The organism is Pseudomonas sp. efr-133-TYG-23 (assembly GCF_030209215.1).
In the GTDB taxonomy this organism is placed as follows: domain Bacteria; phylum Pseudomonadota; class Gammaproteobacteria; order Pseudomonadales; family Pseudomonadaceae; genus Aquipseudomonas; species Aquipseudomonas rhodesiae.
In genome coordinates this window covers 112,555-170,225 of record NZ_JARVSL010000002.1, presented here as the reverse complement: position 1 = coordinate 170,225, position 57,671 = coordinate 112,555, and the positions used below count along the sequence as shown (strand labels likewise).

Genomic DNA, 57,671 nt, shown 5'->3' with positions numbered 1-57,671 from the left:
ACAGCGTTGCCCGCGTATTGGGTGATGCCTCCCTGGGCAAGACCGACGAAAAGACGGCCCAGGCGCTGCTGGAAAAAATCGCCCCCGGCTACCCCGCGTCCTGGGTCAGCCTGGCGCAACTGCTCTACGACTTCCCCGAACTGGGCGACGTCGACCAAATGATGAAATACCTGGACAACGGCCGCGCCGCCGACCAGCCGCGCGCTGAACTGTTGCTCGGCAAACTCTACTACGAAGGCAAGTGGGTGCCGGCCGATGCCAAGGCCGCCGAAGCGCATTTCGAAAAAGCCGTGGGCAAGGAAGTGGCCGCCGATTACTACCTCGGCCAGATCTATCGCCGTGGCTACCTGGGCAAGGTCTACCCGCAAAAGGCCCTGGACCACTTGCTGACCGCTGCGCGCAACGGCCAGAACAGCGCCGATTTCGCCATCGCCCAATTGTTTTCCCAAGGCAAGGGCACCAAGCCCGACCCCGTCAATGCCTATGTCTTCAGCCAGTTGGCCAAGGCCCAGGACACGCCGGAGGCCAATGACCTGGCCGCCCAGCTCGAAGCCCCGCTGACTCCGGAACAACGCGCCCAAGGCCAACGCCTGGTGCAACAGGAGCTGGCAGCGCGCGGCACCCTGGCCCAAAGCACGCTGCAACTGCACGCCCTGCAAGAAGAAGACGGCGAGGAATCCCTATGAAGCTCAACCCATTCGTCAAGGCCGGTATTGGCCTGACCTTCGCCCTGCTGTGGTCGTGCCCGACCCTGGCCGCGCTGACCGAAGCCAAAAATTTCGGCCTGGAAGTCAAAGCCACCGCGCAATCCGAAGACGACCGCGACCTGGGCACCCAGAAAGGCGGCGACGTCAACGGCGTCGGCCTGGACCTGCGCCCGTGGATCTACGGCGAAAGCGGCAACTGGAGCGCCTACGCCATGGGCCAGGCGGTGGTGTCCAGCGACATTATCGAGACCGACACCCTGCAACAGTCGGCCGATGACGCAGACCAGCCCACCACCAATGACGACCGCAAAGCCAAGAAAAACTACTTGGCGATGCGTGAGTTCTGGGTTGGCTACAGCGGCTTCACGCCCTACCCCGGCGAGATCCTCAAGTTCGGCCGCCAGCGCCTGCGCAACGACGACGGCCAATGGCGCGACACCAATATCGAAGCGCTGAACTGGACCTTCGACACCACTTTGCTCAAAGCCAATGTGGGCGCCGCCGAACGCTTCAGCGAATACCGCACCGACCTCAAGGAACTGTCGCCCAAGGACAAGGACCGCCAGCACTTCTACGCCGACGCCTCCTACCAGTGGATGCCGGGCCAGTGGATCGGCCTGCGCGGCCATCACACCCATGACGACGGCAAGCTGGATTACCCGGAACCGGGCGTGCCCACCGACTCGTTGGATAAGCGCGAGAACGGCGACCTGACCTGGCTCGGCATCGAAGCCAACAGCGACGCCTACAACTGGCGCAACACCAACACCGTCAACTACTGGGCCAGCGTCACCGGTATGCAGGGCGACCGCGACACGGTCAACGCCCTCAAAGCAGACGGCAGCCGCCCGGACCAGGCCAAGCGCAGCGATAACGTGAACGGCTGGGCCACCGACCTGGGTATCCGCCTGCGTCTCGACCCGCAGTGGCAAGTGGGTGCGGCCTATGCCCGCGCCAGCGCCGAATACGAACAGAACGGCCTGCAGAGCAACCGTTCGAACTGGACCGGCACCCAATCCCGTGTGCATCGCTTCGGCGAAGCGTTTCGCGGCGAGATGAACAACATGCAATCCATGAGCCTGTTCGGTTCGTGGCAACTGCGTGAGGACTACGACGCCAGCCTGGTGTACCACAAGTTCTGGCGCGTGGACGGCAACAAGCCAGTGGGCAGCAACGGTATCGACGCGGTGCAAAACAACACCGACGACGTGACCGGCGCGATCCTCTCCAGCACGTCCCTGCCGCTGGAAGACGGAAAGAAAGACCTGGGTCAGGAGATGGACCTGGTGGTCACCAAGTACTTCAAGACCGGCTTGCTGCCGGCCGCGCTCAGCCAGTCGATCGACGAGCCGTCGGCGTTGGTGCGTTTGCGTGCGGGTGTGTTCAAACCGGGTGACGCCTACGGCAGCCAGGTCGACTCGTACATGCATCGCGCGTTTGTCGACGTGATCTGGAAATTCTGATGGGAGCCTGCGCAATGAATGCTCAAAGCCTACTCGTCGCGGCAATGCTGGTGGCCAGTACCACCGCGTTTGCCGATACGACGGCCAAGGCGCCGACCATCGCCAAGGAACTGCAACAGGCCAAGACCTACACCATTTCCAGCCCGCCGACCGCGCCGCTGGAAATGGCCAAGCCGGCCCTGCCCGACCTGTCGGGCTACACCGCCGCGGCCATGGAAAAAAAGATCGTACGCACCAAGCCGGGCAAAATCAGCATCCGTCGCATGATGCAGGAAGACGCGCTCAAGGACTTTATCGGCGGCGATAACAAGATGGCCGAATGGGTGGTGCGCCAGCATGGCATTCCCCAGGCGATCTTTATCGACGACGGCTACATGAACCTCAAGGACCTGCTGGGCAAAGTGCCCAAGCAGTACCTGAGCGAAACCTCGCCGGGCGTGTTCCTGGCCAAGTTGCCGATCGTGGTCGGGCGCAAGGGCATCCTCGAAATCGACAAGCGCACCCAAGAGCTGCGCCTGTCCCAGGAAGGCGGTTCGTTCCTGATCAACGACGGCCAGCTGTTTGTGCGCGACACCAAAATCACCGGTTGGAGCGAAAAGGCCAATGGCCCGGCGCTGTTCAAGTCGCCCAAGGAATTCCGCCCGTTCCTGCTGGCCTGGGGCGGCACCGAGACCTACGTCGCCAACAGCAAAATGGCCAGTTTCGGCTACGCCAACAGTAAGTCGTACGGGGTGAGTATTTCCCAGTACACGCCGAACATGGCCAAGGTGCTCAAGCGCCCTGAGCCGACCGGCTGGATCATCGATTCCGAGTTCTCGGACATGTGGTACGGCTTCTACTGCTACGAGACCACCGGCTTTGTGATCAAGGGCAATACCTACAAAGACAACATCGTCTACGGCATTGACCCCCACGACCGTTCCCACGGCCTGATCATTGCGGACAACACCGTCTACGGCACCAAGAAAAAGCACGGCATCATCATTTCCCGGGAAGTGAACGACAGCTTCATCTTCAACAACCGAAGCTACGACAACAAACTCTCGGGCCTGGTGATCGACCGTAACAGCGTCAACAACCTGATCGCCGACAACGAGATCTACCGCAACCACACCGACGGCATCACCCTCTATGAGAGCGGCGACAACCTGCTGTGGGGCAACAAGGTGATCAGTAACCGCCGCCACGGCATCCGCGTGCGTAACAGCGTAAACATCAAGCTGTACGAAAACGTCGCGATGGCCAACGGTTTGACCGGCGTCTACGGCCACATCAAGGACTTGACCGACACCGACCGCGACATCGCCCTCGACCCGTTCGACGCCAAGGTTTCCCTGATCGTGGTCGGCGGGGAACTGGCGGGGAACGGCAGCGGGCCGCTGTCCATCGACTCGCCGTTGAGTATCGAGCTGTATCGCGTGTCGATGCTGGCGCCGACCAAATCCAGCGGTATCAGCTTCTCCGGCGTCCTCGGCGATCGCCAGGAAGAAATTCTCGACCTGCTGGTGCGCCAGCAGAAAGCCGTGCTGATCGACCCTGTCGAACGCCAGACCGAAATGCAGGACTGAGGATGACCCTTATGCACCCACACATGATCAAACTGCTGAGCCTCTCGGGTCTGACCCTCGGCCTGCTCGCGGCCAGCCAGGGCGTGCGCGCCGACGAAGTCAAGGCACCGACCTTTACCGCCGAACCGTGCTGCAGCCTGTGCCCGGCCGCCCACGACGCGAAGAACTACACCACGCGCTACCAGCAGAACTTCACCACCCTGGTGCAAGCCCAGGGCGACTGGCTGTTCCGTACCCAGGAGGACCTGCGCACCGAGTTCGACACCACCCCGGCCGGCTACAAGCGCATGCAGCAGTTGCATGACGCGTTCAAAAGCAAAGGCGTGGAACTGGTGGTGGTCTACCAGCCGACCCGTGGCTTGGTGAACCGCAACAAGCTCAATCCCGCAGAGAAAGCCTCGTACGACTTCGACAAGGCCCTGACCAACTACAAGACCATGCTCGGCCGTTTCGCCAAGATGGGTTACGTGGTGCCGGACCTGTCGCCGCTGACCAACGAGCAGTTGCCCGACGAACTACCGGCCCACGATTTCTACTTCCGTGGCGACCAACACTGGACCCCATACGGCGCCCAGCGCACCGCGAAAATCGTCGCGGCCAAGGTCAAGCAAATGCCGGAATTCGCCGATATTCCCAAGCGTGAATTCGAAACCAAGCGCTCCGGGCGCATGGGCAAGACCGGCACCCTGCACAACATGGCCGGGCAACTGTGCGGCACCAGTTACGCGATCCAGTACATGGACCAGTTCACCACCGAGCCTAAGGGCGAAGCGGGCGACGGCGACCTGTTCGGCGATTCCGGCAACCCGCAGATCACCCTGGTGGGTACCAGCCATAGCGGCAAGAACTACAACTTCGCCGGGTTCCTGGAAGAAGAAATCGGCGCCGACATCCTCAACGTCGCCTTCCCCGGCGGCGGCCTGGAAGGCTCGATGCTGCAGTACCTGGGCAGCGACGAGTTCCAGAAAAGCCCCCCGAAAATCCTGATCTGGGAATTCTCACCGCTGTATCGCCTCGACCAGGAGACCATCTACCGCCAGATGATGTCGCTGCTGGACAACGGCTGCGAAGGCAAGCCCGCGCAGATGAGCGCCAGCGCCACCTTGAAACCGGGCAAGAACGAATTGCTGGTCAACAGTTCGAACAAAGACCTGCGCAACGCCAACCATCAGGTCGACATCCGCTTCGCCGACACCTCGGTGAAAACCCTGCAAGCCACCCTCTGGTACATGAACGGGCGCCACGAGGACATCAAGATCGAGAAACCCGAAACATCCGATACAGACGGGCGTTTCGCCTTTGAACTGCGCACCGACGAAGACTGGGCCTCGCAGAACTTGCTGGCCGTGGAAGTGCAGGGCCCGGAAAAGGGCACTGCTGCGCAGAAGGTCGAAGCGAAAATTTGCACACGCAACGTATTCCCAAGCGGTGGTCAACAGACCGCCCAACTCGGGAAGTGAGGTTACTTATGCAAAAGCTGATGCTCCCTACCCTGCTGGGCCTGGCGATGTTCGCCGGCTCCGTCAACGCCGCCGCGCCGCTGCGTCCGCCCCAGGGCTATTTCGCACCGATCGAAGCGTTCAAGACCGGCGACTTCAAGGAAAACTGCGACACCATGCCCACGCCCTACACCGGGCCGCTGCAATTTCGCAGCAAGTACGAAGGTTCGGACAAGGCACGCGCCACGCTGAATGTGCAGTCCGAGCAGGCGTTCCGCGACAGCACCGCTGACATTACCAAGCTGGAAAAAGACACCAGCAAGCGCGTGATGCAGTTCATGCGCGACGGTCGTCCGGAGCAGCTCGAATGCACGTTGAACTGGCTGGTGTCCTGGGCCAAGGCCGATGCGCTGATGTCCAAGGACTTCAACCACACCGGCAAGTCCATGCGCAAATGGGCGCTGGGCAGCATGGCCTCGGCCTATGTGCGCCTGAAGTTCTCCGACTCGCACCCGCTGGCCAACCACCAGCAGGAGTCGCAGCTGATCGAAGCCTGGTTCAACAAACTGGCCGATCAGGTAGTGAGCGACTGGGACAACCTGCCGCTGGAGAAGACCAACAACCACTCCTACTGGGCCGCCTGGTCGGTGATGGCAACCTCCATCGCCACCAACCGCCGCGACCTGTTCGATTGGGCGGTGAAGGAATACAAGGTCGGTGTGAACCAGGTCGACGACCAAGGTTTCCTGCCTAACGAATTAAAGCGCCAGCAACGCGCGCTGTCGTACCACAACTACGCCTTGCCGCCGCTGTCGATGATCGCCAGTTTCGCCCTGGTCAACGGCGTGGACCTGCGCCAGGAAAACAACAGCGCGCTCAAGCGCCTGGGCGACAAGGTGCTGGCCGGGGTGAAAGACCCGGAAATCTTCGAGCAGAAGAACGGCAAGGAACAGGACATGAAGGACCTGAAGCAGGCCATGAAATTCGCCTGGCTCGAACCGTTCTGCAACCTCTACACCTGTGCACCGGATGTGATCGAACGCAAGCATGGCATGCAGCCGTTCAAGACCTTCCGCCTCGGGGGTGACCTGACCAAGGTCTACGACCCGACGCATGAAAAAGGCAACAAAGGTTCCTGAGCGAACTCGGTAAAAAATGTGGGAGGGGGCTTGCCCCCGATAGCAGGGTGTCATTCAACACAGATGGCGACTGTTACACCGCCATCGGGGGCAAGCCCCCTCCCACATTTTTGAGCCGGTTTCGTCAGTAGGAATGTAGTACCGCCTCCCGTTTTTTCGTGGGGGGTTTGGGGGGGGCTCTGGCCCTTGACTGTTGGTTAAACATGGAGAGATCGGGATGGTTTTCTCGTCCAATGTGTTCCTGTTTCTGTTCTTGCCGATCTTTCTCGGCTTGTATTACTTGAGCGGGCAACGCTATCGCAATCTGCTGCTGCTGATTGCCAGCTACGTGTTCTACGCCTGGTGGCGAGTGGACTTCCTGGCGCTGTTCGCCGCCGTGACGCTGTGGAATTACTGGATCGGCCTCAAGGTCGGTGCCGCCGGTGTGCGCACCAAACCGGCCCAACGCTGGCTGCTGCTCGGCGTGGCCGTCGACCTGTGCATCCTCGGCTACTTCAAGTACGCCAACTTCGGTGTCGACAGCATCAACGTGATGATGAAGTCGATGGGCCTGGAGCCGTTCATCCTGACCCACGTGCTGTTGCCGATCGGTATCTCGTTCTACATTTTCGAGTCCATCAGCTACATCATCGACGTGTACCGTGGCGACACCCCGGCCACGCGCAACCTCATCGACTTTGCGGCGTTCGTGGCGATTTTCCCGCACCTGATCGCCGGCCCGGTGTTGCGTTTCCGCGACCTGGCCGACCAGTTCAACAACCGCACCCACACCCTGGATAAGTTCTCCGAGGGCTGCACGCGGTTCATGCAGGGTTTTATCAAGAAAGTCTTTATCGCCGACACCCTGGCGGTGGTGGCCGACCATTGCTTCGCCCTGCAAAACCCCACCACCGGGGATGCCTGGCTCGGCGCGCTGGCGTATACCGCGCAGCTGTACTTCGATTTCTCCGGCTACAGCGACATGGCCATTGGCCTGGGCTTGATGATGGGTTTCCGCTTTATGGAAAACTTCAAACAGCCGTATATCAGCCAGTCGATCACCGAGTTCTGGCGCCGCTGGCACATCAGCCTGTCGACCTGGCTGCGTGACTACCTCTACATCACCCTGGGCGGCAACCGTAAAGGCACGCTGATCACTTATCGCAACCTGTTCCTGACCATGCTGCTCGGTGGCCTGTGGCACGGCGCGAACATCACCTACATCGTGTGGGGCGCCTGGCACGGCATGTGGCTGGCGATCGAAAAAGCCATCGGCCTGAACACCGCGCCGCGCAGTTTCAATGTGCTGCGCTGGGCCTTCACCTTCCTGCTGGTGGTGATGGGTTGGGTGATCTTCCGCGCCGAAAACCTGCACGTCGCCGGCCGTATGTACGGTGCGATGTTCAGCTTTGGCGAGTGGTCGCTGTCGGAACTCAACCGCGCCAGCCTCACTGGCCTGCAAGTGGCAACCCTGGTGGTGGCGTATGCGACGTTGGCGTTCTTCGGCCTGCGCGACTTCTACACCAACCGCCCCGCCGACAAAACCAAGCCAGCCGACCCGAGCCTGATCAAGGCCGTACCGGGCGACAACCCCGGCAGCATCCACCAGCCCGGCTTCACCGTGGGCCAGGACGCTGCCGTGCAACCGGCCTACTGGACCGCTGACTGGCCACGCTACGCCATGCGCGCTGCGGTGCTGCTGCTGTTCGTCGCGTCGATTCTCAAACTGTCGGCGCAGAGTTTCTCGCCGTTCCTTTACTTCCAATTCTGAGGGAGCCGACCATGACCCGTTCATTACGCGTCCTCTATATCGGCCTGTTCCTGGTGCTGCTGTTGGCACTGGGCGCCTGGTCGCTGCGCAGCTTCTTCGGCTTTAGCACCAACGCCGACGCCACTGTGCTCAACGGTCGCTGGACCAAAGCCGTCGAAACCCACTACGACGACGAGTTCCCGATCAAACGCCTGGGCACCAACCTGTGGGCCGCGCTGGACTACAAGCTGTTCAACGAAGGCCGTCCTGGCGTGGTGCTGGGCCGCGATCACTGGCTGTACAGCGACGAGGAGTTCAACCCCGCCGTCAACGAAGACCAGAACCTGGAAGGCAACTACGCGCTGGTCGAAGGCGTGCGCCAGAAGCTCAAGGCCCAGGGCATTCAACTGGTGATGGCGATCGTGCCGGCCAAGGTACGCCTGTACCCAGAACACTTGGGTGAAGTGAAGCCGGCCAGCATCCACGCCAACCTGTATCAGGACTTCCACGCCCGTGTCGCCGCCGACAAGATCCCGGCCCCCGACCTGCTTGGCCCGCTGCAACAGGCCAAATTGAGCGGCAAGCAAGTGTTCCTGCGCACCGACACCCACTGGACGCCGGACGGCGCGGAAGTCGCCGCCAAGCAACTGGCCAAGGCGATTGCCGAGCAGACCCCGCTCAGTGGCGAGCCACAGCGCTTTGTCACCGAGGCCGAAAAAACCGAGCCGCATAAAGGCGACCTGCGTCTGTTCCTGCCTTTGGACCCGCTGTTCGAAAACCTGATGCCACCTAAAGAGCCGCTGCAAAAACGCGTCACGCACCTGGCCGAAACCAAAGGCGACGACGCGCTGTTCAGCGACAGCGAAACCCCAGTGGCGCTGGTGGGCACCAGCTACAGCGCCAACCCCAACTGGAACTTCGTCGGCGCCCTCAAGCAAGCCTTGGGCAGCGATGTAATCAGCTATGCCGAAGACGGCCACGGCCCGATCCTGCCGATGCTCAGCTACCTCAAAAGCGACGACTTCAAGAACAGCCCGCCCCAGGTGCTGATCTGGGAGTTCCCTGAACGTTATCTGCCGGTCAACAACGAAATCGGTGATGCCGACCCATCGTGGGTTGCGCAACTTAAACAAGCCGGTTCGCGCCAACAAAACATGGCACTCAACACCCTTGAAAAATCCGAGACGCCCGAACGGGCGCAAAACTGAAAGAGAGGTAACTCACATGACTTTCACTACAACTCCTCGTCGTCTCGCCAAGACTCTGGCCATCGCTGCCGGCCTGAGCGTCGTATCGATGTCGGCCTTCGCCGGTGGTGACGCCGCCCTGTACGGCCCGACCGCGCCAAAAGGTTCGAGCTTCGTGCGTGTCTACAACGCCAGCAACCAGGAAGTCAGCGCCACCGTTGGCAACACCAACCTGAGCGAAGTGGCCCCACTGGCCAGCAGCGACTTCAGCTTTATGCCTGGCGGTGACTACAGCGCCAAAGTCGGCAGCCAGACCGTGCCGGTCAAACTCGCCGCCGATCACTACTACACCCTGGTCAACAGCGGTAGCGGTCAGCCACAGCTGATCGAAGAACCGCCGTTCAAGAACAAGCAGAAATCCCTGGTGCGCGTGCAGAACCTCAGCGACAAGGCCCTGAGCCTGAAAACCGCCGATGGCAAGACCGATGTGGTCAAGTCGGTGGCCGCCAAAGGCCGCGGCGAGCGCGAGATCAACCCGGTGAAGGTGAGCCTGGCGTTGTATGACGGTGACAAGAAAGTCGGCGATGTGAAGCCGGTTGCGTTGGAACGTGGTGAAGCGGCGGTGCTGTATGTCACGGGCTCGGGTTCGAGTCTGTCGCCAGTGTGGGTGAAACGCCCTGTGTCGACCCGCTGATTAGCTTTTGAAATTGACGCTCCCCCTGTGGGCGCGGGCTTGCTCGCGAAGACGGTGGTTCAGTAACAGATGTACCGACTGAAACACCGCCTCGGGGGCAAGCCCCCTCCCACAGGCTCTGACCCAAATCAATTCAAGGAGAAACACCCATGATCCCAGTAATCCTTTCCGGTGGTAGCGGCTCACGTCTTTGGCCGCTTTCCCGTAAACAGTTCCCCAAGCAATTCCTGGCCCTGACCGGCGAGCACACGCTGTTCCAGCAAACCCTGGAACGCCTGGTGTTCGAAGGCATGGACTCCCCGATCGTGGTCTGCAACAAGGACCACCGCTTTATCGTCAACGAGCAACTGGCCGCGCGTAAGCTCGAATGCCAGCGCATCCTGATGGAACCGTTTGGCCGCAACACCGCACCGGCCGTGGCCCTGACCGCGATGATGCTGGTCAACGAAGGCCGCGACGAGCTGATGCTGGTGCTGCCGGCCGACCATGTGATTGACGATCAGAAAGCCCTGCAGCGTGCCTTGGCCCTGGCCACCGTAGCCGCCGAGCGTGGCGAGATGGTGCTGTTCGGCGTGCCGGCCACCCGTCCGGAAACCGGCTATGGCTACATCAAGTCCACCAACGATTCGCTGCTGCCCGAAGGCGTGAGCCGCGTGCAACAGTTCGTGGAAAAACCCGATGAAAAACGCGCCGTCGAGTTCGTCAAAAGCGGCGGTTACTTCTGGAACAGCGGCATGTTCCTGTTCCGTGCCAGCCGGTTCCTGGAAGAGCTGAAAAAACACGATCCGGACATCTACGACACCTGCGTACTGACCCTGGAACGCAGCGAGCAGACCGCCGACACCGTGTCCTTCGACGACGCGACATTCGCCTGCTGCCCGGACAACTCCATCGACTACGCCGTGATGGAAAAAACCCAACGCGCCTGCGTAGTGCCGCTGAGCGCCGGTTGGAGCGACGTGGGTTGCTGGGCGTCGTTGTGGGCGGTCAACGACAAAGACGCCAACGGCAACGTGAGCAAGGGCGACGTGGTGATCCAGGACAGCCGCAACTGCATGGTGCATGGCAACGGCAAACTGGTGTCGGTGATCGGCCTGGACAACATCGTGGTGGTGGAAACCAAGGACGCGATGATGATTGCCCACAAGGACAAGGTCCAGGGCGTCAAGCAGATGGTCAACACCCTCAACGAACAGGGCCGCAGCGAAACCCAGAACCACTGCGAAGTGTATCGTCCGTGGGGCTCCTACGATTCGGTGGACATGGGCGGCCGCTTCCAGGTCAAGCACATCTCGGTCAAGCCGGGCGCGTGCCTGTCGCTGCAAATGCACCACCACCGCGCCGAACACTGGATCGTGGTCAGCGGCACCGCCGAAGTGACCTGTGACGAGAACGTGTTCCTGCTCACCGAAAACCAGTCCACCTACATCCCGATTGCTTCGGTGCATCGCCTGCGCAACCCAGGCAAGATCCCGTTGGAGATCATCGAAGTGCAATCGGGCAGCTACCTGGGCGAAGACGACATCGAACGCTTCGAAGACATCTACGGCCGCTCGACGCCGATCGAACGTGGCGTGTCGGTGAAAACTATCGCGCAGTAAAACAGTCGTACAAGAAGCCCTCGCCCAACCCATTGCGTCCCCTATCCGCAGTGGGTTGGGTGGGGGCTTTTTTGTTCAATGACCGTCAAAACAGCCAGACACTCCCTTGCGGGGTATCGGGCCTGTGGTTAACGAGCCCAGTTACGCGGGGCAAACGCGTTGTAATTGCCATGATCCTTGGGCTCAGCATTTTTATACGTGTCCTTGCCGATTTTCTCCGCCGCCTTGCCGCCCCACATCAGCGCCGAACCCGCCACTTTAGAGGAAAGGCCACCCGAGCCTGCCATCTTCTTGCCAGCCACCTTCGCCATACCACCAGCGAACGTCAAGGCTGCTCCAAAGGCTTTGTCTCTAGAACTGTCGTTGCTGTGAAGCACCAAAGATGGCAATACGTGCGAACGGATCGTATCGCCGAGGCCTTGAAGAACGGTTTGTCGCAAACTTGTAAGCCCCAAGTTCTGCATACGAGGTCCGGAGCGCGACTCAAGGGCGCTGGCATCCGGTTGAGCAACGTCCCGTGACTGGCTGGAAGCCGCTGCGGGTGTGGATACGCTGAGAGGGGTGGAAAGGCTCGCAACAGCGTCTGAAATCTTCATAAGTACTTCACCTTTTAGAAGGGTAACGTTGGGTTCCGTTTTTGACCGCCAGGCGTCCTTGCACAAACTGTGTGGAAGTTTATTCAAACCGGTTCCCACACCGTCGCGTGAAGTGATCTGCGTTGATCGTCACCGCTCTGTAGCCGTATGAAGGTCTCCTGAGATACGCCTTCTTGTGTCTGGAGCTGCCCCATCCCTCCTACGCTTAAGTTAGGATGCTGGTTCCAAACTCGAGGTGGTCTCCATGTTCTTCGGCGTTCTTCTGATCATCACCTGGCTGATCCTGCTGCTGCGCTACCCGGCCAAAGCACTGCCGGTGTCCCTCGCGGCCTTGGCGGGCCTGGGTTGCGTGGCCGTTTGGGTGGTTTGGCTGGACAACCGCGAAGCCTCACAATTGGCGCGCCTGGAACTGCGCATCACCTACGCGCCGCAGGACTGCCCAGCCGATCGGCCACTGAAGCTGACCCTGAACAACGGCAACGACGTGCCCCTCACCGAACTGCGCTGGCGCGTCGCGGCCTACGCACCGGGCGACACCGTGAACCTGGCCGACAACGTCTACGCCGCCCCGCGCTATCGCGGCCCCGGCGAGTTGCAGGCCGGCGCCACTTGGGACGATTGCCTGCCCACCCCACCGCTACGCCCCGGTTACCGCGCGCAAACCCTGGAATTTCGTGCCGAGCATCTGCAAGGCAGCTTCGCGGACTGATAAAGGACTCTCCATGCCCAACGTATTGATCACCGGTTGCTCCAGCGGTATCGGCCGCGCCCTGGCCGAGGCGTTCAAAGCCGCCGGCTATGACGTGCTGGCCAGCGCCCGCCGCAAGGATGACGTGATTGCCCTCAACCAAGCCGGCTTTCACGCCGTGCAGTTGGACGTCAACGATGCCACCGCGCTGAAAGCCCTGGCCGCACACTTGGGCGAGCTGGACGTGCTAATCAATAATGCCGGCTACGGCGCCATGGGCCCGCTGCTCGACGGCGGCACCGAGGCCATGCAGCGCCAGTTCGAAACCAACGTATTTTCCATTGTCGGCGTGACCCAGGCGCTGTTCCCGGCCTTGCGCAAACGCAAGGGCCTGGTGGTGAATATCGGCAGCGTCTCCGGCGTGCTGGTCACGCCGTTCGCCGGTGCTTACTGCGCATCCAAGGCCGCCGTACATGCGTTGAGCGATGCCCTGCGCATGGAACTGGCGCCCTTTGGCGTGCGCGTCATGGAGGTCCAACCCGGGGCTATCGACACCCACTTCGCCAAAAACGCCGGCGCCCAGGCCGAACTGCTGATCAACGATCAATCGCCCTGGTGGCCGTTGCGCGATGGCATTCGTGCGCGCAGCCAGGCGTCCCAGGACAAACCGACACCCGCAACCGTGTTCGCGGCCGATGTGCTCAAGGCGGTGCAACAATCGCAACCGCCGCGCCTGTTGCGCTCGGGCAATGGCAGCCGGGCGTTGCCGCTGCTGGCGGCGTGGTTGCCCAAAGGATTATTGGAAACCGTGTTGAAAAAACGCTTTGGTTTGAATGGGAGTATGTAAATGATCGACTACAGCGACTTTTTCGAAGAAGTAATCCAGACCCACGTCGAGATCGAACAATGGTTTGCCGGCGTTGCGCCCGACGCAACCTTGGAAAACCTGCTTGCACGCTTCTCTCCGGATTTCAGCATGATCGCCCCCGCCACCGGCGCACGGGTGAATGCGGCCGGCGTCAAGGCGCTGTTCACCCGCCTGGGCGGCATGCGCCCTGGCTTGAAAATCACCTTGAGCGAAATGACCGGGATTGACCGCCACGCGCGCGGCGCCACGGTGACCTATCGCGAACATCAAGTGGACGACAGCGGCACCCAGACCGACCGCCGCGCCACCGTGGTGTTCGAGAAACAGGCCAGTGGTGCGCTGTTGTGGCGGCATTTGCATGAGACGTATGTCGCGCAGTGAAATAACTACCCGGCCAGTTCCTACATAAAACAGCGAACTGCCTGACATCATTACCAGGAAACTATCCACAGGCTCTTTCACCTCTGTCTCCTTACAGTTGAAAGGATGCCTAGCAACTTCATACGAAGCGGTGTGCCGGATGCACACACCACGACTCGCCAGCGATTGACCAGCCTGCTGGACCTGCCTGAGCTTTATCGAACCATCGACGCCATCCCAGCCATCGTCGGGGCTGGGGTGGTGCATATTGGCAGCGACTATCAGGTGACGGTGCTGCGCGAATTTGTGCCGTTGTGCAGTATCAGGCCCAAGCGAGTGATCGTGCGGGAAGTGGCAGGGCCGGCGATGTCTGCCGATGAGTATGCGCAACTCGCGGCAAGCTCGTCGCGTGAGTCGCAGCTGTGGAAAGAAGCATCGGGAATGGCTCTATCATGCGGCGGTGCTGTACTTGGAATCTACTTCGCCAAGGCAGGCGTCGCGGCGGCTCCCCTTAGCGCGGGTTCAAGTCTTGCAGTCACTTACATTGCTTACACGGCTGCTGCTGCTAGTGGCGTGCAATGTATCAACGGTCTTTGGCGAACCTACAAAGAACTCACCAACCCGGCAGAAAACGACTATTACGACAGCTTGAATTGGTATCAGACAATGAGTTTGGCCTTAGACGGCATTTCATTGGTTGGCGCAGGAAGCACTAGCTTTGTCACAGTTAGAACTGTCATGACTATCAAACATGCGACGGGTCGCAACCTGACTGATATTTTGAGACACATGAGCCGCCAGGATCGCGCAAAACTGACCAACGAAATACTACGCCTGCAAAACCCCCGTCATCCCCGCGAAATAATCCGACTAAAACAGCTGGCCGGAAAACTTCCCAAACGCTTTAGCAATCCCCAACTACGCCAGGACATTCTCCTTCAACTTGGCGATCAGCTGGGCGCCATTCTTGCCGTGACTGGCAGCAGCCTATCTGGAAATACCAACCACATCATCATCGCAATTTATGAGGAGTTCGAGAGCTATGATCACTAAAGTCGAGCCCTCGCAGCGCCCCGGTACAGTTCGCATCTACACCAAGCGCTTTGCTTTCACTGTAGGGACCGCGGTTTCGATGAACTTGGTCAGTAGCGCGGGCAATCTGTCACATAGTCTGTCTTACTACACCCGAATCCACTATCTCCCCAGCGCATACGCGGTAGCGGCAAGCGTCATACTCGTGATGAGTATGTGCATTGGTTTAGCCTTGGTAATGAGGGGGTTTCGCTCAGGCCCCCCCGCACTTGTGAGTGTTGCAATTTTGAACGCTTTGCTTGCAGCGGAATACTTAGGTAACCACCCCGTTACCTTGTTTGCGCTATTTCCATTGTTTCAATCGCTGTTCTGCCTGCTGATCCTTAACACAAGAAACCATCGCCGCTACGTCAGCATGCTGCGGGTCAAACGTCGACGAAAAATAAGAGCCCACGCAAAAACCTGAAGCAGTGCCTGATCTGCCCCCACATCTCAATTCTGCGTTTGGTCGACGATCACGGTGCAGGTGATCCCCGCCGCCAACAGCACGCCTTGCGGCACTTCATCGATATGAATCCGCACTGGCACCCGCTGGGCCAATCGCACCCAGTTGAAGGTCGGGTTTACATCAGCGATCAGTTCACGGCTTTCGGGGTTGTCGCGGTCGTAGATGCCGCGGGAGATGCTTTCCACATGGCCCTTTAGCGTCTCGCCGCTCATCAGTTGCATATCGGCTTTGTCGCCGACTTTCACATGGGGCAACTTGGTTTCTTCGAAGAAGCCGTAGACCCAGAACGAGTGCATATCCACCACGGCCATCTTGGGCTCGCCGATGCGGGCGTAGTCGCCGCGATGGACGTTGAGGTTAGTGACGTAGCCGTCCACGGCCGCCACGACCTGAGTGCGTTTCAGGTTGAGTTCGGCTGCTTCCAGCTGGGCCTGCGCATGTTGGTAATCGGCCAGGGCCGAGTCGGCGATGTTGCTGGCGTCGTCGCGGTTTTCCTTGGAGATGACCAGGGCGTCCAGATCGGCGCGGCGGTGGGCGTTGACCTTGCGCATTTCCCAGGTAGCTTTGCGCGAGGCGACCAGCGCCTGGGCCTGTTTGACCGCGATGCGGTAGTGCTCCGGGTCGATCTGCATCAGCAGGTCGCCCTTTTTTACCAACTGGTTGTCGCGCACCGGCACGTCGACCACTTCACCGGTAACGTCGGCGGCGACATTGATGATGTCGGCGCGCACGCGACCATCGCGGGTCCACGGGGTTTGCATGTAGTGCACCCACAATGTGTGGCCAATCCAGATCGCCAGGGCCAGTACCAGCAAGGTGGCAAGCAGGCTGAAAAACTTTTTCATCAGTGCATTCTCAACGGTAGACGCTCAGCGCCAGGGCGCCGAACAGGCAAACGAACAGGCTCAGGCGCAGCAACGCCGGATGCCAGAAAAACCGGTACAGGTCGAAGCCGGCCAGGAAGCGATCCAGGCCCCAGGCCAGCACTGCGGCAATCAGGAACATCAGGGTCATGGTCGGCATATAAATGCCGTGGAACGCGATTTCACGGGGCATGCGGGGCTCCTTTGAGGGCCGCCAGGGGTGATTGCGGGTCCAGCAACGAGGTACGGATAAAGTGCAGGTAGCTTTTCACCCGGCGCAGGGCCGAGGTATCGAAGTGCGGGGCGAAGGGTTCGTCGGTGGCCTGCACGCGGCTGATCGCATGGTCGACCGCGACCAGCCCGCGCTCCAGGTTGCTCGCGCTGGGTTGCAGAAACAGCCGCACCAGCGAGCGCCCCATCACGCGGATCGCCTGGCGCCACGGCTGGGATTCGGCGTACGCCGGGTGCACCGGCAGGATTGCCTGTTCCTTGCGCAACTCGATGATCGCGTGGCCGACCTCCAGCACCACAAACATCCAGCGCAGCAAGTTGCGCTGCACTTGCGGCTGGCCGACGGCGAGGCCATAAGCCTGGTGCAACAGGTCGCGGGTACGGCTCTCGAAACTGGAGGCCAGGCCCTTGAGCTTGCCGCTGATGGCATACACCACCTGTTCGCGCAGGTCCTGTTCCAGGCGGCGCCACAACCAGCGGCTGTTGGGCGGCAGGATGATCGCCCCTGCCGCCGCACACACCAGCATGCCGATGATCATGGCGATGTAGTCGTTGATAAAGGTGTAAGGGTTGTAGACCGTGAGGTTGTCCGGCACCGAGCCGGTGCTGAAAAAGATCAGCAGGCCCACGCCGACACCGGCGTATTGCGGGCGTGAGGCAAGGAATGCGCCCAGGATGATCACCGGTGCGAGCATCACGCACAGCAACGGGAAGCCATCGATCCAGGGGAACACGAAGAACATTTCGACAAAGCCCACCAGGGCACCGATCAAGGTACCGCAGGCCATCTGGAACGCCATGCGCTTGGGATTGGGCGTGGCGGCGGACAGGCCGACGGTGGCCGCTGCGATCATCGTCATCGTTGCGCCGCTGGGCCAGGCGGTGGCCACCCAGTAGCTGCCCAGCACGATCAGGATGAACGACGCACGAATCCCCGAAGCGGCGCAGGCCAGCCAGTTGGTTTTCGGTGTGTAGGGTTCGTCCCAGTCTTCCCGCGCATGGCTGTGCTCGGCCAGGGAGGCGTGGGTTTGCGCGTAGTTATGCAGGTCGTCGACAAAGCGGTACAGCAACTCGTAGGCGGTGTGAAAATCCAGCTGTTCGGCGTCGCTGGGGTTGCCCTCCTGAAAGCGCGCCCGCAGGCTGCGCACCGTGGCCGGCAAGCTGTCCTTGTAGGCGCTGAGTTGGTTGACCAGCCGCGCAGCATCGGGGCTGGTGAGGGCGCGGCCGGAGAAACCGTCGAGCACTTCGGCGAGGTCTTGCAGGCCCGGTTTGATCGCGGCCACCACATGGTCGGCGGCATCGGTGCGCAGGCGTTCAAGCAACTGGTGCAAAGCGTTGAAGCGGGTGGTGATACTCATGAATTCGCTGTTGAGGCGACTGAGGCGACCGTTGCGCCGACGCATGTGCGGGTCTTCGAACACCGTGATACTGCGCAGCCCCTCCAGGCCCACGGCTTCGGCGATGAAGCGCACGTTGCTGGCCTCGAAGCCGTCGCGCTGGCTGCGCCCGCGCAGGCCATCGGTGACGAACAGCGCGAACACGCCAAAGCGTTGGTAGAGCGCGTTGCGCATGGCGGCGCTGGAGGTCTGCGGCAGGATCGCGGCACTGACCAGGGTCGAGCAGATGATCCCCAAAGAGATCTCCAGCACACGCCAGACTGCCGCCATAAAGGCGCCGTCCGGATGCGCCAGGGCCGGCAGGCCGACCATTGCGGCGGTATACCCGGCCAACACAAACCCATAGGCGCGAAAGTTGCGGTTGCGCGTGGCGCCAGCGGTGCAAATGCCAACCCAGATCGCCAGCGCACCGAGAAACAACTCGGTGTTCTGCGCAAACAGGGCGATCAACAAGACCATCACCGCCGACCCCGCCAGGGTGCCGAGGAAGCGGTAAAAACTCTTGGCGAACACTTGGCCGCTCTGCGGCTGCATCACGATAAATACCGTGATCATCGCGGTGCGCGGTTGCGGCAACTCCAGCCGCATGGCCAGCCATAGCGTAAGGAATGCCGCGATCAGTACTTTGAAGATGTATACCCAGGTCACGCCGTCGCTGCGTGCCCAATCGAAGAAACCACGGCGCCACTCAAGGGAACGCAGCCAGCGCAGCGGTGCAGGCAAGGGAGTCATCGCAACCTTCTCAGTGATCGAACGCGGCCAGCGCCGCCGGGGTCTTGCTCGGAACGGTCTTGGCGGGTGCCGGCACGTCGTCGCCGGCACCGAGGCCGCCGCCCAGGGCGGTCACCAGTTCGGCATGGGCGCTCAGGCGTGCGGCCTGCACTTGCTGCTCGATCTGTTGCTGGCGAAACAGCAGGGTCTGGGCGTTGAGCACGTTGAGGTAGTCAGTGAGGCCGCGCTGATAGGCGATCATTGCGATGTCGTAGGTTTTCTGCGCCGAGGCCACCGATTGCGCGGCGAAGGTCTGCTGCTTGTCCATGGACTCGCGACGGATCAACTGGTCGCTGATGCCCTTAAGCGCATTGACCAGGGTCTGGTTGTAGCGTGCCACCGCGATGTCATAGCCGGCGCTGGCTTCGCCCAGTTGCGCGCGCAGGCGGCCGCCGTCGAAGATCGGCAGCGTGATGGCCGGGCCGACGCTGTAGTTGAATTTTTTGCCAGCCAAAAATTCCAGCATGCCGCCGCCGGTGGCCATATAACCGAGGCTGCCGACCAGATCGACGTTGGGGTAGAAACCGGCATGGGCCACATCGATGCCCCGCGCCTGCGCTGCCACTTGCCAGCGACTGGCAACCACATCCGGGCGTTGGCCAAGCAGTTGCGCGGGGACACTCGACGGCAACTTGAGCGGCGCGGCCAGGGACAGGCTCGGCCGCCGCAACTGCGCGCCCTGCCCCGGCCCCATGCCCGCCAGCGCCGCCAATTGGTTACGGCTCAGGGCGATGGCTTCGTCCAGCGCATCCAGTTGCCGATGGGTTTCCGGCAACGGCGATTCGGCCTGGCTCACGTCCAAATGCGTGCCAATCCCGGCGTCGAGGCGTTTGTTGGCCAGGTCGAGGATCTGCTGTTGCTGGGCCAATGTGGCGGCGACGATATCGCGATTGGCGTAGTGCAACGACAGTTGGATATAGGCGCGCACCACGTTGTTTTGCAGTTCGAGCTGGGCCTGACGCGCTTCGGCGGCGCTCATATGCGCCAGGTCCACCGCGCGCTCGGAGGCGTTGCTTTCGCGACCCCACAGGTCCAGGGCGTAGCTCAAGCTCAGGGACGTATTGTTGTCCCAGGTGTTGGCACCGCTCAGCTCGCCAGGGCCGTAGAACTGATCCTTGGGCCAGTTGTGACGTTTGAGGGTGGTATCGCTGTTGACCTGCAGCGCTTCGGCCGACTCGGCCAACCCGGCCATGGCCCGCGCCTCACGCACTCGCGCCGCCGCCATGGCCAGGCTTGGGCTGTGCTGGGTAGCGAGGTCGACCCAGTGATCCAGTTGCGGGTCGCCGTAGGCTTGCCACCACTGCACGGTGGGCCAATGGGCGTCTTGCGCGGCGTGCTGGATCGCCTCGTCGGTGGCCAGTTGATTGGCGTCGAGGGCCTGGCCTTGTGGGGCGATTCCTCCGGTTCCGATGCAGCCGCTGATTGCTAACGATAAAGCCCAAACACTGAGAGTCTTCAGCTCTCTGCTGATGCGACGCGGCACGGCAAGCGAATTCCTGAGATGGGTGAAGCGGGAGAGGTGACGCAATTCTAGGGCGCGCGGGGGATGTCGATAAGCAGGCATTCCTGTGAATCTTTGTTACCGTTCAGGCGATAATCCTGGCGCTTGCCCTACATAGTTCGGTGCGCAGAACCTTACAGAATGGGCGATAGTCAACCTTGCGGAGCCGCCCATGCTTCCTCCCTTGAGCGTCATTGCCCCCACTGCCGCCCATCTGACACCCGCCGACGCCTGCGCCAGAGGCTTGCGCAGGCAACTGCATATCCATCCCGAACCGCTGACCCCAGGCATGTTGCCTTTGCAACGCGATGTGCGCTGGATCCTCGACACGGTGCTGGAAAAAGTGGTGAACCTGGCCGGCGACCCGCGTGATAACCAGGCGATCGAAGCGCTTCACCGCACACTGTCCAACAGTCCGGCCAGGCTGGAGCTGACAGCTGAAGAACTACCCGATTGCTATGTTTTTTTCAAAAAGGCCGAGCACCTGCTCAAGCGCCACCGCAGCGCCGATGCTCCGGACATCGAAGCCGACTATCGTTTGTGCCGCGCGCTCAAGTGGCAGTTCCGCGCCGCTGCCAGCGATGCCAGGCACGCGCATCTGACCCAAGGCGTGTTGTCGGCGCTGGGTTATATCGATGCCGGTGGCAAACGCATCAACCATCGCCACCTTGGCTACGAATTCGCGCTGGAATCCACGCGGCAGTTAAGTGCAGGACCTTACCTGTCAGCCGACTCCCTGGTGGAAACTACCGACGACCAGCGCATCAGGAGCACCCGCGTGGTTGCCCTACTGGGCAAGCTGAACTCGACACTGGCGAACGTGACGGCGGCCACGTCAGGTCATCAACTGGGAATTGGCTATTTATCTTCACGGGAATACCCAAGCCTTGGGCACTATGCCGACGCCCGCAGCCACTCCGTGCGTACATCCCTAAGTGAAAATATCGCCCGGACGGTACGGAATCTTCCGGCCATTTTGAGTGACCGTTTTCATTTGCAAAGGCATCGGGACTACAGCGCACAGAGCCGGCCTTACACCCGGGAGGCACTGGCCGGCAATGGCCTGGGGGACGTTGAATTGCCCTGCCTGCAACACACCGACCAGCCGCTCATGACCGAACGCGGTTTTAAAATGACTGCAGACAGCAAACTGGCGCTGGATGTCTTCAGCTTCCTGAAGGTCAACACTTCGATGGCGCTCACATTGCAACGCACTGTCCAATCCAAGACGCTCGATATCCTAGGCCTGTACGACACCGCGCCGGGGCTAGCCCGGCAGCAACTGGCCGCCCGGCAATCATCGTCGGACACGCTGTTCAAGCTGCTGGAGGATCTGAATGCGCATGTGGCATCCAGCAGCCGACACTTTGTTCAACAGCTCAACTCATCGCGCGCAAACGCCGTGGTTGACCTGCGTACTCAACAGGCCCACTCGCTGCTGGAGCGCTACGTACTGCTTCAGAGCCTGGGACCTGTCGATCCAGTGGTAAACGCCGACATACGCGACCTGATCCAGCAGCACCGCGCCCTTCTGCGTCCGCAGGCGTTGTGCGTCTATCAAATAAAGGCCTCGAGCCAAATACTGAGCGGGTCGGTAAGCGCCTCGGTCTCATCCCAAGCCGAGGGTGGTAAAGGCGTGACCCTTGAGGTCAGCCACCGAACATCCGACGATCCACATCTGAGTGGCGACTACCTGTCCATTGATATCGCCCCGCTCAAGTGCAAAAAAGGGGTGGCCGCGGCACTGCGCGAAGTACTCGCAGCCCTGGGTAAGCAGACCTTTGACTGGGATGAACTGATCCGCTCCATCAGCGCTTCGCTGCTCGACCCCGCCCGACAACCGTCCATCCATGTATTGGTCAAGATCAAGCATGGGCAACCGGTGGTGCTTCTGACCCGTCATACCCGCGACAAGCATCGCGACCTGGCCTTGCCGGAACCGCTCAGCCACTACACCGGTGTCCAGTTGCAGTCCTTGCGCACCCGGCAATCGCTGCACAAGGAGCAATGGGGCACCGATTCGCTGGACCACCTGCTACCGATCGCCCGCCGCTACCTGGCCAACCCCGAGGACAGGCCCGGCTGGGACCTTTATATACAGGCACACAGCGAAGACCTGTCGAAGTTGCTCGACGCCATGGGCCGACAATCGCCCGGCAGCGTCCTGAACGCTGAGCTGGACGCGCTCAGGCGCATCGGCCCGGCACTCGATCAGGCGGTTGAAACGCTGACACAGCAGGCCGCCGACGCGCTTGCGGCGCCGACACCGCAAAGCCGTGCTCGGACGCGACAGGCACTGGACCAGATGCTGCTGGCCTACATGCCGCATTATGTGGCGAAAGTCAGCGAGGCCTGGACATTGCAATGAGCGCTGGCAGGCGTTTTCCTCGACTTAGGTCGTGCCCAGTGGATACACACCTGCTGGCAACTTCATGTCACAATTTGCCATCGCCCTTGAGAACCCCCCATGGACACTTTGCAAAACATGCGCGCCTTCAGTTGCGTGGCCGAAGCGGGCAGCTTCACCGCCGCCGCCGCCCAACTGGACACCACCACGGCCAACGTCTCGCGCGCGGTCTCCAACCTTGAGGCCCATCTGCAAACCCGCTTGCTCAACCGCACCACCCGTCGCATTGCCCTCACCGAGGCGGGTAAACGCTACCTGCTGCGCTGTGAACAGATCCTGGCCTATGTCGAGGAAGCCGAAGCCGAGGCCAGCGACGCCCACGCCCGTCCCGCCGGGCAACTCAAAGTGCACACCATGACCGGCATCGGCCAGCATTTCGTGATCGATGCCATTGCCCGCTACCGCCGCACGCACCCGGACGTTACCTTCGACCTGACCCTGGCCAACCGCGTGCCGGACCTGCTCGACGAGGGCTACGACGTGTCCATCGTGCTGGCCAGCGAATTGCCGGATTCGGGTTTCGTATCCCAGCGCCTGGGCATTACCTACAGCATCGCCTGCGCTTCGCCGGACTACGTCAAGACCAAAGGTTGCGCACAGCGCCCCCAGGACTTGCTCAACCACGCGTGCCTGCGCCTGGTCAGCCCGGTGATCCAGCTGGACAAATGGACGTTCAATGGCCCCGAAGGCCAGGAAAGCGTGGCGATCAACACCTCGCCGTTCCTGGTGAACTCGGCCGACGCGATGAAAACCGCCATCACCAGCGGCATGGGCGTCGGCCTGCTGCCGGTGTATGCCGCCATCGAAGGCCTGCGTAACGGCACCCTGGTGCGGGTCATGCCCAACTACCGCTCCCAAGAGCTGAACCTGTACGCCATCTACCCATCACGCCAATACCTGGATGCGAAGATCAAGACCTGGGTGGAATACCTGCGCGGCTCGCTGCCGGAGATTCTGGCGGCTCATCAGGCCGAATTGGTGGCGTATGAATTAAGCGGCAGCTTGGGTGGGGTGCGGTTGGCTAATTGATAGCCAACAAACAACCCATTGGGGCCTGTGCTCAGATTGGCTCGGCGGTGTCCTGACAACCGCCGACAGGAATGTTAGCGTGCTTGGCATTCTTTCGTAGTCGATGAGCCCCGCCTGCCATGAAAAAGACTGTCCTCGCCTTCAGCCGCATCACCGCGCCGATGATCGAACGCCTGCAACAGGATTTCGAAGTCATCGCGCCCAACCCCAAGCTGGGGGATATCAATGCGCAATTCGCTGAAGCCCTGCCCCACGCCCACGGCCTGATCGGCGTGGGCCGCAAGCTGGGCCGCGCGCAGCTCGAAGGCGCGGCCAAGCTGGAGGTGGTATCGAGCGTGTCGGTGGGCTACGACAATTACGATGTGCCGTACCTCACCGAGCGTGGAATCATGCTCACCAACACCCCCGACGTACTGACCGAAAGCACCGCCGACCTGGCCTTCGCCCTGCTGATGAGCAGTGCGCGACGCGTGGCCGAGCTGGACGCCTGGACCAAGGCCGGGCAATGGAAGGCCAGCGTCGGCGCACCGTTGTTCGGCTGCGATGTGCATGGCAAGACCCTGGGCATCGTCGGCATGGGCAATATCGGCGCGGCAGTCGCGCGGCGCGGGCGTCTGGGTTTCAACATGCCGATCCTGTATAGCGGCAACAGCCGCAAACCGGCGCTGGAACAAGAACTGGGCGCGCAGTTTCGCAGTCTCGACCAGTTGCTGGCCGAAGCGGATTTCGTCTGCCTGGTGGTGCCGTTGAGCGACAAGACCCGTCACCTGATCAGCACCCGCGAGCTGGGGCTGATGAAGCCCAGCGCCATCCTCGTGAATATTTCCCGCGGCCCGGTGGTGGACGAGCCGGCGCTGATCCATGCCTTGCAGAACCACATCATTCGCGGCGCGGGGCTGGACGTCTACGAACAGGAACCTTTGGCCGAGTCGCCGCTGTTCCAACTGAGCAATGCCGTGACCCTGCCGCACATCGGCTCGGCCACCACCGAAACCCGCGAAGCCATGGCCAACCGCGCCCTGGACAACCTGCGTAGCGCCCTGCTCGGGCACAGGCCCCAGGACCTGGTGAACCCGCAAGTGTGGAAGGGCTAAAGCCTGGGCCGCGGAGGTCGATAACCTTCCATAGATCGTCCTCCCTGATTCACAGAAGGTTTTTATGCCTACCTCCAAAGCCCGCGCAGACTCACTCTCGCTTCTGCTCTTTACCTTGCGCAGCGGCAAGCTGATGGCCATCAACCTGCTGAAAGTCAGCGAAATCATCCCTTGCCCGCCGCTGACCAAACTGCCGGAGTCCCACCCGCACGTCAAAGGCATCGCCACCCTGCGCGGCTCCTCACTGTCGGTGATCGACCTGAGCCGCGCCCTCGGCGAGATGCCGCTGGAAGATCCGAACGGTGGCTGCCTGATCGTCACCGATGTGAGCCGTTCCAAGCAGGGCCTGCATGTGCAGGCGGTGAGCAAGATCGTGCACTGCCTGACCACCGATATCCGCCCGCCGCCCTACGGCTCCGGCGGCAACCGCGCGTTTATCACCGGGGTGACCCAGGTGGAAGGCGGCCTGGTGCAGGTGCTCGACATCGAAAAAGTGATCCACGGCATAGCCCCCGCACCGATTGAAACCGCACCCACCGACCTGACCATGGAAGAAGCCGAAGTGCTCGGCCATGCGCGGATTCTGGTGGTGGATGACAGCCAAGTGGCGTTGCAGCAGTCGGTGCACACCCTGCGCAACCTCGGCCTGACCTGCCACACCGCGCGCAGTGCCAAGGAAGCCATCGACGTACTGCTTGAACTGCAAGGCACCGGCGAAGAGATCAACGTGGTGGTATCGGACATCGAGATGTCCGAAATGGACGGTTACGCCCTGACCCGCACTCTGCGCGAAACCCCGGATTTCCAGCACCTCTATGTGCTGCTGCACACCTCCCTGGACAGCGCCATGAACAGCGAAAAAGCACGCCTGGCCGGGGCCAACGCGGTGCTGACCAAGTTTTCCTCCCCAGAACTGACCAAGTGCCTGGTGGTGGCCGCCCAGACCGTGGCGCAACAAGGCCGTTGATCGATGGTTGAGTATTTCCAACTGCTACGCCGCCCGCTCGGCGGCAGCCTGCCCGCCCCGCAGTGGCCGGCCGGTACGCAGCTGGATCATTACCGAGAAGAACTGGCGCCGGCGATTCATGCGGTCCTGCGCATGACCCAGGACCAAGGCGGCGGGCGCGTGCCCGACCTACCCACCTGGCAGGCTCAGTTCACCACCGATGCGGAGTTCGACCCCACCCTGTGTCTGGTGGCCAGCAATCCGTCGGGCATTCTCGGCGTGGCGCAATGCTGGACCAGCGCGTTTATCAAGAACCTCTGCGTGCATCCCTGCGCTCAGGGCCAGGGGCTGGGGCGGGCGTTGTTGCTGCACGCGTTCCAGGTGTTCAAGCAGCGCGGCGAACCCTACGTGGACCTCAAAGTACTGGAAAGCAACCTGCGCGCCCGGCGGCTGTATGAAAGCGCGGGCATGGGCTTTGTGCTGCGCGGCGTGGTTGACCGCGAGTGACTGGCGCATAACTTGCTTCCAGAGACGCACAACGGCGAACAGAGGTAAAAACCCGTCACCGTTGCCGCGTGCCCTCTGACCTAGCCTGGTAGCAGATCCGCCATGAATACCCATTTTTCCTGCGTCGGTTGCGGCAAGTGCTGCTCTGACCACCATGTCCCGCTGACCCTTGACGAAGCCCGTATGTGGGCGGCCGACGGCGGTAACGTCATCGTTCTGGTGGAAGGTTTTCTCGGCAACGGCCTGGGCCTGCCCGCCCATCAACGCGAGCATGCCGAACGGCGGTCGGTGGTGGTTCCCAGCGGCACTGCCGAAGCATTTGTGGCCATCACGTTTGCCGCCTACAACGCCGGCCCCTGTCGGAATCTTGACGAAGATAACCTGTGCCGCATCTATGAACGGCGCCCACTGGTGTGTCGCATCTACCCGATGGAGATCAACCCGCATATCCCGTTGAACCCTGCCGCCAAGGACTGCCCGCCAGAATCCTGGGAACAGGGCCCAGCACTGATCGTCGGGGGTCAATTGGTGGACCGGGAATTGGCGCAGTTGATTGAGCGCTCCCGTCAGGCCGACCGCGACGACGTGCAGACCAAGGAAGCGGTGTGTGCACTGCTGGGCATTCGCACCACCGCGCTCAAGGGCGATGGGTTTACGGCTTACTTGCCGGACATGGGCGCGTTTGCCCAGGCGATTGAGCACGCGGCGCAGCAACCAAAAGTGGCCAGTGAGTGGGTGTTTCATGTGTCCGGGCTGGACATCGCCGAGCAGGTGCTGGATGCCGGGGCGCAGATTGCGACCGAGGTGCCGGCCAACTACGCATTTATCCCGTTGCGGGCGGCGTAAGTCGCTGCGCCCCTCGGCTGCTCACATACTAGCCGTCATGCCCGATGGGCGGGGCATCGAGGCGGTAGGGTTGAACGATGCGCTGATACTCGCCGTTGTGCATAAGCTGCTCAAGGGCGCGGTTGAGTGCTTGGCGCAACGCGGTATCCGGCTTGCGCACCGCAATCGCCACGCCATCGCCCAGCAACTCGGCGGAAACGGGAGGGCCCAGAAAGTCAAAAGCCTGGCCCTCGGGGGTATCGAGTAAAGCCTCGCGAATTTCCACGGTGCCTTGCAAGGTGGCATCGATATCCCCCGCCACCAGGCTGCGGACCAGTTCGTCATTGAGCCAGAAGCTTTTGACGATCACACCTTTGGGCGCCCATTTCGAGCGGGCGAAGGCTTCACGGTTACTGCCCAGCAGCACGCCGACACGCTTGCCCTTGAGCGAGCGGGCAGAGGGCTGCAAGCCGGAGGCTTTGCGCGCCACCAGGCGGGTGGTAAAGGGATAGAGAAGATCGGTGAAGTTCGCCCAACGTCGCCGTTTGGAAGTGGGGGCAATGCCCATGATTGCGTCAAAGTGGCGGGCATCCAACGCACGGAAGTCTTCGACCTGCACTTGGTCGACCCAGGTGCAGCGCACATTCAATTGCACGCACAAGGCATTGCCCAACTCGATGTTCAAGCCGACCAGTTGCCCTTGCGGGTTGCGACTCTGGAACGGAGGGAATTGTGCGGCAACGGCGAAACGGATTTCGTCACGCGGTTGCTCAGCGGCCGCCACGGCATCCACCGACAGCAACAGGGCAAGCGCTACACACAGGTGTATCAAAGCCACGGGAAACATCCTTTTCCGGAAAGACCAACTTCACCATCCCTGCGCGGTAACCCTGGGGGCATGGAAGAAGCTGGCAAGCTTTCTGGAAACGGATGTCATCCTACAAGCAGAAATATCAGCAGTATTTGTAGGCAAACGCCATTACTAACCGACCGACTTTATTCTCAGCGTTTACCCATGGAGCGCCGAGTGCCCGGCGGGGCCATGCCCGGGGTTTTGGTGTGGCCGTTCTTGGCGCCGTTCTTGTACCAAGGCTGTGCGGCGTTCTTGGCTCCGGCGAGCTCACCCGGCTTGAAGGGAAACTTGAACGCCGGGATCTCGGCCTTTTCAACGCCTTCGGCGCTGGCCGGATCGGCGAGGTCGGCCGCTTCAACAGGGGATTGTGTCGGGGAATTCATGGAAGCTCCGGAGCATGCAAAAAATGAAGCGAAGCCGGCTTGCGGGCTTCGCTGGCGCGCAGTATACCTGCCCGCCTCGGATCTTTAACCACCGCCTGTACGAATGGTCGGCGTTTGCTGACAGCGCTGTCAGTTAGCAGTCACCTTGCTGACCGGGTTGGCGGGCTATAAAGACGGCCAACCCTTTCACTCCTCTGTCCCGGCGCCTCAGCCCATGCACATTCAGCGAAAAACCGCCCTGATCGCGGTTGTCCTCGTGGTATCCGCGATTGCCCTCTGGGCCGTGACCCGCCCGGCCAAGCCCCGGCTGGCGGCGCCCAGCGCGATCCCGGTTCGGGTTGTGAACGTGACGCAGCAGGATGTGCCTCGGTTTGTCAGCGGCATCGGCACGGTGTTGTCGCTGCACAGTGTGGTAGTGCGCCCGCAGGTGGACGGTATTCTCACCCGATTGCTGGTCAAGGAAGGCCAGTGGGTCAAGGCCGGTGACCTGTTGGCTACCCTGGATGACCGCTCGATTCGCGCCAGCCTCGATCAGGCCAGGGCGCAGTTGGGCGAGAGCCAGGCGCAGTTGCAGGTGGCGCTGGTCAACCTCAAGCGCTACAAGGCGTTGAGTGTCGATGACGGCGTGTCCAAGCAGACCTATGACCAGCAGCAAGCCCTGGTCAACCAGCTCAAGGCCACCGCCCAGGGCAACCAGGCGGCGATTGATTCGGCTCAAGTGCAGCTTTCCTACACGCAGATTCGTTCGCCGGTCAGTGGCCGAGTCGGTATTCGCACGGTGGATGAAGGCAACTTCTTGCGCAGCAGCGATGCCCAGGGGCTGTTTTCCGTGACGCAGATCGACCCGATCGCCGTGGAATTTTCCCTGCCGCAGCAGATGCTGCCGACCCTGCAAGGCCTGATCGCCGCGCCGGAAAAAGCCAGTGTCGACGCCTATCTGGGCGCCGACACCGACGGCCAGACTGGCGATTTACTGGGCCGGGGCCATCTGAGCCTGATCGACAACCAGATCAACTCCACCACCGGCACCCTGCGCGCCAAGGCCGAGTTCAGTAACCCCGCCCAGCGCCTGTGGCCCGGCCAACTGGTGACCCTCAAGATCCAGACCGCCCTCGATAGAGACGCCCTGGTGGTGCCGCCGACCGTGGTGCAGCGCGGTCTGGATTCGCACTTTGTGTACCGGGTCAACGGTGACAAGGTCGAGGTGGTGCCGGTGCAGGTCACCTATCAGAACAGCGACCTCAGCCTGATCCGGGGTGTGCAGGTCGGGGATGTGCTGGTCAGCGATGGTCAGTCGCGGCTCAAGGCCGGCGCCCGGGTCGAGGTGCTCAAAGAGCCGCCCCAGGTGATCCAGACCGTCGACGCCACGGTGCAGCCATGAACGGCAGCCGCTCTCCGTCGGCCTGGTGTGTCGACCATCCGGTCGCCACCTTGCTGCTGACCTTCGCTCTGGTACTGCTCGGGCTGATTGCCTTCCCGCGCCTGGCTATCGCGCCACTGCCGGAGGCGGAATTTCCGACAATTCAGGTCAGCGCCCAGTTGCCCGGCGCCAGCCCCGACACCATGGCCTCGTCCGTGGCCACACCGTTGGAAGTGCAATTCAGCGCGATCCCCGGCGTGACCCAGATGACCTCCAGCAGCGCCTTAGGCTCCACCCTGCTGACTCTGCAATTCACCCTCGACAAAAGCATCGACACTGCCGCCCAGGAAGTGCAGGCCGCGATCAACACCGCGTCCGGCAAGCTGCCCAGCGATATGCCGAGTTTGCCGACCTGGAAGAAGGTCAACCCGGCGGACAGCCCGGTGCTGATCCTCAGCGTCAGCTCCGACAGCATGCCCAGCACCGAACTGAGCGACTACGTGGAAACCCTGCTGGCCCGACAGATCAGCCAGATCGACGGCGTCGGCCAAATCAACATCACCGGTCAGCAACGTCCTGCGATCCGCGTGCAAGCCTCCCCCGACAAACTCGCGGCCATCGGCCTGACCCTCGCCGATATCCGCCTGGCCATCCAGCAGTCGAGCCTGAACCTGGCCAAGGGCGCGATCTACGGCGATAACAGCGTATCGACCCTGTCGACCAACGATCAGTTGTTTCATCCCGAGGACTACGCACGGTTGATCGTGTCCTACAAGGACGGCGCGCCGGTGCAATTGCGCGATATCGCCAAGGTCATCAATGGTTCGGAAAACGCCTACGTGCAGGCCTGGTCCGGGGACACACCCGGGGTAAACCTGGTGATCTCACGCCAGCCCGGCGCGAATATCGTCGAGACCGTGGACCGCATCCAGGCGCAGTTGCCGCGCCTGCAAGCCATGCTGCCAGCCTCGGTGCAGGTCAGTGTGCTGAGCGACCGCACCAAGACCATCCGCGCCTCGCTGCATGAGGTGGAAGTGACCTTGCTGATCGCGGTCCTGCTGGTGGTGGCGGTGATGGCGTTGTTCCTGCGCCAACTGTCGGCCACGCTGATTGTGTCCAGCGTGCTCGGCGTGTCGTTGATCGCCAGTTTTGCCCTGATGTACCTGATGGGCTTCAGCCTGAACAACCTGACCCTGGTGGCCATCGTGATCGCCGTGGGCTTTGTGGTGGACGATGCCATCGTGGTGGTGGAGAACATCCACCGCCACCTGGAGGCCGGCCTCGATCAACGCGCGGCGGCGATCAAGGGTGCCGGCGAGATCGGCTTTACAGTGGTGTCCATCAGCTTTTCGCTGGTGGCGGCGTTTATCCCGCTGCTGTTCATGGGCGGCGTGGTCGGACGCCTGTTCAAGGAGTTCGCGCTGACCGCCACCTCGACCATCCTGATTTCGGTGGTGGTGTCCCTGACCCTGGCACCGACCCTGGCCGCGTTATTCATGCGCGCGCCCAGCCATCACGCCCATGCCAAACCCGGTTTCAGCGAGCGCCTGCTGGCCGGCTATGCGCGTAACTTGCGGCGTGCACTGGCCCATCAGCGCAGCATGCTGGCGATCTTCGGGGTGACTCTCGCGTTGGCCGTGGTCGGTTACGTGTTTATTCCCAAAGGGTTCTTTCCGGTGCAGGACACCGGTTTCGTGCTCGGCACCAGCGAGGCGGCGGCCGATGTGTCGTTCCCGGACATGGTCGCCAAGCACAAAGCGCTGGCCGAGATCATCAAGGACGACCCGGCGGTGCAGGCGTTCTCCCATGCGGTTGGGGTGACCGGCAGCAACCAGACCATCGCCAACGGCCGCTTCTGGATCGCCTTGAAAGATCGCGGGTCGCGCGATGTATCGGCCAGCCAGTTTATCGACCGCGTCCGCGCGAAACTGGTCAAGGTTCCGGGCATCGTGCTGTACCTGCGCGCCGGCCAGGACATCAACCTTAGCTCCGGCCCCAGCCGCGCCCAATATCAATATGTGCTCAAGAGCAACGACGGCCCGACGCTCAACACCTGGACCCAGCGCCTCACCGAAAAACTGCGCGCCAACCCGGCCTTTCGCGATCTGTCCAATGACCTGCAACTGGGCGGCAGCATCACTCACATCAGCATCGATCGGCAGGCCGCCGCGCGGTTCGGTCTGACCGCCACCGATGTGGATCAAGCGCTGTATGACGCCTTCGGCCAGCGCCAGATCAACGAATTCCAGACGGAGATCAACCAATACCAAGTGGTGCTGGAGCTGGACCGCCAACAACGCGGCAAGGCCGAGAGCCTGAACTACTTTTATCTGCGCTCGCCGCTGACCAACGAGATGGTGCCGCTATCGGCCTTGGCCAAGGTCGACCCACCGACCGTGGGGCCGTTGTCCATCAGCCATGACGGTATGTTCCCGGCCGTCAACCTGTCCTTCAACCTGGCACCCGGTGTGGCGCTGGGGGATGCGGTGATCATGCTCGACCAGGCCAAGGCCGAGATCGGCATGCCCAGCACCCTCATCGGCACCTTCCAGGGCGCGGCCCAGGCGTTCCAAAGTTCATTGGCCAGCCAGCCATGGCTGATCCTCGCGGCGCTGGTGGCGGTGTACATCATCCTGGGGGTGCTGTACGAAAGCTTCGTGCATCCGCTGACGATCATCTCGACCCTGCCTTCGGCGGGCCTTGGCGCGCTGATCATGCTGACCTTGATGGGCCAGGACTTTTCGATCATGGCGCTGATCGGCCTGGTGCTGCTGATCGGCATTGTGAAAAAGAACGGCATCCTGATGATCGACTTCGCCCTGGAGGCTCAGCGCGTGCGCGGGCTGGCGCCCCAGGAAGCGATTTATGAAGCCTGCTTCACGCGGTTCCGGCCGATCATCATGACCACCCTCGCCGCCCTGCTTGGCGCGGTGCCGCTGATGCTCGGCGCCGGGCCAGGTGCGGAGCTGCGCCAGCCGCTGGGCATCGCCGTGGTCGGCGGGCTGCTGGTGAGCCAGGCGCTGACCCTGTTCACCACGCCGGTCATATACTTGTACCTCGAAAAAATTTTCCATCGGCCCACACCAGCGCCCGCGCTGGCGACCACAGAATGAGGCGGGGTCATGCGCGTCCTGATTATCGAAGATGAAGAGAAAACCGCGGACTACCTGCATCGCGGTCTGACGGAGCAAGGCTACACCGTGGATGTCGCGCGCGACGGCGTCGAGGGCTTGCACCTGGCCCTGGAGAATGACTACGCAGTGATCGTGCTCGACGTGATGCTGCCCGGCCTCGATGGCTTTGGTGTGTTGCGCGCCTTGCGTGCTCGCAAGCAGACGCCAGTGATCATGCTCACCGCCCGCGAGCGCGTGGAAGACCGCATCCGTGGCCTGCGCGAAGGCGCCGACGATTACTTGGGCAAACCGTTTTCGTTTCTCGAACTGGTGGCGCGCCTGCAAGCCTTGACGCGCCGCAGCGGCGGGCATGAGCCGGTGCAGGTGACGGTCGCCGACCTGTGGATCGACCTGATCAGCCGCAAGGCCAGTCGCAACGGCGTGCGCCTGGACCTCACCGCCAAAGAGTTCTCGCTGCTCAGTGTATTGGCGCGCCGCCAGGGCGAGATCCTGTCCAAGACCGCCATCGCGGAGATGGTCTGGGACATCAATTTCGACAGCGATGCCAACGTGGTCGAAGTGGCGATCAAGCGCCTGCGCGCCAAGCTCGACGGCCCGTTCGAACACAAACTGCTGCACACCATCCGTGGCATGGGCTATGTGCTGGAGAACCGCAGTGCCGGCTAATTCCATTGCGCTGCGCCTGAGCGGCATGTTCACCCTGGTGGCGGCGCTGATCTTCCTGTTGATCGGCGGTGCGCTGTACCAACAAGTGGATCGCGGCCTGGGCCTGTTGCCGGGGGCCGAATTGGACGCGCGCTACAGCGTGCTCGAATCCTCGGTGAACCGCTTCGGCACGCCGGACCACTGGGCCAAGATCACCAACAAACTCAAGCTGCTGAGCGAAGAAGACAAGCGCATTCACTTCTGGGTAGTCAGCAACGACCCGGCCTACGAATACGGCAATCCCGACGCGCAGATCCGCGCCTTCGCCGCCGGCCCCACCGGTAAGCGCGACCTGCATCTGCCCGGCCACCGCTACCCGCTTAAAGTGCTGGTCAGCCAGTTCCCGGCCAAGGACCAGCGCCCGCCGCTGCGCTTTATGATCGCCGTCGACACCGAAAACTTCCGCGCCACCCAGCATCAGTTGCTGGTGGCGTTGGTCAGCCTGGCGCTGGTGGGCGTGTTGCTGGCGGCGTTGCTGGGGTTCTGGGTCTCGCGCATTGGCCTCAAGCCGTTGGGCAAACTCTCGGAAGAAGCGCAGAAACTGGCACCGCCCAAACTCTCCGGCCGCCTGCAGTTATCGCCGTTGCCGCCGGAACTCAATCAGTTCGTCAACTCGTTCAATGCCACCCTCGACCGCGTGGAGCAGGCGTATTCGCGCCTGGAATCGTTCAATGCCGACGTGGCCCACGAACTGCGCTCGCCGCTGACCAACCTGATCGGCCAGACCCAGGTGGCCCTCACACGCGGGCGCTCGGCCGAGCATTATCTGGAGGTGTTGCAATCGAACCTGGAAGAGCTGGAACGCCTGCGCTCGATCGTCAATGACATGTTGTTCCTGGCCAGCGCCGATCAGGGCACCAAGGCCACCAAACTGATTGAACGCTCACTGGCCGACGAGGTGGCAACCACCCTCGATTACTTGGACTTCATCCTCGAAGACGCCCAGGTGCAAGTGCGGGTCCACGGCGACGCCCAGGTACAGATCGAAAAAGCCCACCTGCGCCGTGCGCTGATCAACTTGTTGAGTAACGCCGTGCAACACACCGCGCCAGGTCAGGTGATCGACGTAGCTATCGAGGTGCAGGCGCAGCAGGTGGCAATCGCCGTGACCAACCCGGGCGAAACAATCGCCAGTGAACACCTGCCACGGCTGTTCGAGCGCTTCTATCGGGTCGACGCCTCGCGGCGTAACAGCGGGGCGAATCATGGGTTGGGGCTGGCCATCGTCAAAGCGATTGCGCTGATGCACGGCGGGGATGTGTTTGTGCGCAGCGACACCCGTGGCAATACTTTCGGTATCACCCTACCGCTCTAAGTGCGTGACTGTTGCGGTTTGGGCAACAGTTATTATCTTGTTACACTCTGTTTCGCAGTGCTCGCCTGCGTTAATTTGACGCATCGATGAGCGCGACGGCAAAGACAGCTGACCCGCTTACCCGAATTTCCCTCGACTTATTTCCAGGGCTCTACGCTGGGAATCTGTCTTAAAGCCGCTGACCTTCAGCGGCTTTTTTTTGCCGTCAAAAAGGCCGGGCATCCCCCACGACACCGGCCGTTTACGAGTGACCCAAAGGAGCTTTACCGGTGAAGAACTCACTGACGTTCACCCCGTTATTCCTCGCGATTGCAGCAACGATTATCCCCCTCGCCCACGCAGCAGACAGCCTCCCCACCGACGGTTTCGTCGAAGGTTCACACCTTAGAATCGACACCCGTAATTACTATATGAACCGCGACCGTCGCGACATCCACACCGACGACAGCAAGGAATGGGGCCAGGGTTTTATCGGCACCTTCGAATCGGGCTACACCCAGGGCACCGTCGGTTTCGGCATGGACGCTCACGCCATGCTGGGCCTCAAGCTCGACGGTGGTGGCGGCACCGATGGTTCCAGCATCCTTCCCTATGGCAGCGACAGCGGCAAGGCCCCCGGTTCGTTTTCCACGGCCGGCGGCACCCTGAAAATGCGTGCCTTCGACACCGAACTCAAAGCCGGTGACCTGTTCCTCAACAACCCGGTGATTGCCGGTGGCATGACCCGCATGCTGCCGCAGACTTTTCGTGGCGTCAGCCTGAGCAACCATAGCCTGGACGGCTGGCTGTTCGAGGGCGGCCAAGCCAGCTTCACCAAGCTCTACAACCAGAGCGGCCATCGGCGCATCGGCGCCAGCTACGGCGCCTTGCCCGATAACCGCAGCAGTCAACACCTGGATTGGGCCGGTGTGTCATTCAGCGGTGTGCCGGGGGTGACCAGCAATCTCTATGCGTCCGAGCTCAAGGACGTCTGGCACCAGTACTACTACGATCTGGACTACACCTACGCCCTCAACGACCTGGTCAGCCTCAACCCGGGCCTGCACTACTACCACACCCTGGACACCGGCCAATCCCTGTTGGGGGATATCGACAACAACACCTGGAGCCTGCATTTGACCGTGGGCGTGGGCAACCATAGCGTGACCGCCGCCTACCAGCGGGTTAACGGCAATACGCCGTTTGACTACATCACCCAGGGCGACAGCGTGTACCTGGACAACTCCCAGCAATACTCGGACTTCAACGGTCCGAATGAGCGCTCGTGGAAGCTCAAGTACGCCTATGATTTTGTCGGCCTCGGTATGCCCGGCCTGACCACGGCGGTGTCCTACATCAGCGGCAAGACCGACTTGACCCAGGTCGACCCGCAAAGCCGTGGCTACAGCGCCTGGTACAGCGCCGACGGTAAGGACGCCAAGCACTGGGAGCGGGATATCGATTTGAAATATGTGGTGCAAGGCGGCCAGGCCAAGGATCTGGCCATGCGCCTGCAATGGGCGACCCACCGTGGCAGCAACGGCTACTCGGCAGTAGACCGCGATGTGGATGAATACCGGGTGATCGTCGACTATCCGATTGATGTGTTCTGAGGCACCGTTCTTTCTTTGGTAACCGAGTATCCAATCTTCATCGGGTAGAACTAAACTGCCAGCATCCATACCGCTGAAGTTCTGCCCGATGAGTCCACGCCGTGCTCGCCACCCTTCCGCACACCCGCAATTGTTGCTCCTTCTGGGCAGCGGCCTCACCGTCGTCCTGATCGTCATTATCGTCGCGGCGTTATTGATCCGCGAACACACCAGCACGCTACAGGCTGCCAAGCGCTCGTCCACCAATATCGCCCAACTGATCAACGCCGATGTACTGCGCAACGTCGAGCTGTACGACCTGGCCCTCAAGGGGCTGATAGCCGCCAGGCAGCGCGAGGACCTGGCCAAGGTCGACGCCAGTATCCAACACCTGGTGCAATTCGATTTATCCACCGCCGCGCCCTTTAAAGGCGAGGTGCTGATGCTGGATGCCAATGGCGCGGTGATCGCGGATTCCTCGACCCTGCGGCCCACCCCGCGCAATTTCGCTGATCGCGATTATTTCCAGGTGCATCTGAAGGACCCGCAGGCCGGTTTGTATATCAGCCGGGCCTTCCAGATCCGTTGCGACTGCGACCAAGTGTGGCGCATAGCATTCAGTCGGCGCGTATCGGGGCCCAATGGCGAGTTCGCCGGCGTTGCAGTGGCGACCATGCGCCTGGCGTATTTCGATCAATTGTTCAGCACCCTGGCCATCGGCAACGGTAGCAGCGTCAACCTGCTCAATACCCACGGCATCCTGCTGGCCCAACAGCCGCTGCTCGAAAGCGACATGATTAACAAGGATTTGAGCGAGCGACCGAACTTCAAGCGCATGTTGCGCGAAGGCAATGGCAGCTTCCAGGCGACCTCGACCATCACCGGCAAGGACCGGCTGTACACCTTCACTACCGTGGGCACACTGCCACTGATCGTAGTGGTGGCGCTGTCTCGCGAGGATGTGTTCGCCCCCTGGAAACGCGCCGCACTGCTGACCAGCGGCGCGACCGGCATTCTGTGCGTCGGGTTGTTGTGGCTGGCCTGGATGCTGCGTCGCGAGCTGAGACGTCGCTATCGCGCCGAACGGGTGCTGTCAGAACTGGCAGCCACGGATGCCCTGACCGGCCTGGCCAACCGTCGCATCCTCGACGAGCGCCTGCGCCAGGAATGGGATCGTGCCCAACGCTCGACCGAGCCACTGACCCTGCTGATGATCGACGTGGATCACTTCAAGGCATTCAACGACCGCCACGGCCATAGCGGCGGCGACGAGGCTCTGCGCACCGTGGCCCAAGTGATCGCCGGCAACATACGCCGCCCCGCCGACCTCGCGGCGCGCTATGGCGGCGAGGAATTCGCGGTGGTGCTGCCCCATACCGATGCCGCAGGCGCCATGGTCATCGCCGAGCATATCCGCAGCAGCGTCGAACACTTACCACGGGTGGCGGGTAGCGAGCGGCCGATCACCGTGAGCATCGGCATGAGCACCTGGGACAAACGCAACCGCCAATCCCTGGAAGCACTGCTGCTTAGTGCAGACCAGGCGTTGTATGAGGCCAAGCATGGCGGACGTAATCGTATAGTCGATGCAACCCGCCATTGAGACGATCGCGCGCAGTGAGCGCAGGAAGCTTTATCGACGTCTGTAGAGTATTGGCTGACTCACTTACAATTTACCTGTCTTATCATCTTTTTTGACGGCCGCCTCCATGTAGCTATCCGAGAAAAAGTGCCTCGCAACTTTTATCTCAGGACGATACAAGCCGTTAATCAACTTATTCATATGTTCTTCCCCTGTGCCCGCCAGCAGACGTTTACTTGATTCCGGCGGTAACTTGCGCAGATCCTTGATAATCGACAGTCCGATTCCCGCTTTCATGTCGTCCCCGGAAAATACGGTCTGGAAAGGTTCCAGCTTTCGCCTGGAAATATCCTTAAATTCGCCTTGCGTCAGCGGTTCGATATGCCGTTCAAGATACGGTGTTTGCGCAAACCTCATTTCTACCAAACTCACCCACGCAGCATCCTTGAACGCCGGGCTTTCAAAGTCAAAACGAAAGGTAGTTCCGCCAAAACGACTGCTTGGTTTTTTTGGCTCGCCACCCGCTTCCAAGGCAAAAAATACAAAGTCGTCATTGCCGAGAATCTTAATATCTTCTTGGGGAGAGTTCTCCGTATTAAAAATGATATTACGATCAATCAATTTTTGACGTGAAAACAAGCCGACGCTGCCATCGTCGCGTTTTACCGGAGCTCCAGTACTATGCGTCGCATATAACGAACTTTCGAAATAGTTATTCAAAAATTGCTTCTCATCCGGAGTTAGTGCACCCAACTCATTTCGAAGATTGCGCAGGTTAGCCTTAGAAAGACCATCGACATAAGTTTTTTCCGAAGAGACAGGAGCGGTGTTCCATAGCGTTCCATTTTTTATCATCCGCTCGTGGGACTTCCCGCTGATAAATTGGCGTATTCCTTTGGTTATCTGGCGAGCGGCTACATCTTCATTCATGGTAGGCCGGCCGCTTGATGAATAAGGTTTAGCGATACCGTTACCGATTCCCACGTCTGCTTTCGCAAACACACGTTCTATATGATTACCCTGCAAAACGCCTTCATTTCCGGCGTGTTTAGCATAATCAATCAAACCAGGGGTCTGGATCTGGCTGATACTAGGCATAGTGAGCACCACCGAGACGAAGGAATTGATGATGGGCCGGGGCAGGTATAACCCGAGCTGAATTCAGAGTGCGTGTGTCAAACATATATGAACTTTCCAAAACCCAATCGATAAGGGCATTCAACTTCTCGCTAAGTCGTTTGGGCGACACATCACCATCGACAATATGGCTCATTGCCAACAGCGCTGTGGAAGCACTATTGAATCCGACCACAGGGATATGTTCGTGCAAGAAGCCCATCTGACGTTCAAATAGCAAGCGGTACCAGCTGTCCATTTCCAAGCCATCTATCGCAACATGGGGAAATTCGCAAACCAGGCTGATACAGCCTTGAGCCCGATTATCATAAATCGCCAACTTCATGCCTTCTATCTTCAGTTGGCACATCTGGCACTCATCAAACTTAAGATCAGGCAGACCAATCTGATCACCGAACAGCTTTAACACAGCGTCATTTTTTTTCATACTCTGCAAATTCCAACCAAAGCACGAAATTCATAGCGTACAACCCACTGCGCCAATAAAGCCGAGTAACTACCGACAACAATATCGATACCAACAGCCTTGAAAATAGAAAACATAGTCATAACTCCGAAACTGGCCAACATCATTATCAGAGCATCCATGCCAAGCTTCGGAGGAAACACTACACTAGGAACTCTCAAATTCCGACTCAGGAAAAATGTAAAATCTTTGCCAGAAAATTCTATAACGCTGAATGGAACGTATCCTTTCTGAATAACCACCCAGGTTTTTACAAGACGAAAAAAAGGCCACCCGAAGGCAGCCTTTAAAAACTAAAGAAAGAGAGTTGTTACTTACACCGCCGCAACGGGACGCATGTAAGAGATCGGTGCGGTGCTGGCATCTTCGAAGGTCACGACTTCCCAAGCGTCTGTCTGCTCAATCAACTTGCGCAGCAGCTGGTTGTTAAGGGCGTGGCCCGACTTGAAGCCTTTGAACTCGCCTATCAGGCTATTGCCCAGCAGGTAGAGGTCACCGATTGCATCGAGGATCTTGTGCTTCACGAATTCGTCTTCATAGCGAAGGCCGTCTTCGTTCAGTACACCATCCGCGTCGACCACAATGGCGTTTTCAACGCTGCCGCCGAGTGCGAGGTTGTGCTTGCGCAGGTACTCGATGTCACTCATGAAACCAAAGGTACGGGCGCGGCTGACTTCTTTTACAAACGAAGTGCTGGAAAAATCCACGCTTGCACTTTGGGTGCGGTCACGGAATACCGGGTGATCGAAATCGATCTCAAAGCTCACTTTAAAGCCTTCGAACGGAACGAAGGTGGCGCGCTTGTCGCCGTCTTCTACTGTCACTTCCCGCAGAATGCGAATGAACTTCTTAGCTGCGTCCTGTTCTTCCAGGCCGGCAGATTGAATCAAGAATACGAAGGGTCCAGCGCTGCCATCCATGATCGGGACTTCGGACGCGGAGAGCTCGACGTAGGCGTTATCGATGCCCAAACCGGCCATGGCCGAGAGCAAGTGCTCCACCGTGTCCACTTTGACGTCACCGTTGACCAATGTGGTCGACATAGTGGTTTCGCCAACGTTTTCCGCGCGAGCAGGAATCTGCACCACAGGGTCCAGGTCGGCACGCACAAACACGATGCCGGTGTCGACAGGTGCAGGCTTGAGGGTCAGGTAGACCTTTTCCCCGGAGTGCAGACCTACACCTGTGGCACGAATAATATTCTTCAGGGTGCGTTGTTTAATCATGGCTTGGACCGCTTCAGCGCAAATTGCGAACTGGTATCAACAAAGGCTGGCGATAATAGCAGACCAGACCTTTGCTGAACACCAATCACCTTCATAGCCCTGATACATTCCATTAATCGGCCTGACGACGCAGGAATGCCGGGATGTCCAGGTAGTCCAGGTCATCTTGCGGATTCGGGCTACGGGACGCCGCAGCACCGGCCTGAGCCTGGTTGCGCATCACGGTCGGACGATCCAGATCGCGGTAGTTCACCGACGGCAGCTCCTGACGCGCAGGGGCTGGAGCGGCAGCCGCCTGGCTGGCCTGGCTGCTGTGCAGGGTGTTGTCGATGACCTTCACAGGCTTCTCGATCTTGGCACCCAGACCGGTGGCAACCACGGTGACGTGCAGCTCGTCGCGCATGTCCGGATCGATCACGGTACCGACCTTGACCATCGCGTGCTCGGAAGCAAAGGCTTCAATGATGCTACCCACGTCGGAGTACTCACCCAGGGACAGGTCAGGACCGGCAGTGATATTCACCAGGATGCCGCGTGCGCCTTGCAGGTTCACGTCTTCCAGCAGCGGGTTGCGGATGGCCGCTTCGGTAGCTTCGCGTGCACGGTTCGGACCGCTGGCGCAGCCAGTGCCCATCATCGCCATGCCCATTTCGCTCATCACGGTACGCACGTCGGCAAAGTCGACGTTGATCATGCCTGGGCGCTTGATGATGTCGGAGATACCGCGAACGGCACCGGCCAGTACATCGTCAGCCTTGGCGAAAGCGGACAGCAGGCTCGCGTCCTTGCCCAGGATGGTCAGCAGCTTCTCGTTGGGAATGGTGATCAACGAGTCGACGCTTTCAGACAGCAGACGGATGCCTTCGTCGGCGATCTGCATACGCTTGCGACCTTCGAAAGGGAACGGACGGGTCACAACTGCAACCGTCAGAATCCCCATTTCCTTGGCCACTTCGGCAATGATCGGCGCAGCACCGGTACCGGTACCGCCGCCCATACCGGTGGTGATGAACACCATGTTGGTGCCTTGCAGCACTTCGGCAATACGCTCGCGGTCTTCCAGGGCGGCTTGACGGCCGACTTCCGGGTTGGCGCCAGCGCCGAGGCCTTTGGTCACCGCGGTGCCCAATTGCAGGATGGTGCGCGCGCCGATGCTTTTCAGCGCCTGGGCATCAGTGTTGGCGCAGATGAATTCAACGCCTTCAATGTTGCTCTTGACCATATGGTTGACAGCGTTGCCGCCGCCACCGCCGACACCGATCACTTTGATGACCGGGCTGGCGGGGATGTTGTCTACGAGTTCGAACATTTTCCCTCTCCTTTCGTTTTCTCTAGTTTTTTCGCCTACTGCTTTACAGCAGCTCCAAGTTGCAAGCCATGAGCTGCAAGCTTGAAGCTTGTAACTTGTCGCTTGAAGCCAACTTCGTTAGAAGTTCCCTTTTACCCAAGCCTGTAACCGCTCGAACAACGGTGCCTTGGTTTCGTCGTCGCCACGGTAGCTGTCACGGTTGCTCGGGCCCGACAGGGAAATGCCGTCGGTCTGCTTTTGCAGTCCGTACAACAGCAAGCCCACACCGGTGGAATAAATCGGGTTGCGCACCACGTCGCCCAGGCCCTTGACGCCATGGGGCACGCCCAGGCGCACCGGCATATGGAAGATTTCCTCGGCCAGTTCGACCGCGCCTTCCATCTTCGAGGTGCCGCCGGTCAGCACGATGCCGGCCGGAATCAAATCTTCGTAGCCGCTGCGGCGCAGTTCAGCCTGGATCAGGGTGAACAGTTCGTCGTAGCGCGGCTCGACCACTTCAGCCAAGGCCTGACGCGACAGTTCGCGCGGTGGACGATCGCCCACGCTCGGCACTTTGATGGTTTCGCCGGCGCCGGCCAGTTTGGCCAGGGCGCAGGCGTAACGGATCTTGATTTCTTCGGCGTACTGGGTCGGTGTGCGCAGCGCCATGGCGATGTCGTTGGTCACCTGGTCGCCGGCAATCGGGATCACGGCGGTGTGACGGATCGCACCTTCGGTGAAGATCGCGATATCGGTGGTACCGCCGCCGATGTCCACCAGGCACACGCCCAGTTCTTTTTCGTCGTCGGTCAGCACCGAGTAGGCCGAGGCCAGTTGCTCAAGGATGATGTCGTCGATTTCCAGGCCGCAACGGCGCACGCACTTCTCGATGTTCTGCGCGGCATTGACCGCACAAGTGACCACATGGACCTTGGCTTCCAGACGTACGCCCGACATGCCCAAAGGCTCGCGAACGCCTTCCTGGTTATCGATCACGTAGTCCTGCGGCAGGGTGTGCAGCACGCGCTGGTCAGCCGGGATTGCCACGGCCTGGGCGGCGTCGAGCACGCGCTCCAGGTCGGCCGAGCTGACCTCGCGGTCGCGGATCGCCACGATGCCGTGGGAGTTCAGGCTGCGGATATGGTTGCCCGCCACGCCAACGAACGCCGAGTGAATCCGGCAACCGGCCATCAACTGCGCCTCTTCGATGGCGCGCTGGATCGATTGCACGGTGGACTCGATGTTCACCACCACGCCCTTCTTCAGGCCCCGGGACGGATGCGTGCCAATACCGACGATTTCGATCGTGCCGTCTTCCCCGACCTCGCCCACCAGCGCCACCACCTTGGAGGTGCCGATATCGAGACCGACGATCATTTTGCCGCTTTGCACGTTTGCCATGGGTCCTGCCTCTTCTTAATTCTTCGCGACAGCGGGTTGCGCTGCCGTGGGCGCAGCCGGTTCACGCCAGCCGACGGCAAGGCCGTTGGCGTAACGCAGGTCGACGCTCGCAATGTTCGTAATCTGTTCTTTCAAGGTTTTGTCGTAGATGGCAATAAAGCGGCGCATCTTCTCCACCAAGCGGTCGCGTCCCAGCAACAACTCGATGCCCGGGCCGGAACTGCCTGCCCCGGTTGTTAAAAACCAGCTGCCCCGTTCACGCAATTCCAGGCGTGCAATGGAGAAGCCCAGTGGCCGCAGCATCTGGCTCAACGCCTGGTACTGCTGCATCACTTGCTGCTGCGCCCGCTGCGGCCCGAACAACTGCGGCAGGTGCTCGTAGTTGGCCAGCTCACGCGGGGTGAACGCCTGGCCCTGGTTGTTCAACAGCGCCTCGTCGCCCCAACGGGCCACCGGCAATTGTTCTTCCAGGCGGATCGTCACCTGATCCGGCCACACGCGACGCACCTCGGCGTGGGCGATCCACGGCATCTGCTCCAGCTCCCGGCGCATGCCGGCCAGGTCGATGGTGAAGAAACTCGCCGCCAGGAACGGGCCGATGCGCTGCTGTACCGCCTGCTGGCTGATGTAGCTCAGATCGCCCTGCACACTGATCTTGGTGATCGGGCGGTCGGCGTACGGCAGTAGACGCTGCGCGCCTTCATAAGTGCCGAAGCCCAATACCACCAGCAACACCGGCCAGAACAGCGCCTTGAGGAAAGCAAAATTGGCTTTCGGCAGGCGCGCCGACATCGGCTCTTTAGCCACCATGCGACTGGCACCCCGGGGCACCGGCTTGCGGCTCGGTGCACGTGGGGGCTGATGACGAAGCGATGCGCCTTTCATGTCGTTAGCCTCTTGCCTCGATGCTGGCGGCCAGGATCGCCAGCACCAACTGCTGGAAGTCCAGACCAGCGGCACGGGCAGCCATCGGTACCAGGCTGTGATCGGTCATGCCTGGTGCGGTGTTGACCTCAAGGAACCAGAAGTTGCCTTGGTCGTCCTGCATCACGTCTGCCCGTGCCCAACCGGCGATACCCAACGCCTCACAGGCTTTCGCCGTAAGGTCCATCAATTCCTGTTCTTTGTTTGCATCGAGGCCGCATGGGATCCGGTACTGGGTATCGGAAGCCAGGTACTTAGCGTCGTAATCGTAAAAGGTGTGGGGCGTGCCCAATGCGATGGGCGGCAATACCTGGCCACGCAGGGTGGCGATGGTGTACTCGGGACCGGAAATCCACTGTTCCACCAACACTTGCGAATCGTAGGTACTTGCCGCTTTCCATGCGTCGATCAATTCGGCGGCCGAGTTCACTTTGGCCATGCCGATACTGGAGCCTTCATGGGCAGGTTTGACGATCAAAGGAGTGCCCAGTTCCTCGACTGCAGAAATACAATCGGCTTCGCTGCACAGAACACTGTGACGCGGGGTTGGAATACCCAGGCTGTGCCACACCTGCTTGGTGCGCAGCTTGTCCATGGCCAATGCCGAAGCCAGGATACCACTGCCGGTGTAGGGGATGCCGGCGCACTCCAACAGACCCTGCATGCTGCCGTCTTCACCGCCGCGACCATGCAGGATGATAAAGGCGCGGTCGATTTTTTCGGCCAGCAGGCGCGCGAGGAAATCATCGCCCACATCGATCCCGAACGCATTCACGCCGGCGCTTTGCAGGGCTTCGAGCACGGCGTTGCCGGACTTGAGTGACACTTCACGCTCGGCGCTCTTACCGCCGAACAACACCGCCACGCGGCCGAAGTCGGCAGGCGTGATAGTGGAAAACAGGGCTTCGTAGTTCGTGATCATTTCGACTTCCCCTGGGCGGCGGCGAAGAGCGGGCTCGCCAGCAATTTAGGGGCAAGGCCACCGATGTCACCGGCGCCCTGGCACAGCAGAATGTCACCGGCACGCAGCAGCGGTTTAACGATTGGCGCCAGGTCCACACCGCGCTCGATGTAGATCGGGTCCAACTGGCCACGCTGGCGGATGCTGTTGCACAGCTTGCGGCTGTCGGCGCCCGGGATCGGTTCTTCACCGGCCGGGTAGACTTCCATCAGCAGCAGCACGTTGGCATCGGCCAATACATTGACGAAGTCATCGTATAGATCGCGGGTACGGCTGTAGCGGTGCGGCTGGTACACCATCACCAGGCGACGCTCCGGCCAGCCACCGCGCACGGCCTTGATCACGGCGGCGACTTCGGTCGGGTGGTGACCATAGTCATCCACCAGCATCACGTCGCCGCCCTCTACCGGCAATTGGCCGTAGACCTGGAAGCGTCGGCCCACACCGGCAAAGCGCGACAGACCTTCGACGATCGCTTCATCGCTGACGCCTTCATCGGAAGCGATGCAGATGGTCGCCAGGGAGTTCAATACGTTGTGGTTACCCGGCATGTTCACCGACACATCCAACGGCTCACGGTCCGGACGCAGCACGGTGAAGAAGGTTTGCATGCCTTCCTGACGCACATTGATCGCACGCACGTCGGCATCTTCGCTGAAGCCGTAAGTGACGGTCGGGCGTTTGACCAGCGGCAGGATCTCGCGCACTACAGGGTCGTCCAGGCACACCACCGCCAAGCCGTAGAACGGCAGGTTGTGGAGGAACTCGACGAAGGTTTTCTTCAGCTTGTTGAAGTCACCGTCGTAGGTCGCCATGTGGTCGGCGTCGATGTTGGTGACCACAGCCACCAGCGGTTGCAGATGCAGGAAGCTGGCGTCGCTTTCGTCGGCTTCGGCGATCAGGTAGCGGCTGGTGCCAAGCTGGGCGTTGGTGCCGGCTGCATTCAGACGGCCGCCGATCACAAACGTCGGGTCCAGGCCACCGGCGGCGAACACCGAGGCGATCAGGCTGGTGGTGGTGGTTTTGCCATGGGTACCGGCGACCGCGATGCCGTGGCGATAGCGCATCAGCTCGGCGAGCATCTCGGCGCGCGGCACCACGGGAATACGACGCTCGAGGGCGGTGGCCACTTCCGGGTTAGCTGTGTTCACCGCGCTGGACACCACCAGCACATCGGCCTCGGCGGCGTTCTCGGCACGGTGGCCGATAAAGATCTGCGCGCCGAAGGATTTGAGGCGGTCGGTGACCTGGGATTCTTTCAAATCCGAACCGGACACCTGATAGCCCAGGTTGAGCAGCACTTCGGCAATGCCGCACATACCCACGCCGCCGATTCCGACGAAGTGAATGCGACGGATACGGCGCATTTCCGGCTGCGGCATGGCTTTCTGATTCTCAACCATGGGCCACCTCCAGGCAGATATCGACCACGGTGCGGGTTGCTTCAGGTTTGGCCAGGCGGCTTGCGGTGCTCGCCATGCTGTTAAGTCGTTCCGGTTGCATCAAAACCTCGGTCAGGCGTGCGGCCAAATCGGCGGCGCCAGTCGTTCTTTGCGGCAGCAGGAAGGCAGCGCCCTCCCCGGCCAAATATTCGGCGTTGCGGGTCTGGTGATCGTCAATCGCATGGGGCAGAGGCACCAGCAAGGACGGCAGACCGGCGGCGGCCAGTTCACTGACGGTCAGCGCACCAGCGCGACAAACCACCAGGTCGGCCCAGCCATAGGCATGGGCCATGTCTTTGATGAAAGGCTGTACGTTGGCCTCCACACCGGCTTCGCGATAACGCGCGGCGGTGACTTCATCGTGGTTTTTGCCGGCCTGGTGAAAGATCTCCGGGCGTAGCTCCAACGGCAGTTGTGCCACGGCTTCGGGCAGCAATTTGTTCAGTGGTTCAGCGCCCAGGCTTCCGCCCAGAATCAACAGGTGCGCCTTGCGCCCGGCCAAGGCATCGCGAGCGATGCCCATGAACAGCTCGGTACGCACCGGGTTGCCGGTGGTGCGGCGTTTGCTCGACAAGCCAAAGGTGTTCGGGAACGCCTCACACACCCGCGCCGCCAGCGGCACCAGCAGGCGGTTGGCGGTGCCGGCCACGGCATTCTGTTCGTGGACGATCACCGGTACACCGGCCAGCCGGGCCGCAACGCCGCCGGGGCCGGTCACGTAACCGCCAAAGCCAAGCACGCAGACAGGCTTCAACTCACGGATAACCTTGCGCGCTTGCCACACCGCCTTGAGCAACACAAACGGCGCTTTGAGCAAGGACAACTTGCTCTTGCCACGTAGGCCGCTGACGTTGATCAGGTGCAGCGGCAACCCAGCGTTAGGCACCAATTCGTTCTCGATACCGCGCGGTGTCCCCAGCCAGTGCACCGTGTAGCCACGGCTCTGGAATTCCCGCGCACACGCCAGGGCCGGGAACACATGGCCCCCGGTGCCGCCCGCCATGATCAGCACATTAGCGCCCATGGGTCGGCTCCTCGGCGAAGTCGCTTTCGCTGAATTCCATCTCTTCGCTGCCCAGGTGGGTGCGACTCTCCCACTCGATACGCAGCAACAAACCCAGGCACGCGCAGCAAATCACCAAGGAACTGCCGCCGTAGCTGAGGAACGGCAAGGTCAGCCCTTTGGTCGGCAGCAGGCCGACGTTCACACCGATATTGATCAGGAACTGGCCGATCCATAGGAACGACAAGCCGTACGCCACATACGCGGCGAAATATTGTTTGGCCTTCTCGGCCCACAAGCCGATATACATGCCGCGTACACACACGAACACGAACAGCGCAACAGTGCACAGCGAGCCCACTACGCCGAGCTCTTCGGCGAGTACGGAGAACACGAAGTCCGTGTGGGCTTCGGGCAGGTAGAACTGCTTCTGTACGCTGTTGCCCAGGCCAACGCCCAGCCACTCGCCCCGACCGAAAGCGATCAACGCCTGGGTCAGTTGGTAGCCGGAACCGAACTGGTCGGACCATGGGTCGGTAAAGGTGATCAGACGCGCCATCCGGTAGGGTTGCGCCTGCACCAGAATCGTCACGGCCGCCACCGCCAGCACCACCATCAAGGTGAACCGGAACAGACCCACACCGCCAAGGAACAGCATCGCCGCCGCGGCACCCATCATCACCACGGTGGCGCCGAAGTCGGGTTCCATCAGCAACAGGCCGGCCATGGGCAGCAGCACGATGAATGGCTTGAAGAACCCCATCCAACTCTCGCGCACTTCCTTCTGACGTCGCACCAGATAGCCAGCCAGGTAGATCACCACGAACACCTTGGCGATTTCCGAGGGTTGCACGTTGAACGCGCCGAAACCGATCCAGCGCATCGAGCCGTTTACCTCGCGACCGATGCCCGGCAGGATCACCATCACCAGCAAGCCGAACGCGCCGATCAGCATCAACCAGCCCAGGCGCTGCCAAGTGGCGATGGGGATCATCATGGTCACGATGCAGGCACCGATACCGATCACCAGGTACACCAGATGGCGGATCATCATGTAGAGGGTGTTGCCGGACTGCACGGCGGCGACTTCGGAAGACGCCGAAGTGATCATCACCAAGCCCAGGCCCAGCAGCGCCAGGCAACCGGCGAGCATTGGGAAATCCAGGTCGATACCGCGCCCGGTAATGATCGGCGACGGGTACGGCTTGATGATGTTTCTCAGGTTCAGGTTCATGCCAAGGCCTCCACGGCGCGAGCGAACAGCTGGCCGCGCTCTTCGTAGTTCTTGAACATGTCCAGGCTGGCACAGGCCGGCGACAACAGAACGGCGTCACCGGGTTGGGCCAGGGCTTTGCCTTGCAGGACGGCTTCGTCCAGGGAGGCCACGCGAATCTGCGGCACCGCGTCACCGAGGGCGGCGGCGATCAGCTCGGCATCACGGCCCAGCAACACCACGGCGCGGCAGTGGGCGCCCACCGGCGCCTTGAGATCCTTGAAGTCGGCGCCTTTGCCGTCGCCACCGGCGATCAGCACCAGCTTGCCGTCGATATCGGCACCCAGGCCCTCAATGGCGGCCAGCGCGGCACCGACATTGGTGGCCTTGGAGTCGTTGTAATAGCTCACACCGTCCAAGTCACGCACCCACTGGCAGCGGTGCTCAAGCCCGGCGAAAGTGCGCAGGGTCGAGAGCATGGCGTCGAACGGCAACCCCACGGCATGCCCGAGCGCCAGTGCCGCCAGGGCGTTCGATTGGTTGTGGGCACCACGGATTTTCAACTCGCGCACCGGCATCAGGTTCTGGAATTCGAAGGCCAGGTATTTCTCGCCGTTCTCTTCACGAATGCCGAAGGCCTTGAAGTCGGGTTTGCCCAGGCCGAAGGTCCAGCACGGCAGGCCCTCGCCCATCAGCGGACGGCTCAAGGCATCCTGACGGTTGACCACCACTTGCCTGGCGCCGCGGAAAATCCGGTGCTTGGCCAAGTGATACGCCGGTAGGCCGCTATAGCGGTCCATATGGTCTTCACTCACGTTCAACACGGTGGCCACTTCGGCGCCGAGGTCGTGGGTGGTCTCCAGTTGGAAGCTCGACAGCTCCATCACGTACAGCTCGATGTCATCGCTGAGCAGGTCCAGCGCGGGTGTGCCGAGGTTGCCGCCCACGGCCACGCGTTTGCCGGCCGCTGCCGCCATGTCGCCAACCAGGGTGGTGACGGTACTTTTCGCGTTGGAACCGCTGATGGCTACAATCGGCGCCTTGGCATTGCGCGCAAACAGGTCGATATCGCCGGACAGCTTCACGCCGCGAGCCGCAGCCGCTTGCAGGGCCGGAGTCGCCAGGGCCAGGCCGGGGCTCACGTAGAGTTCGTCGGCGCGGCACAGAAATTCGACATCCAGTTCGCCACAACGCACTTCCACGTGCGGGTAGTCACGGCGCAGCGTGACCAGCTCCGGTGGATTTTCCCGCGTATCGGCCACGGCGAACGACGTGCCCCGGTTCGCCAGGAAGCGAACCAGGGACATGCCGCTCTTGCCGAGGCCGACAACGATGCGGAAGTGGTCTGAAGCGATCAGGGACACTCGTTTCTACCTCAGTTTCAGGGTGGCAAGGCCGATCAGCACCAGAATCACGGTGATGATCCAGAAGCGGACAATCACGCGCGGCTCGGGCCAGCCCTTGAGTTCAAAGTGGTGGTGAATCGGCGCCATGCGGAACACGCGGCGCCCGGTCAATTTGAAAGACGCCACCTGGATGACCACCGACAGGGTTTCCATCACGAACACACCGCCCATGATGAACAGCACGATTTCCTGGCGAACGATCACCGCGATGGTGCCCAGGGCCGCGCCCAGCGCCAATGCGCCGACGTCGCCCATGAAGACTTGGGCCGGGTAGGTGTTGAACCACAGGAACCCAAGCCCCGCGCCGATCAGCGCGCCACAGAACACGATCAGCTCGCCCGCCCCCGGTACATAAGGGATCAGCAGGTATTCAGCGAATTTCACGTTACCCGACAGGTAGCAGAAGATGCCGAGCGCACCGCCCACCATCACCGTCGGCATGATCGCCAGGCCGTCGAGGCCATCGGTGAGGTTGACGGCGTTGCTGGAGCCGACGATCACGAAGTAGGTCAGCACCACGAAACCGATGCCCAGGGGAATGCTGGCGTCTTTGAGCATGGGCAGAATCAGCGTGGTTTCCACCGCGCTTGGGGCCGTCATGTACAGGAAGATCGCCGCGCCCAGGCCGAATACCGATTGCCAGAAATACTTCCAGCGGCTTGGCAGCCCCTTGGAGTTCTTCTCGATCACCTTGCGATAGTCGTCCACCCAGCCGATGGCACCGAACAGCAGGGTCACCAGCAACACCACCCATACGTAACGGTTATTCAGATCAGCCCACAGCAAAGTGCTGACACCGATGGACGACAGGATCAGCGCGCCGCCCATGGTCGGCGTGCCGGATTTGGACAGGTGCGACTGCGGGCCGTCATTGCGAACCGATTGACCAATTTGCAGGTTCTGCAGGGTGCGGATCATCCACGGCCCGAGGAACAGCGACAAACACAACGCGGTCAGCACACCTAGAATCCCGCGCAGGGTCAGGTACTGGAAGACCGCGAAGCCTTTGTGGAACTGTTGCAGATACTCAGCCAGCAGCAGCAGCATTAATGTTTCTCCGTACTTGAGCCACACAAGGCCACGACGACGTTTTCCATCACCGCGCTGCGCGATCCCTTGATCAAAATGGTTGTGTTTTTATCGTGTTCGGCCGCGCCGATGGCCTGGATCAACTCGGCTTGACTGGCGAAATGCCTGGCACCGGGGCCGAAGGCGACGACGGCGTGGGCCATGTTCGGACCGACGGCGTACAACGCATCGACTTTGCCCGCCGCGTAGGCACCGACTTCGCGATGCCCCTGCTCGGCCCAGTCGCCCAGTTCGCCGATATCGCCCAGCACCAGCACCTTGCGCCCGGCGAACCCTTTGAGCAGGTCGACCGCAGCGTTGATGGAAGAGGGGTTGGCGTTATAGGTGTCGTCGATCACGCGCATACCGTTGATGGCCAACTGCGCCACGGTGCGGCCCTTGACGGGTTGCACAGCGCCCAGCCCCGTGGCGATACCGAACAGCGATATGCCCAGGGCATGGGCGGCGGCGGCGGCGGCCAGGGCATTGGCAACGTTGTGATTGCCCAACAGATTCAGCTGTACGTGCTCGCTGCCTGTGGGCGTGTGCAAGGTGAACGACGGACAACCCCGTGCATCCACCGAGATGTCGGATGCGTGGAAATCCGCCGCTGCATTCAGCACAGCAAAGGTCAGGACCTTGCGGCCGGCGGCGCGGACACGCCAGGTCTCGAAGGCTTTGTCGTCCAGGTTCAGCACCGCCGTGCCCGAAGCGTCCAGGCCCTCAAGAATTTCGCCTTTGGCTTCGACGATCTTTTCCGGACCGCCGAATTCACCGACGTGAGCGGTACCGGCGTTGTTGATGATCGCGACATGAGGCTTGGTCAATGCGACGGTGTAGGCGATTTCGCCGATGCGCGAGGCACCCAGTTCGATCACCGCCGCCGTGTGTTCCGGGGCCAGTTCGAGCAGGGTCAGCGGCGCGCCGAAATCATTGTTCAAGTTGCCACGGGTAGCGAGTACCGGGCCACGGGTGCGCAAGACACCGGCGAGCAGTTCCTTGACCGTGGTCTTGCCGCTGGAACCGGTGATGGCAGCCACGGGCTTATCGAACGCGGCACGGTTGAGTGCGCCCAGTTGGCCCAGGGCCAAGCGGGTATCGGCAACCAGCAACTGCGGCAGGCTCGACTCCGGCACTTCGCGCTGCACCAAGGCCCCCACGGCGCCTTTGGCGGCGACGTCATTCAGGTAGTCGTGGCCATCAAAGCGCGGGCCGGCCAGCGCAACAAACAGTTGTCCTGGCTGGATGGCACGGCTGTCGATGCTGACACCGTCGAAGCGGCAGTCGCTCGACAACATGCGGCCCGACAGGGCTTGGGTCAGCTCACTGAAGCGCATCGGCTTAAGCATGGGCAACCTCCCAGGCGCTCAAGGCATGATCAGCCTCGACCAGATCGGAAAAGGCATGCCGCTCGCCGTTGATTTCCTGATAGTCCTCGTGGCCTTTACCGGCCAGTACCACCACATCGTCGGCGCTGGCGCCGGCGATCAGTTGGGCGATGGCGGCACCGCGGCCGGCAACGAAGGTGGCCTTGGATACGTCTTTGAAGCCTGCACGGATATCGTCGAAGATCTGGCTCGGGTTCTCGCTGCGCGGGTTGTCATCGGTGACCAACACACCGTCAGCCAGACGTTCAACAATCTCGGCCATCAGCGGGCGCTTGCCGCGATCACGATCACCGCCGCAGCCGAACAGGCACAGTAATTTGCCCTTGGCGTGGGGGCGCAGCGCTTCGAGGACTTTTTCCAGGGCGTCCGGCGTGTGGGCGTAATCGACCACCACCAACGGCTGTTTGCCGCCACCCAGACGCTGCATACGGCCGGCCGGGCCTTCCAGCTTCGGCAGTACTTTTAAAATTTCGTCCAGGGCGTAGTCCAGGCCCAGCAATGCGCCGATGGCAGCCAGTACGTTGCTCAGGTTGAACCGGCCGAGCAATGTACTGCGCAGGTGATGTTCGCCCTGAGGCGTCACCAGGGTGGCACGCACGCCTTCGTCGTTGAACTGGGCTTCGCGGCAATACAGGTAGGCACTTGAATCGTGCAGGCTGTAGCTGATCAGGCGCGCTTCGCTGTCTTCGGCGGCCAATTGGCGACCGAAGTCATCGTCCAGGTTCACCACCCGGCACTTGAGATCATTCCAGGCGAACAGCTTGGCCTTAGCGGCGGCGTAAGCCTCCATGGTGCCGTGGTAATCCAAATGGTCGCGGGACAGGTTGGTCATCACCGCCACATCGAACGCCAGGGCGCTGACGCGGCCTTGATCCAGCCCGTGGGACGAGACTTCCATGGCCACGGCCTTGGCACCGGCCTTTTTCAGGTCGGCCAGGGTCGCTTGCACGGCAATCGGGTTCGGGGTGGTGTGCAGGCCGCTTTGCAGCGCGCCATAGAAACCGGTCCCCAGGGTGCCGACAATCCCGCAATGCTGGCCCAGCAGGTCAAGGGCCTGGGCAACCAATTGGGTCACGCTGGTCTTGCCATTGGTACCGGTAACGCCCACTAGGTTGAGGTGGCGGCTAGGTTCGCCATAAAAACGCCCGGCGATATCCGACAGTTGCTTGGCCAGCCCCTTGACCGGAATCAGCGGCACGTCGGTGATCGGCAGCACGGTGGCGCCTTCGGCTTCATAAGCCACGGCGGCGGCACCACGTTGCAACGCATCGGCAATGTGTGCACGGCCGTCAAGCTTGCCACCCGGCACGGCCAGGAACAGGTCACCGGCACGTACATTGCGGCTGTCCAGAGTCAGCTCACGAATCAATAGGTCGCGACCGGCGTGGGCGAAGATCTTGTTCAAACTCAGAGACATCAGCCGCGCCCTCCATTGGCTTTTGCGGCAGCGGCCGGTGGCCCGGCGTTCGCTTGTTGGGTGGGCGGCAGGTTGTCCGGGGTGATGTTCATCAAGCGCAGGGTGCCGGACATCACTTTGCTGAACACCGGCGCGGAGACCAGGCCACCGAAATATCCAGCCTTACTCGGTTCATCGATCACCACGACGATGGCGTAGCGCGGATCGCTCATTGGGCCGAAGCCAGCGAACAGCGAACGGTACGAGTTCTCGGCGTACCCCTTGGTACCCACCGACGTCTTACGCGCGGTACCAGATTTGCCGGCTACGTGATACGCCGGCACCTGAGCACGGAATACACCGCGCGGCGCCTCGATCACTTGCTGCAGCATGCCCTGCATGGTTTTGGCGACATTCTCCGGGATCACCTGGGTCGCTTTCGGCGCTTCATCGACGTGGATCAGGCTCAACGGCACCATGCGGCCATTGTTGGCCAGCACAGAGAAGGCGTGAGCCAGTTGGATTGCAGTCACCGACAGGCCATAGCCGTAGGACAAGGTGGCGGTCTCGGCTTTTTTCCAGTCGCGGTAGTTCGGCAGGTTACCGACACGCTCGCCCGGGAAGTCCAGGCCGGTGGGTTGGCCCAGGCCAATCTTCTGCGCCAGGTGGTAGATGGTTTCGCCGCCGATATCGAAGGCAACTTTACTCATGCCCACGTTACTGGAGTTGATCAGGATGCCGGTCAGATCCAGCACCGGACCTTCGGTACGGGAAACGTCACGAATGGTGTACTTGCCCAACTGCAGCGTGCCCGGGTAGACCTCGACCTTGTCGCTGGGCTTCCAGCGCCCGGTTTCGAGGGCGGCACTCATGGAGATGGCTTTCATGGTCGAACCCGGCTCGAACACGTCGATCATGGCGCGGTTGCGCATCATCGCCGGTTGCAGGTTGCGACGGTTGTTGGGGTTGTAGGTGGGCTGGTTGACCATGGCAAGGATTTCGCCGGTCTTCACGTCCATGATCACCAGGCTGCCGGCCTTGGCGCCGTTTTCGATGATCGCGTTACGCAACTCACGGTTGGCCAGGTATTGCAAACGCAGGTCAATCGACAACGCCAAGGGCTTACCGGCCTTGGCGTTTTTGGTGACCTGGACATCCTTGATCAGCCTGCCGCGCCGATCCTTGATGACTTGTCGCTTGCCGGGAACCCCAGCAAGCCATTCATCGTAGGCCAGTTCCACACCTTCGCGGCCGTGGTCATCGATGTCGGTGAAACCCACCATGTGGGCGGTGGTTTCACCGGCCGGGTAGAAACGACGGAATTCCTCGATACCGTAGACACCGGGGATCTTAAGGTCGAGCACCTGCTGGCCCTGCTCAGGGGTCAGACCGCGCACCAGATAGATGAACTCTTTATTGGCCTGGGCTTCCAGACGCTCAGTCAGGGCCTTGGGGTCTTGGCCAAGGGCGGTGGCTAGGGCCGGCCAGCGGTCCTTGGCGACTTGCAGTTCCTTGGCATTAGCCCAGAGGGTGGTCACTGGCGTGCTGACAGCCAAGGGTTCGCCGTTGCGGTCGGTGATCAGGCCACGGTGCGCAGGAATAGGAATATGACGCAGACTGCGGGCATCGCCCTGACCGATCAGGAAGTCGCGATCGACCACTTGCAGATCAACGATGCGCCAGGCGATCGCCCCCACCATCAGCGCCAGCAAACCGAGCACCAGGCGGAAGCGCCATGGGTACAGTGCGCCTTCGAGCTTCATCATGGCGCCACCATCCGCACGTCAGCCGCGCTCGGGATGTGCATTTTCAGTTGCTCGGTGGCCAGCACTTCGATACGACTGTGGGCCGTCCAGGTACTTTGCTCCAGGATCAACCGGCCCCACTCGGCTTGGGCTTTGTCACGCACACTCAACTCCCCATATAGAGTGTTGAGCAGTTGGCGGTTCCAGTGGGCGCTGTAGGACACCGCAATCGCGGACACCAGTACGCCGATGAACAGCAGCAACATAAAGAAGCTGCCGCCCGGGAGGGGCTTGGCGAAAAGCTTGCTCACCGCAGCTTCTCCGCAACACGCATCACAGCACTGCGGGCACGCGGGTTGGCCTTGAGTTCAGCTTCGGAAGCGAACTGCGCTTTGCCATGGATTTTGATTTTCGGCACAAAAGCTTCGAACCGTACCGGCAGGTTGCGCGGCAGGTTGTCGGACTCGCCCTTGACCAGGCGGCGCATAAACAGTTTAACGATACGATCTTCCAGAGAGTGGAAGCTGATCACCACCAGGCGACCGCCCACTTCCAGCGCATCGAGGGCAGCCTCCAGGCCGGCCTCAAGATCGCCCAGTTCGTTATTGACGTGGATACGCAGGCCCTGGAATGCACGGGTTGCCGGGTTCTTGCCCTTTTCCCAGGCGGGGTTGGCGACTTTCAGCACTTCGGCCAGGTCGGCGGTGCGCTCGAACGGCTGGATTTCGCGGCGCTCAACCACGGCACGAGCCATGCGACCGGCGAAGCGCTCTTCACCATACTCCTTGAATACACGGGCGATTTCTTCCACCGGTGCGGTGGCGATGAACTGTGCGGCACTGACGCCCCGGGTGGGGTCCATGCGCATATCGAGCGGGCCGTCGTTCATGAAGCTGAAGCCGCGCTCCGGGTCATCGAGCTGTGGAGAAGAAACGCCCAAGTCGAGTAGCACCCCGGCCACCTTGCCTGCCATGCCGCGCTCCGCCACTTCGGCACCCAGCTCGGCAAAGCTGCGCTGCACAACGACAAAGCGGCCGTCTTCGGCCGCTAGCGCTTGCCCGGTGGCAATCGCTTGAGGGTCTTTGTCGAACCCGAGGAGTTTCCCATCCGGCCCGAGCTGACTGAGAATCAGCCGGCTGTGCCCGCCCCTGCCGAACGTGCCATCCAAATAGCAGCCATCCGCGCGTACGGCGAGAGCCTCAACGGCTTCGTCAAGCAGTACGGTGATGTGGTTAAAGCCGCTATCAATAGTCACAGGATCAAATCACGCAGTTCGTCAGGCATGGCGCCCGGTTGTTGAATAGCAGCCAGGTCAGCTGCAGAAACAGCATCCCAGGCATCTTCGTCCCACAATTGGAACTTGTTCAGTTGGCCGACCAACATGGCCCGCTTATCGAGCTTGGCGTACTCGCGCAGACGCGGTGGCACCAGGAAACGACCGCTGCCATCGAGCTCGAGGTCGACGGCATTGCCGATCAGCAAACGCTGCAGGCGGCGGTTCTCTTCGCGTAATGAAGGCAAGGCGCGCAACTTGGTTTCAATCAGCTCCCACTC

The 57,671-nt window shown here is 61.1% G+C and carries 51 protein-coding genes (2 of these 51 only partly in view); 26 read left to right on the top strand and 25 right to left on the bottom strand.

Annotation, left to right across the window (positions count from 1 at the left end; translation table 11 throughout):
* The 9 genes from algK to QRN41_RS01440 all read left to right on the top strand — a co-directional run.
* On the top strand, nucleotides 1-686 hold the 3' portion of the coding sequence (gene algK / locus QRN41_RS01480; protein ID WP_034096762.1) for an alginate biosynthesis TPR repeat lipoprotein AlgK. Its footprint begins 676 nt before the window's first position; the window shows 686 of its 1,362 coding nt (coding positions 677-1,362); the start codon falls outside the window, past its left edge; it ends in the stop codon at nucleotides 684-686.
* Entirely contained in the window at nucleotides 683-2,170 is a 1,488-nt protein-coding gene (locus tag QRN41_RS01475) for an alginate export family protein (RefSeq protein WP_034095995.1), read from the top strand. The genes algK and QRN41_RS01475 overlap by 4 nt, the downstream gene beginning before the upstream one ends.
* Entirely contained in the window at nucleotides 2,170-3,738 is a 1,569-nt protein-coding gene (gene algG / locus QRN41_RS01470) for a mannuronan 5-epimerase AlgG (RefSeq protein WP_167417267.1), read from the top strand. The genes QRN41_RS01475 and algG overlap by 1 nt, the downstream gene beginning before the upstream one ends.
* Nucleotides 3,739-3,749: 11 nt before the next feature.
* On the top strand, nucleotides 3,750-5,198 hold the full coding sequence (locus tag QRN41_RS01465) for an alginate O-acetyltransferase (RefSeq protein WP_034096761.1): 1,449 nt from the start codon (nucleotides 3,750-3,752) through the stop codon (nucleotides 5,196-5,198).
* 8 nt (nucleotides 5,199-5,206) lie between these two features.
* Nucleotides 5,207-6,316, top strand: a complete 1,110-nt coding sequence (locus QRN41_RS01460) for a mannuronate-specific alginate lyase (RefSeq protein WP_285421083.1) — start codon at nucleotides 5,207-5,209, stop codon at nucleotides 6,314-6,316.
* Nucleotides 6,317-6,533: 217 nt separating this feature from the next.
* Complete coding sequence (locus tag QRN41_RS01455) at nucleotides 6,534-8,066, top strand: MBOAT family O-acyltransferase (RefSeq protein WP_034095992.1); 1,533 nt, start codon at nucleotides 6,534-6,536, stop codon at nucleotides 8,064-8,066.
* An 11-nt stretch (nucleotides 8,067-8,077) separates the two neighbouring features.
* Complete coding sequence (locus tag QRN41_RS01450; protein ID WP_034095991.1) at nucleotides 8,078-9,253, top strand: alginate O-acetyltransferase; 1,176 nt, start codon at nucleotides 8,078-8,080, stop codon at nucleotides 9,251-9,253.
* A 16-nt stretch (nucleotides 9,254-9,269) separates the two neighbouring features.
* Entirely contained in the window at nucleotides 9,270-9,926 is a 657-nt protein-coding gene (locus QRN41_RS01445; protein ID WP_034137039.1) for an alginate O-acetyltransferase AlgF, read from the top strand.
* Nucleotides 9,927-10,075: 149 nt separating this feature from the next.
* Nucleotides 10,076-11,527 carry a mannose-1-phosphate guanylyltransferase/mannose-6-phosphate isomerase gene (locus QRN41_RS01440; protein ID WP_034095989.1) on the top strand — a complete coding sequence of 484 codons (1,452 nt, stop codon included), beginning with the start codon at nucleotides 10,076-10,078 and terminating at the stop codon, nucleotides 11,525-11,527.
* Nucleotides 11,528-11,655: 128 nt separating this feature from the next.
* On the opposite strand, the gene QRN41_RS01435 is transcribed toward QRN41_RS01440, so the two are convergent.
* Complete coding sequence (locus QRN41_RS01435) at nucleotides 11,656-12,123, bottom strand: hypothetical protein (RefSeq protein ID WP_167417268.1); 468 nt, start codon at nucleotides 12,121-12,123, stop codon at nucleotides 11,656-11,658.
* Between the two features lie 244 nt (nucleotides 12,124-12,367).
* Here QRN41_RS01435 and QRN41_RS01430 point away from each other — a divergent pair, with 244 nt between their 5' ends.
* The 5 genes from QRN41_RS01430 (at nucleotide 12,368) to QRN41_RS01410 (ending at nucleotide 15,537) form a co-directional block, all read left to right on the top strand.
* Complete coding sequence (locus QRN41_RS01430; RefSeq protein WP_123480664.1) at nucleotides 12,368-12,832, top strand: multidrug transporter; 465 nt, start codon at nucleotides 12,368-12,370, stop codon at nucleotides 12,830-12,832.
* Nucleotides 12,833-12,845: 13 nt separating this feature from the next.
* Nucleotides 12,846-13,658 (top strand): SDR family oxidoreductase, encoded by an 813-nt coding sequence (locus tag QRN41_RS01425; RefSeq protein ID WP_285421082.1) that lies wholly within the window; start codon nucleotides 12,846-12,848, stop codon nucleotides 13,656-13,658.
* On the top strand, nucleotides 13,659-14,060 hold the full coding sequence (locus tag QRN41_RS01420) for a nuclear transport factor 2 family protein (protein WP_213633151.1): 402 nt from the start codon (nucleotides 13,659-13,661) through the stop codon (nucleotides 14,058-14,060).
* A 165-nt stretch (nucleotides 14,061-14,225) separates the two neighbouring features.
* Nucleotides 14,226-15,092 (top strand): Ssp4 family T6SS effector, encoded by an 867-nt coding sequence (gene ssp4, locus QRN41_RS01415; protein ID WP_243269810.1) that lies wholly within the window; start codon nucleotides 14,226-14,228, stop codon nucleotides 15,090-15,092.
* On the top strand, nucleotides 15,082-15,537 hold the full coding sequence (locus QRN41_RS01410) for a hypothetical protein (RefSeq protein ID WP_243269811.1): 456 nt from the start codon (nucleotides 15,082-15,084) through the stop codon (nucleotides 15,535-15,537). Before ssp4 ends, QRN41_RS01410 begins: the two co-directional genes overlap by 11 nt.
* 26 nt (nucleotides 15,538-15,563) lie before the next feature.
* On the opposite strand, the gene QRN41_RS01405 is transcribed toward QRN41_RS01410, so the two are convergent.
* The 4 genes from QRN41_RS01405 to QRN41_RS01390 are packed head-to-tail and all read right to left on the bottom strand — an operon-like array spanning nucleotide 15,564 to nucleotide 20,324.
* Nucleotides 15,564-16,424 carry an efflux RND transporter periplasmic adaptor subunit gene (locus tag QRN41_RS01405; protein ID WP_034095985.1) on the bottom strand — a complete coding sequence of 287 codons (861 nt, stop codon included), beginning with the start codon at nucleotides 16,422-16,424 and terminating at the stop codon, nucleotides 15,564-15,566.
* Nucleotides 16,425-16,434: 10 nt separating this feature from the next.
* Complete coding sequence (locus QRN41_RS01400; protein ID WP_034095984.1) at nucleotides 16,435-16,635, bottom strand: DUF1656 domain-containing protein; 201 nt, start codon at nucleotides 16,633-16,635, stop codon at nucleotides 16,435-16,437.
* A complete protein-coding gene (locus QRN41_RS01395; protein ID WP_034095983.1) occupies nucleotides 16,625-18,802 on the bottom strand; it encodes an FUSC family protein in 2,178 nt (725 codons plus the stop codon). The genes QRN41_RS01400 and QRN41_RS01395 overlap by 11 nt, the downstream gene beginning before the upstream one ends.
* A gap of 10 nt (nucleotides 18,803-18,812) precedes the next feature.
* Complete coding sequence (locus tag QRN41_RS01390; protein WP_167417272.1) at nucleotides 18,813-20,324, bottom strand: efflux transporter outer membrane subunit; 1,512 nt, start codon at nucleotides 20,322-20,324, stop codon at nucleotides 18,813-18,815.
* A 190-nt stretch (nucleotides 20,325-20,514) separates the two neighbouring features.
* On the opposite strand from QRN41_RS01390, the gene QRN41_RS01385 reads away from it, so the two are divergent.
* The 6 genes from QRN41_RS01385 to QRN41_RS01360 all read left to right on the top strand — a co-directional run bounded on the left by QRN41_RS01385 (nucleotide 20,515) and on the right by QRN41_RS01360 (nucleotide 27,171).
* On the top strand, nucleotides 20,515-22,710 hold the full coding sequence (locus QRN41_RS01385; protein ID WP_167417273.1) for a hypothetical protein: 2,196 nt from the start codon (nucleotides 20,515-20,517) through the stop codon (nucleotides 22,708-22,710).
* Between the two features lie 99 nt (nucleotides 22,711-22,809).
* Nucleotides 22,810-23,778 carry a LysR family transcriptional regulator gene (locus QRN41_RS01380; RefSeq protein ID WP_034095981.1) on the top strand — a complete coding sequence of 323 codons (969 nt, stop codon included), beginning with the start codon at nucleotides 22,810-22,812 and terminating at the stop codon, nucleotides 23,776-23,778.
* 119 nt (nucleotides 23,779-23,897) lie between these two features.
* The gene (locus QRN41_RS01375) at nucleotides 23,898-24,872 is read left to right on the top strand and encodes a 2-hydroxyacid dehydrogenase (RefSeq protein WP_034137031.1); all 975 of its coding nucleotides are present in this window, start codon (nucleotides 23,898-23,900) and stop codon (nucleotides 24,870-24,872) included.
* A 64-nt stretch (nucleotides 24,873-24,936) separates the two neighbouring features.
* On the top strand, nucleotides 24,937-25,839 hold the full coding sequence (locus tag QRN41_RS01370) for a chemotaxis protein CheV (RefSeq protein ID WP_034111821.1): 903 nt from the start codon (nucleotides 24,937-24,939) through the stop codon (nucleotides 25,837-25,839).
* Nucleotides 25,840-25,842: 3 nt separating this feature from the next.
* Nucleotides 25,843-26,325: a GNAT family N-acetyltransferase gene (locus QRN41_RS01365; RefSeq protein ID WP_167417274.1), complete on the top strand. Its 483-nt coding sequence runs from the start codon at nucleotides 25,843-25,845 to the stop codon at nucleotides 26,323-26,325.
* Nucleotides 26,326-26,427: 102 nt separating this feature from the next.
* Nucleotides 26,428-27,171 (top strand): YkgJ family cysteine cluster protein, encoded by a 744-nt coding sequence (locus QRN41_RS01360; RefSeq protein WP_167417275.1) that lies wholly within the window; start codon nucleotides 26,428-26,430, stop codon nucleotides 27,169-27,171.
* A gap of 28 nt (nucleotides 27,172-27,199) precedes the next feature.
* Here QRN41_RS01360 and QRN41_RS01355 read toward each other — a convergent pair whose 3' ends face one another.
* Both QRN41_RS01355 and QRN41_RS01350 read right to left on the bottom strand, forming a co-directional pair.
* Nucleotides 27,200-27,988, bottom strand: coding sequence for a transporter substrate-binding domain-containing protein (locus QRN41_RS01355; protein WP_094065335.1), 789 nt, complete (start codon nucleotides 27,986-27,988; stop codon nucleotides 27,200-27,202).
* Between the two features lie 164 nt (nucleotides 27,989-28,152).
* Entirely contained in the window at nucleotides 28,153-28,386 is a 234-nt protein-coding gene (locus QRN41_RS01350) for a hypothetical protein (protein WP_034111815.1), read from the bottom strand.
* A 214-nt stretch (nucleotides 28,387-28,600) separates the two neighbouring features.
* Between QRN41_RS01350 and QRN41_RS01345 the strand changes: the two genes are divergently transcribed.
* The 6 genes from QRN41_RS01345 to QRN41_RS01320 all read left to right on the top strand — a co-directional run bounded on the left by QRN41_RS01345 (nucleotide 28,601) and on the right by QRN41_RS01320 (nucleotide 38,074).
* The gene (locus QRN41_RS01345; RefSeq protein ID WP_285421081.1) at nucleotides 28,601-29,767 is read left to right on the top strand and encodes an efflux RND transporter periplasmic adaptor subunit; all 1,167 of its coding nucleotides are present in this window, start codon (nucleotides 28,601-28,603) and stop codon (nucleotides 29,765-29,767) included.
* Complete coding sequence (locus QRN41_RS01340) at nucleotides 29,764-32,859, top strand: multidrug efflux RND transporter permease subunit (protein ID WP_167417277.1); 3,096 nt, start codon at nucleotides 29,764-29,766, stop codon at nucleotides 32,857-32,859. Before QRN41_RS01345 ends, QRN41_RS01340 begins: the two co-directional genes overlap by 4 nt.
* Before the next feature lie 9 nt (nucleotides 32,860-32,868).
* Entirely contained in the window at nucleotides 32,869-33,546 is a 678-nt protein-coding gene (locus QRN41_RS01335) for a heavy metal response regulator transcription factor (RefSeq protein WP_034095972.1), read from the top strand.
* Nucleotides 33,536-34,900 (top strand): heavy metal sensor histidine kinase, encoded by a 1,365-nt coding sequence (locus QRN41_RS01330; protein ID WP_167417278.1) that lies wholly within the window; start codon nucleotides 33,536-33,538, stop codon nucleotides 34,898-34,900. The genes QRN41_RS01335 and QRN41_RS01330 overlap by 11 nt, the downstream gene beginning before the upstream one ends.
* Before the next feature lie 269 nt (nucleotides 34,901-35,169).
* On the top strand, nucleotides 35,170-36,492 hold the full coding sequence (locus QRN41_RS01325) for an OprD family porin (RefSeq protein ID WP_285421080.1): 1,323 nt from the start codon (nucleotides 35,170-35,172) through the stop codon (nucleotides 36,490-36,492).
* A gap of 88 nt (nucleotides 36,493-36,580) precedes the next feature.
* Nucleotides 36,581-38,074 carry a sensor domain-containing diguanylate cyclase gene (locus tag QRN41_RS01320; protein ID WP_167417280.1) on the top strand — a complete coding sequence of 498 codons (1,494 nt, stop codon included), beginning with the start codon at nucleotides 36,581-36,583 and terminating at the stop codon, nucleotides 38,072-38,074.
* 63 nt (nucleotides 38,075-38,137) lie between these two features.
* Here QRN41_RS01320 and QRN41_RS01315 read toward each other — a convergent pair whose 3' ends face one another.
* From QRN41_RS01315 to mraZ, 18 genes are all read right to left on the bottom strand, one after another.
* Nucleotides 38,138-39,151 (bottom strand): hypothetical protein, encoded by a 1,014-nt coding sequence (locus QRN41_RS01315; protein ID WP_167417281.1) that lies wholly within the window; start codon nucleotides 39,149-39,151, stop codon nucleotides 38,138-38,140.
* A complete protein-coding gene (locus tag QRN41_RS01310) occupies nucleotides 39,144-39,617 on the bottom strand; it encodes a type III secretion system chaperone (RefSeq protein ID WP_167417282.1) in 474 nt (157 codons plus the stop codon). The genes QRN41_RS01315 and QRN41_RS01310 overlap by 8 nt, the downstream gene beginning before the upstream one ends.
* A gap of 353 nt (nucleotides 39,618-39,970) precedes the next feature.
* A complete protein-coding gene (gene lpxC / locus QRN41_RS01305) occupies nucleotides 39,971-40,882 on the bottom strand; it encodes a UDP-3-O-acyl-N-acetylglucosamine deacetylase (protein ID WP_003171886.1) in 912 nt (303 codons plus the stop codon).
* A gap of 112 nt (nucleotides 40,883-40,994) precedes the next feature.
* On the bottom strand, nucleotides 40,995-42,191 hold the full coding sequence (gene ftsZ, locus QRN41_RS01300) for a cell division protein FtsZ (RefSeq protein ID WP_034095968.1): 1,197 nt from the start codon (nucleotides 42,189-42,191) through the stop codon (nucleotides 40,995-40,997).
* Nucleotides 42,192-42,308: 117 nt separating this feature from the next.
* Entirely contained in the window at nucleotides 42,309-43,571 is a 1,263-nt protein-coding gene (gene ftsA / locus QRN41_RS01295) for a cell division protein FtsA (protein WP_167417283.1), read from the bottom strand.
* Between the two features lie 15 nt (nucleotides 43,572-43,586).
* Nucleotides 43,587-44,456 carry a cell division protein FtsQ/DivIB gene (locus QRN41_RS01290; RefSeq protein ID WP_034095966.1) on the bottom strand — a complete coding sequence of 290 codons (870 nt, stop codon included), beginning with the start codon at nucleotides 44,454-44,456 and terminating at the stop codon, nucleotides 43,587-43,589.
* A 4-nt stretch (nucleotides 44,457-44,460) separates the two neighbouring features.
* Nucleotides 44,461-45,417, bottom strand: coding sequence for a D-alanine--D-alanine ligase (locus tag QRN41_RS01285; protein WP_034095965.1), 957 nt, complete (start codon nucleotides 45,415-45,417; stop codon nucleotides 44,461-44,463).
* Nucleotides 45,414-46,859 carry a UDP-N-acetylmuramate--L-alanine ligase gene (gene murC, locus QRN41_RS01280; protein WP_034095964.1) on the bottom strand — a complete coding sequence of 482 codons (1,446 nt, stop codon included), beginning with the start codon at nucleotides 46,857-46,859 and terminating at the stop codon, nucleotides 45,414-45,416. Before murC ends, QRN41_RS01285 begins: the two co-directional genes overlap by 4 nt.
* Nucleotides 46,852-47,922, bottom strand: coding sequence for an undecaprenyldiphospho-muramoylpentapeptide beta-N-acetylglucosaminyltransferase (gene murG / locus QRN41_RS01275; protein WP_034095963.1), 1,071 nt, complete (start codon nucleotides 47,920-47,922; stop codon nucleotides 46,852-46,854). The genes murC and murG overlap by 8 nt, the downstream gene beginning before the upstream one ends.
* Nucleotides 47,912-49,135, bottom strand: a complete 1,224-nt coding sequence (ftsW, locus tag QRN41_RS01270; protein WP_034137017.1) for a putative lipid II flippase FtsW — start codon at nucleotides 49,133-49,135, stop codon at nucleotides 47,912-47,914. Before ftsW ends, murG begins: the two co-directional genes overlap by 11 nt.
* Nucleotides 49,132-50,478: a UDP-N-acetylmuramoyl-L-alanine--D-glutamate ligase gene (gene murD, locus QRN41_RS01265; protein WP_123480678.1), complete on the bottom strand. Its 1,347-nt coding sequence runs from the start codon at nucleotides 50,476-50,478 to the stop codon at nucleotides 49,132-49,134. The genes ftsW and murD overlap by 4 nt, the downstream gene beginning before the upstream one ends.
* Nucleotides 50,479-50,484: 6 nt before the next feature.
* The gene (mraY, locus tag QRN41_RS01260; protein WP_034137015.1) at nucleotides 50,485-51,567 is read right to left on the bottom strand and encodes a phospho-N-acetylmuramoyl-pentapeptide-transferase; all 1,083 of its coding nucleotides are present in this window, start codon (nucleotides 51,565-51,567) and stop codon (nucleotides 50,485-50,487) included.
* The gene (locus QRN41_RS01255; protein WP_034137014.1) at nucleotides 51,567-52,937 is read right to left on the bottom strand and encodes a UDP-N-acetylmuramoyl-tripeptide--D-alanyl-D-alanine ligase; all 1,371 of its coding nucleotides are present in this window, start codon (nucleotides 52,935-52,937) and stop codon (nucleotides 51,567-51,569) included. Before QRN41_RS01255 ends, mraY begins: the two co-directional genes overlap by 1 nt.
* Nucleotides 52,930-54,393 carry a UDP-N-acetylmuramoyl-L-alanyl-D-glutamate--2,6-diaminopimelate ligase gene (gene murE, locus QRN41_RS01250; RefSeq protein WP_034137013.1) on the bottom strand — a complete coding sequence of 488 codons (1,464 nt, stop codon included), beginning with the start codon at nucleotides 54,391-54,393 and terminating at the stop codon, nucleotides 52,930-52,932. The genes QRN41_RS01255 and murE overlap by 8 nt, the downstream gene beginning before the upstream one ends.
* Complete coding sequence (locus QRN41_RS01245; protein ID WP_167417323.1) at nucleotides 54,393-56,135, bottom strand: peptidoglycan D,D-transpeptidase FtsI family protein; 1,743 nt, start codon at nucleotides 56,133-56,135, stop codon at nucleotides 54,393-54,395. Before QRN41_RS01245 ends, murE begins: the two co-directional genes overlap by 1 nt.
* Nucleotides 56,135-56,428 carry a cell division protein FtsL gene (gene ftsL / locus QRN41_RS01240; RefSeq protein ID WP_034095956.1) on the bottom strand — a complete coding sequence of 98 codons (294 nt, stop codon included), beginning with the start codon at nucleotides 56,426-56,428 and terminating at the stop codon, nucleotides 56,135-56,137. The genes QRN41_RS01245 and ftsL overlap by 1 nt, the downstream gene beginning before the upstream one ends.
* On the bottom strand, nucleotides 56,425-57,372 hold the full coding sequence (gene rsmH, locus QRN41_RS01235; protein ID WP_034095955.1) for a 16S rRNA (cytosine(1402)-N(4))-methyltransferase RsmH: 948 nt from the start codon (nucleotides 57,370-57,372) through the stop codon (nucleotides 56,425-56,427). The genes ftsL and rsmH overlap by 4 nt, the downstream gene beginning before the upstream one ends.
* A protein-coding gene (gene mraZ / locus QRN41_RS01230) for a division/cell wall cluster transcriptional repressor MraZ (protein WP_003171868.1) crosses the window boundary here: on the bottom strand, nucleotides 57,369-57,671 show its 3' portion. The gene runs 153 nt beyond the window's last position; the window shows 303 of its 456 coding nt (coding positions 154-456); its start codon lies beyond the right edge, outside the window; it ends in the stop codon at nucleotides 57,369-57,371. Before mraZ ends, rsmH begins: the two co-directional genes overlap by 4 nt.

Excerpts from the sequence above, each read along its gene's own strand:
- QRN41_RS01360 (WP_167417275.1), top strand. The coding sequence starts at position 26,428 with ATGAATACCCATTTTTCCTGCGTCGGTTGCGGCAAGTGCTGCTCTGAC.
- QRN41_RS01445 (WP_034137039.1), top strand. The coding sequence starts at position 9,270 with ATGACTTTCACTACAACTCCTCGTCGTCTCGCCAAGACTCTGGCCATC.
- QRN41_RS01475 (WP_034095995.1), top strand. The coding sequence starts at position 683 with ATGAAGCTCAACCCATTCGTCAAGGCCGGTATTGGCCTGACCTTCGCC.
- QRN41_RS01425 (WP_285421082.1), top strand. The coding sequence starts at position 12,846 with ATGCCCAACGTATTGATCACCGGTTGCTCCAGCGGTATCGGCCGCGCC.
- QRN41_RS01420 (WP_213633151.1), top strand. The coding sequence starts at position 13,659 with ATGATCGACTACAGCGACTTTTTCGAAGAAGTAATCCAGACCCACGTC.
- QRN41_RS01285 (WP_034095965.1), bottom strand. The coding sequence starts at position 45,417 with ATGATCACGAACTACGAAGCCCTGTTTTCCACTATCACGCCTGCCGAC.
- QRN41_RS01465 (WP_034096761.1), top strand. The coding sequence starts at position 3,750 with ATGCACCCACACATGATCAAACTGCTGAGCCTCTCGGGTCTGACCCTC.
- QRN41_RS01290 (WP_034095966.1), bottom strand. The coding sequence starts at position 44,456 with ATGAAAGGCGCATCGCTTCGTCATCAGCCCCCACGTGCACCGAGCCGC.
- QRN41_RS01320 (WP_167417280.1), top strand. The coding sequence starts at position 36,581 with ATGAGTCCACGCCGTGCTCGCCACCCTTCCGCACACCCGCAATTGTTG.
- QRN41_RS01245 (WP_167417323.1), bottom strand. The coding sequence starts at position 56,135 with ATGAAGCTCGAAGGCGCACTGTACCCATGGCGCTTCCGCCTGGTGCTC.
- QRN41_RS01310 (WP_167417282.1), bottom strand. The coding sequence starts at position 39,617 with ATGAAAAAAAATGACGCTGTGTTAAAGCTGTTCGGTGATCAGATTGGT.
- QRN41_RS01450 (WP_034095991.1), top strand. The coding sequence starts at position 8,078 with ATGACCCGTTCATTACGCGTCCTCTATATCGGCCTGTTCCTGGTGCTG.
- QRN41_RS01410 (WP_243269811.1), top strand. The coding sequence starts at position 15,082 with ATGATCACTAAAGTCGAGCCCTCGCAGCGCCCCGGTACAGTTCGCATC.
- QRN41_RS01460 (WP_285421083.1), top strand. The coding sequence starts at position 5,207 with ATGCAAAAGCTGATGCTCCCTACCCTGCTGGGCCTGGCGATGTTCGCC.
- QRN41_RS01430 (WP_123480664.1), top strand. The coding sequence starts at position 12,368 with ATGTTCTTCGGCGTTCTTCTGATCATCACCTGGCTGATCCTGCTGCTG.
- QRN41_RS01350 (WP_034111815.1), bottom strand. The coding sequence starts at position 28,386 with ATGAATTCCCCGACACAATCCCCTGTTGAAGCGGCCGACCTCGCCGAT.
- QRN41_RS01440 (WP_034095989.1), top strand. The coding sequence starts at position 10,076 with ATGATCCCAGTAATCCTTTCCGGTGGTAGCGGCTCACGTCTTTGGCCG.
- QRN41_RS01365 (WP_167417274.1), top strand. The coding sequence starts at position 25,843 with ATGGTTGAGTATTTCCAACTGCTACGCCGCCCGCTCGGCGGCAGCCTG.
- QRN41_RS01375 (WP_034137031.1), top strand. The coding sequence starts at position 23,898 with ATGAAAAAGACTGTCCTCGCCTTCAGCCGCATCACCGCGCCGATGATC.
- QRN41_RS01255 (WP_034137014.1), bottom strand. The coding sequence starts at position 52,937 with ATGCTTAAGCCGATGCGCTTCAGTGAGCTGACCCAAGCCCTGTCGGGC.
- ftsW (WP_034137017.1), bottom strand. The coding sequence starts at position 49,135 with ATGAACCTGAACCTGAGAAACATCATCAAGCCGTACCCGTCGCCGATC.
- QRN41_RS01345 (WP_285421081.1), top strand. The coding sequence starts at position 28,601 with ATGCACATTCAGCGAAAAACCGCCCTGATCGCGGTTGTCCTCGTGGTA.
- QRN41_RS01400 (WP_034095984.1), bottom strand. The coding sequence starts at position 16,635 with ATGCCCCGTGAAATCGCGTTCCACGGCATTTATATGCCGACCATGACC.
- QRN41_RS01435 (WP_167417268.1), bottom strand. The coding sequence starts at position 12,123 with ATGAAGATTTCAGACGCTGTTGCGAGCCTTTCCACCCCTCTCAGCGTA.
- QRN41_RS01340 (WP_167417277.1), top strand. The coding sequence starts at position 29,764 with ATGAACGGCAGCCGCTCTCCGTCGGCCTGGTGTGTCGACCATCCGGTC.
- mraY (WP_034137015.1), bottom strand. The coding sequence starts at position 51,567 with ATGCTGCTGCTGCTGGCTGAGTATCTGCAACAGTTCCACAAAGGCTTC.
- algG (WP_167417267.1), top strand. The coding sequence starts at position 2,170 with ATGGGAGCCTGCGCAATGAATGCTCAAAGCCTACTCGTCGCGGCAATG.
- lpxC (WP_003171886.1), bottom strand. The coding sequence starts at position 40,882 with ATGATTAAACAACGCACCCTGAAGAATATTATTCGTGCCACAGGTGTA.
- QRN41_RS01405 (WP_034095985.1), bottom strand. The coding sequence starts at position 16,424 with ATGAAAAAGTTTTTCAGCCTGCTTGCCACCTTGCTGGTACTGGCCCTG.
- QRN41_RS01455 (WP_034095992.1), top strand. The coding sequence starts at position 6,534 with ATGGTTTTCTCGTCCAATGTGTTCCTGTTTCTGTTCTTGCCGATCTTT.
- QRN41_RS01385 (WP_167417273.1), top strand. The coding sequence starts at position 20,515 with ATGCTTCCTCCCTTGAGCGTCATTGCCCCCACTGCCGCCCATCTGACA.
- QRN41_RS01370 (WP_034111821.1), top strand. The coding sequence starts at position 24,937 with ATGCCTACCTCCAAAGCCCGCGCAGACTCACTCTCGCTTCTGCTCTTT.
- QRN41_RS01380 (WP_034095981.1), top strand. The coding sequence starts at position 22,810 with ATGGACACTTTGCAAAACATGCGCGCCTTCAGTTGCGTGGCCGAAGCG.
- murC (WP_034095964.1), bottom strand. The coding sequence starts at position 46,859 with ATGGTTGAGAATCAGAAAGCCATGCCGCAGCCGGAAATGCGCCGTATC.
- ftsZ (WP_034095968.1), bottom strand. The coding sequence starts at position 42,191 with ATGTTCGAACTCGTAGACAACATCCCCGCCAGCCCGGTCATCAAAGTG.
- QRN41_RS01395 (WP_034095983.1), bottom strand. The coding sequence starts at position 18,802 with ATGACTCCCTTGCCTGCACCGCTGCGCTGGCTGCGTTCCCTTGAGTGG.
- QRN41_RS01335 (WP_034095972.1), top strand. The coding sequence starts at position 32,869 with ATGCGCGTCCTGATTATCGAAGATGAAGAGAAAACCGCGGACTACCTG.
- ftsA (WP_167417283.1), bottom strand. The coding sequence starts at position 43,571 with ATGGCAAACGTGCAAAGCGGCAAAATGATCGTCGGTCTCGATATCGGC.
- murG (WP_034095963.1), bottom strand. The coding sequence starts at position 47,922 with ATGGGCGCTAATGTGCTGATCATGGCGGGCGGCACCGGGGGCCATGTG.
- murE (WP_034137013.1), bottom strand. The coding sequence starts at position 54,393 with ATGTCTCTGAGTTTGAACAAGATCTTCGCCCACGCCGGTCGCGACCTA.
- QRN41_RS01315 (WP_167417281.1), bottom strand. The coding sequence starts at position 39,151 with ATGCCTAGTATCAGCCAGATCCAGACCCCTGGTTTGATTGATTATGCT.